This is a genomic window from Mesorhizobium tamadayense (assembly GCF_003863365.1).
GTDB classification, from domain to species: domain Bacteria; phylum Pseudomonadota; class Alphaproteobacteria; order Rhizobiales; family Rhizobiaceae; genus Mesorhizobium; species Mesorhizobium tamadayense.
Map to the genome: position 1 here is coordinate 1 of NZ_RQXT01000048.1, position 54,175 is coordinate 54,175.

A 54,175-nucleotide genomic window follows, 5' to 3' on the forward strand; every position below is an offset into this window, starting at 1 on the left:
GAGTGCAACACCTGCCGGAGTGCGACGCCTTGTCCGCCGCCGCTATGGCATCCGGAACAGGACAGGCAGAACCCCCGACTGCTGCGCGCCGTCGATCAGCTCGAAGGCCGGCAGCGCCACGAGGAATACCAGCCCATCGAGCAGCGTGTTCAACAGCAGGCGCGGCTTGAAGCTGCCGGTGTCGCCTTCCTGGTAGAGCGAGAGTTTCGGAAGGAAGCGCGGAACGCGCGCCAGATAGGCTTCGTAAGGGGCGCCGAGCGCCTGCTTGAGGAATTTCTCCTCGCGCAGGATGACGATGTGGAACGCGCCCGCGCAAAGCAGCGCGAAGAGGATGATCCCCGAGAACGAGCCGATCTGCGCGCCGACGCCGGCGGCGGCCACCGTCGAGAACACGTAGAGCGGGTTGCGGGTGATCGAATAGGGCCCGCCGGTGACCACTTCGGAGGATTTGCGTCCGCCGATATAGAGCGTCGCCCACAGCCGCCCGGCGATGCCGAGGAAGATCAGCAGCACGCCGAACATCTCGATCGACTCGTGCACCGGCGTATCCGGCCGAAAGGTCGACTGGCCGAACAAGAGTGCCGCGAACAGCACCACGATCAGCACCGTCAGCACGACGCGACGCATATATTGGTAGCCGCCCAACCCCTCTATCTGGTTGTCGGCCGGAACCTTTGTTTCATCGACCATGGCCAATCCGATCGTCGTGTTCTTTGCCGGCGATCGGATAGAAAACAGGCGCCCCGCCGATCATCGGGTCGCCGTGCCTGGCAATTCGGGCGGATTTTGGAGCAATTCCAGGAAAAGTCTGAAACGGTCTTCCGTCCGGAATTGCGTCAAGACAAAAGAGATAGAGCGGTCCTGCGTTTCCGTGGAACGAAGGACCGCTAGAAAGCACGAAGCAGTGCCGGCCGGTCACTTTCTCGAAACGTGATCGGCGCGACAGCTGCCGTCGCGCCGGAATGGCTCCTGGAGCGAAGGGAAGGCGCCCTGTCAACGGGGCGCCAGCACCATCATCATCTGGCGGCCTTCGAGCCTCGGCTCCGCCTCGACCTTGGCGATCGGCGCCACTTCCTCGCGCACCTTGTTCAGAAGCTGCATGCCGAGCTCCATATGCGCCATCTCGCGGCCGCGGAAGCGCAGCGTCAGCTTGACCTTGTCGCCTTCCTCGAAGAAGCGCCGCACGGCCTTCATCTTGGTCTCGTAGTCATGGCTGTCGATGTTCGGGCGCATCTTGATCTCCTTGATCTCGATGACCTTCTGGTTCTTGCGCGCCTCGGCCGCCTTCTTCTGGTTGGCGTATTTCAGCTTGCCGAGATCGAGGATCTTGACGACCGGCGGCTGCGCGTTGGGCGATATCTCGACGAGATCGAGCCCTGCCTCTTCGGCGAGCAGCAATGCGTCGTTGATGGAAACGTCGCCACGGTTCTGGCCTTCGGCGTCGATGAGCTGTACCCGGGGCACCCGGATGTCTCGGTTGGAGCGCGGCCCGTCCTTGGTGGGTGCCGCTGCTTTGAAAGGTCTGCGAATGGTCGTGGTCTCCTTGGCCGTTTCGTTCAGGGGTTGGATTCAAATCGGTGGACGCGCCTATGTGGTGAGCGCGCGGCCGGAGTCAATAGCACAGCCTCGCCAGGAAATCACCTCAAAGCTTGCCAGGAAGCTTGCCATCGTCTGCACCAAGCGAAGAAACGGCGCGCACCCTTTCCTGCGAACCACCGGTTGTGCCAAAAGACCGGCCGGAAAGGACAAGGTCATGAACACCAGCGTGCCAGTTGTCATCGACGTGAACGGGGCAAGCATCGCCGTCAGGCAGGCGTCGGGCTCAGCACCAGGCATCGTCTGGCTGGGCGGCTACAAGTCCGACATGCTGGGCACCAAGGCCGAGGCGCTGTCGGCTTGGACGGCCGGCGAAGGCCACGCCTATCTGCGCCACGACTATTCCGGGCACGGCGAGTCGGGCGGCGACTTTGCCGACGGCACGATCTCGAAATGGCTGGCCGAAAGCCTCGCCGTCTTCCGGCGTTTCAGCAAGGGCAAGCAGATCCTGGTCGGCTCCTCGATGGGGGCGTGGATCGCGCTGCGCATGGTGCAGGAACTGCGCAAGGCCGGCGACACCGGCGTCGCCGGCCTGGTGCTGCTTGCGCCGGCGCCGGACTTCACGGTCGAGCTGATCGAGCCGGTGCTGACCAAGGCACAGAAGCGCGACCTTTCGAAAAAGGGATTTTTCGAGGAACCGTCGGATTATTCCGCCGAGCCTTATATCTATACGCGCGCGCTGATCGAGGACGGCCGGGCGAACCGGGTGATGACCGGACCGATCGACACCCACTGCCCGGTGCATATCCTGCAGGGCCTGGCCGATCCCGACGTGCCGTCAGGCCATGTGCTGAAGCTCGCCGCGCTTCTGCCGTCCGACGACGTCACGCTGTCGCTGATCCCCGACGGCGACCATCGCCTGTCCCGCCCCGAGGATCTCGACATGCTCAAGCGCGCCGTCGCCGACATGGTCCGGCGGGTCGCCTGACGATGCGCATCTCCATCCCGATATCGGCCTTCGTCGCGGCGATCGTCGGCTTTGGCGGCACGCTGGCCATCGTCATCGCCGCCGCCAAGGCGATCGGCGCCACCCAGATCGAGACCGCGAGCGGGGTGACGGCGATCTGCCTGGCCATGGCCATCGAATGCCTGTGGCTGTCCTGGCGCACGAAGATGCCGGTCATCACCGCCTGGTCGACCCCGGGCCTCGCGCTGATCGCGGCCTCCAGCGGCTTCACCATGCCAGAAGCGGTCGGCGCCTTTATCGTCACCGGCATCCTCTTGATCGCTACCGGCCTGTTCAAGCCGCTGACCCGGCTGATCGCGATGATTCCGGCCTCGGTCGCTTCCGGCATGCTGGCCGGCATCCTGGTCGGCTTCGCCATCAATGCGGTGAAGGCCATTCCCGCCGATCCCTGGCTGATCCTGCCGCTGATCGCCGCCTTCTTCGTCATCCGGCTGTTCAACCCGGCGGTTTCGGTGCTGGTGGTGCTGATCGGCGGCGGGCTTGCCGCCTTCCTCACCGGCCGTGTCGGCGGCCTGCCGGCGCCGGAGCTGTCGACGCTGACGGTGATCGCGCCGCAGTTCACCATCTCGGCGATCGTCGGCCTGGCCTTGCCGCTCTACCTCGTGACCATGGCCTCGCAGAACCTGTCCGGCCTCGCCGTGCTGAAAGCCGCCGGCTACCATCCGGAGCCTGGCCCGCTGATCGGCGTCACCGGCCTGTTTTCGCTGCTTTCGGCACCGTTCGGCGCCTCGACCACCAATCTGGCGGCGATCTCGGCGGCGATCTGCACCGGGCCGGACGTCCATCCGGATCCCGCCGAGCGCTGGAAGACGGGGCCGTTCTATGCGCTTGCCTATCTGGTCTTCGCCATCTTCGGCGCCTCGCTGGTGGCGATTTTCGCCGTCCTGCCGCAAAGCCTGATCGTGCTGGTCGCCGGCCTGGCGCTGACGGCGCCTTTAGCCAACGCGCTGTCGATCGCGCTTCATGACGCGGGCGAGCGCATGCCGGCCACGGTCACCTTCGCGGTCACCGCCTCGGGGCTCACTTTGTTCGGCGTCGGCGCGGCGTTTTGGGGACTGGTCGCCGGAATGGCAGTGCTTTTCCTCGAGAAAATCAAAAAGCGATAATCATTTCAGGCCCTTCGCCGGTTTTGGCCGAACTTGTCTTGAATCGCCGATTTCGCCTTCCCATTTCGATTCCACGCAGCCGGTTTGGCTGTCTCCAACGGAAGGATTGGGAGAAAATGAACACAACCGCATTGATCCGTCCGGCCTGGACGCCGGCGACCATCGCGCTGATGGTGATCGGCTTCATGGTGTTCTGGCCGCTCGGTCTCGCCATGCTCGCCTACATCATCTGGGGCGACCGGCTCGATGGCTTCAAGCGCGACGTCAACCGCGCCACCGACGGCATCTTCGCCGGCTGCCGCCGCAGCTCCGACAAGGCCGCCCGCTGGGGCCACGGCTCATCCCGCACCGGCAACGTCGCCTTCGACGACTGGCGCGAGAAGGAGCTCGAGCGCCTTGCCGAGGAGCGCCGCAAGCTCGACGAGATGCTGACTGAGTTCGACGAGTATGCCCGAGAGTTGCGCCGCGCCAAGGACCAGGAAGAGTTCGACCGCTTCATGGCGAACCGCAACAAGTCGACCGCCCCGACCAAGGCAAGCGACACGACCGGAAAGACCGCCCCGAAGCGCGGCAAGGGCACGAACCTGCTCGACGACTGACGACTGAGGCCAGGCGACAGGCCCCGGTACGATATGCGGCGTCGCGCGAGCGGCGCCGTTTCTTTTTTGTTCTCCATGTAGCTTCCCTGCTCTGGCCGTTTTCCTCGAATCGCGTATCGTCCAGCCATGTCCCTCGGCTTCTTTCGCAACCTGACCAAGCCCAAGCCCGCGCCCGTCGTGGAGCGCGAGCATTGTGTTGCCGGCCGCACGCTGCCGCTCAAGATCGTCGAGAGCGCCAGGGCCCGGCGGCTGACGCTGCGCATCGATTCCGGCGGCCAGGGGCTGCGCATCACCGTGCCGCCCGGCCTGCGCCGCGGCGAGGTCGAGAAGTTCCTCGACCGCCACCAGGACTGGTTGGAGCAGCGCCTGGCCAAGGTGCCGACGCGCCCGCAGGTACGGCCCGGCATCAGGATCCCGATCCGCGGCGTGCCGCACCGCATCGTCCATGAGCCGGCAAAACGCGGCACCGTCACCGTCTTGCGCGACGAGCGCGGACCGCTGCTCGTCGTCCATGGTGAGCGTATCCATCTGCCGCGCCGCATCGCCGACTATCTGAAGCGCGAGGCCAAGCGCGAGATCGAGAAGCTGGTCGTCAAGCATGCCGAAGCGATCGGCAAGCGCGCCAGGGCGATCCGGTATAAGGATACCTCCAGCCGCTGGGGGTCATGCACCTCGGAGGGCAATCTCTCCTTCTCGTGGCGCATCATGATGGCGCCGCCGCCGGTCATCAATTACCTGGTGGCGCATGAAGTGGCGCATCTGAAGGAGATGAACCACGGCCCGAAATTCTGGAAGCTGTGCGAGAAGCTCTGTCCCGACACCGACCGCTGCAAGGACTGGCTGAAGCGCAACGGCGGCGCGTTGCAGGCGATCGTGTTTGATTAGGGACGGCGACGGCGGTGTGAAGACTCGTCTGCCTTGGTGAAACGTGGGAGATTGGCGAAGCCGTCTCAGGTGTCGTCATCCTAGGGCGGAGCAAGGAGCGAAGCGACGCGGCGCAGACCCTAGGATCCATGCCGTGACGGGCGAGCGTCGCAACAGTTCAGGAGTTGCGATGATTTTCGGGTGAGACGTCCCAGACGTGACTACTCTCCGTCGTGGCATTCTTCGGCTGATGTCACACAGGATCCTCGGGTCTGCGCGCCGCTACGCGTCGCTCCGCCCTAGGATGACGAACGAGAGCGGTTAGCGCCCTAAGAAAACCCCTCAATCATCATTCGCCGCGTTGAGCTCCTCCGGCCTCAGCCCTTCCTCGCCCTGGTGCGGCCAGGGCAAAAAATCCCGATCAAACGCATCGCTGCTGAAATACTCCAGCGCCCGGTGCGCCTCGGCGCCGTTGAAGGCGGCCTTGTCCATCAGGTGCGCGATCACCTCGCGCGCCTGCGCGATCTTCTGCCTGAGTTGGGCGACGGTTTCGTCTGCCATGGTTCCTGCTCCCGCCCTATTGCCTCCAAGAGAAAATAGCGCGTTCCGCGCGAGCGGCAAACAGCATGCTTTTTCTCGACTCTTCGGCCGTTTCGTGCCAATCCCGCGCCATGACGCTCGACATCAAGATCTGCGGATTGAAGACCGACGCCGCGATGGCCGCGGCGCTGACCGGCGGTGCCAGCCATGTCGGCTTCATCTTCTTCGCCAAAAGCCCACGCTATGTCGAGCCGGCCGAGGCTGGCCGGTTGCGTCAGGCGGCCGCCGGCAAGGCCAAGGCCGTTGCCGTGACTGTCGATGCAACCGATGCGTTCCTGGACGAGATCGTGGCGAAAATGCATCCCGACATGCTGCAGCTTCACGGCTCCGAAACACCGGCGCGGGTGGCGGAGCTCAAGGCCCGCTATGGCCTGCCGGTGATGAAGGCGGTGTCGGTCAGCGAAGCGGCGGATCTCGAACGGATAAAACCCTATGCCGGCATTGCCGATCGCTTCATGTTCGATGCCAAGCCGCCTAAAGGGTCGGAATTGCCGGGCGGCAACGGTGTCGCGTTCGATTGGCGCGTCCTCGCCGGCCTTGACGCCGGCCTCGATTACATGCTTTCCGGAGGGCTCAACGCCGCCAATGTCGGCGATGCCCTGAGACTGGCCAATCCGCCCGGACTAGACATCTCGTCCGGCGTGGAAAGCGCTCCGGGCGTCAAGGATCCGGCGCTGATCGAACAGTTTTTCCGGGCCGTCAGGGCCGCGCGCGACGACCGCGCCGCCTGAGGGGCTCAAACCCAGAGCATGTCCCGGAAAAGTGGAATCCGGTTTTCCGATAAGGACATGCTCAAGAACGAAATAAGCATGTCCCGGAAAAGTGGGAACCGTTTTCGCGACAGGGACATGCTCACCAGTCAAGACCGAGGAGATCGGCGATGAACAAGCCGGTGATACCCAATTCCTTCCGCACCGGACCCGACGAGCAAGGCATGTTCGGCATCTTTGGCGGCCGCTTCGTCGCCGAGACGCTGATGCCGCTGATCCTCGACCTGGAACGGCACTGGAACGAGGTCAAGGACGACCCGGAGTTCAAGGCCGAGCTGCAGAACCTCTCCACCCATTATGCCGGGCGGCCGTCAAAACTCTATTTCGCCGAAGGCCTCACGAAACATCTCGGCGGCGCCAAGGTCTATTTCAAGCGCGAGGACCTCAACCACACCGGCTCGCACAAGATCAACAACTGCCTCGGCCAGATCCTGCTCGCCAAGCGCATGGGCAAGAAGCGCATCATCGCCGAGACCGGCGCCGGCCAGCACGGCGTCGCTTCGGCAACCGTTGCGGCGCGCTTTGGCTATCCTTGTGTCGTCTACATGGGCGCCACCGATGTTGCCCGGCAGAGCCCTAACGTTTTCCGCATGAAACTGCTCGGCGCCGAGGTTCGGCCGGTCACCGCCGGCCACGGCACGCTGAAGGACGCCATGAACGAAGCCCTTCGTGATTGGGTGACCAATGTCGAGGACACCTATTACCTGATCGGCACCGCCGCCGGCCCGCACCCTTATCCGGAGCTGGTGCGCGACTTCCAGTCGGTGATCGGTTCCGAAGCCCGCGCCCAGGTGCTGGAGCAGGAGGGCCGGCTGCCTGATACGATCATCGCTGCCGTCGGCGGCGGCTCCAACGCCATCGGCCTGTTCCATCCGTTCCTCGACGACAAGGATGTCCGCATCATCGGTGTCGAGGCCGGCGGCCGCGGCCTCGACGGCGTCGAGCACTGCGCCTCGATGAATGCCGGCGCGCCGGGCGTGCTGCACGGCAACCGCACCTATCTCTTGCAGAACGCCGACGGCCAGATACTCGACGGCCATTCGATCTCGGCCGGCCTCGACTATCCGGGCGTCGGGCCCGAGCATTCCTGGCTGCGCGACAGCGGTCGCGTCGAGTATGTGCCGATCCTCGACGATGAGGCTTTGGAAGCCTTCCAGCTCACGACCCGTGTCGAAGGCATAATCCCGGCGCTGGAATCCGCGCATGCCATCGCGCACGCGATGAAGATCGTGCCGTCCATGGACAAGGACCAGATCGTCATCGTCAACCTGTCCGGCCGCGGCGACAAGGACGTGCATACGGTAGCCTCGATGCTGGGCATGGAGATCTGACAATGACGACCCGCATCGACCGCCGCATGGCGAAGTTGAAGTCCGAGGGCCGCCCGGCTTTGGTCACGTATTTCATGGGCGGCGACCCGGACTACGATACCTCGCTTTCGATCATGAAGGCGCTGCCCGGCGCCGGCGCCGACGTCATCGAGCTCGGCATGCCGTTCTCCGATCCGATGGCCGACGGCCCGGCCATCCAGGCGGCAGGGCTGCGGGCGCTGAAGGGTGGCCAGACGCTGGTCAAGACGCTGAAGATGGCGGCCGAATTCCGCGCCGGCGACCAAGACACGCCGATCGTGCTGATGGGTTATTACAACCCGATCTACATCTACGGTGTCGAGCGCTTCCTCACCGACGCCAAGGCTAGCGGCATCGACGGGCTGATCGTCGTCGACCTGCCGCCGGAAATGGATGAGGAGCTCTGCATCCCAGCGCTGAAGGCTGGCATCAACTTCATCCGCCTCGCCACGCCGACCACCGACGACAGGCGCCTGCCCAAGGTGCTGCAGAACACCTCCGGCTTCGTCTATTACGTGTCGATGACCGGCATCACCGGCTCCGCTCTTGCCGACACGGCCAAGGTTGCGGCGGCGGTCAAGCGCATCAAGGGTCACACCGCGCTGCCGGTCTGCGTCGGCTTCGGCGTCAAGACTGCCGAGCAGGCGCGCACCATCGGCGCCTCCGCCGACGGTGTTGTCGTCGGCACCGCGATCGTCAACGCGGTCGCCAATGTGCTCGGACCCAAGGGCGAGAAGACCGCCGACCCGGCCGAGGCCGTCGCCACTTTGGTCAGCGGCCTTGCCCAGGGCGTCCGTTCGGCCCGCCTTGCTGCTGCCGAATAGCTTTCCTACCTCTTCGTCAGGACAGGAGCCGAAGCCATGAACTGGATCACCAACTACGTTCGTCCGAAGATCAATTCGATGCTCGGCCGGCGCACCGACATGCCGGAAAACCTCTGGATCAAGGATCCCGAGACCGGCGAGATGGTGTTCCACAAGGATCTGGAACAGAACCAGTTCGTCATCCCGTCCTCCGGTCATCACATGAAGATCTCGGCCAGGGAGCGGCTGAAATACTTTTTGGACGACGGCAAATACGAGACGCTGGAAAACCCCAAGGTCGTCCAGGACCCGCTGAAGTTCCGCGACGAGAAGCGCTACACCGATCGCCTGAAAGAGGCGAAGGCCAAGACCGGGATGGAGGACGCGATCCTCAACGCCGCCGGCACCGTCGAAGGCCTGCCGGTCATCGTCACCGTGCAGGATTTCGCCTTCATGGGCGGTTCGCTCGGCATGGCGGCGGGCGATGCCATCGTGCACGCTTTCGAGGTTGCCCTACAGCGCAGGCGGCCGCTGATCCTGTTCGCCGCCTCCGGCGGCGCCCGCATGCAGGAAGGCATTCTGTCCCTGATGCAGCTGCCGCGCACCACGATCGGTGTCGACCGGCTGAAGGAAGCCGGTCTGCCCTACATCGTCGTGCTCACCAACCCGACCACCGGCGGCGTCACCGCTTCCTATGCCATGCTGGGCGACGTCCACATGGCCGAGCCCGGCGCGCTGATCGGCTTTGCCGGGCCGCGCGTCATCGAGCAGACCATCCGCGAGAAGCTGCCGGACGGCTTCCAGCGCGCCGAATATCTGATGGAGCACGGCATGGTCGACATGGTGGTCTCGCGGCTGGAGATGCGCTCGACCATCGCGCGGCTGTTGAAGATGCTGCTCAAGGTCCCGGACGCCGAGAAGCCGGCGGAACACGAGGTCCTGCCGCCAGCGGTCGTCGCCGCCGAATCCCGGCCGCAGGCCTGACGCGACACCGTTCGCCGCGAACCGCGATTTGCGCCGTGCCTCGCGTGCTGTAGCTTCTGATCCACGCAAGGCCCTTCCGAAATCGATTCCCGGTTTCGGGTCCGGCGCTAAAGCAATTCCGGTTTTCCGTGCGGAATTGCGACAAACAAAAAGATAGAGCGGTTCTGCATTTCCATGAAATGATGAACCGCTCTAGGATTCCGCCATGACAACGCTTGCCGCCGACCGTGAAATCGAACATCTGATGACGCTTCATCCGAAAGGCTTCGACCTTTCGCTGGACCGCATCACCCGGCTGCTCGAGCGTCTCGGCAATCCCCAGGACCGGCTGCCCCCGGTCATCCATATCGCCGGCACCAACGGCAAGGGTTCCTGCGCCGCCTTCTCGCGGGCTCTGCTGGAGGCGGCCGGCCACCTCGTCCATGTCCACACCTCGCCGCATCTGGTGAACTGGCACGAGCGCTACCGGTTGGCTGCGGAAGGCGGCGGCAGGCTGGTCGACGATCATGTTTTTGCCGAAGCGATCGCACGCGTCGCCAAGGCCAATCGGGGTGAGAAGATCACCGTCTTCGAGATACTCACCGCCGTCACCTTCATCTTGTTTTCCGAGCATCCGGCCGAAGCCGCGATGATCGAGGTCGGCCTCGGCGGCCGCTTCGACGCCACCAACGTCATCGCACGGCCTGCGGCCACGGTGATCACGCCGGTGTCGATGGATCACGAAGCCTATCTCGGCGACCGCGTCGAGCTGATCGCGGCCGAAAAGGCCGGCATCATGAAGCGCGGCTGCCCGGTGGTCATCGGCGCGCAGGAAAGCGAGACGGCGCTCGAGGTGCTGATCGAGACCGCCGAGCGGCTGGATTGCCCGACCGTCGTCTACGGTCAGGATTTCCTGGCCTTCGAGGAGAACGGCCGCATGGTCTATCAGGACGAGGACGGGCTGATGGACCTGCCGCTGCCGCGCCTGCCTGGACGTCATCAGTTCGCCAATGCCGCCGCGGCAATCGCCGCGGTCAAGGCGGCCGGCTTCGAGATCGGCCATCGCGCCGCCGAACGGGCGATGACCAATGTCGCCTGGCCGGGCCGGATGCAGAAGTTGTCTCAAGGCCGTCTGGTGGACCTGGCGCCCAAGGGTGCCGAGATATGGCTCGACGGCGGCCACAATCCGGGCGCCGGCGTTGTCATCGCCGAAGCGCTGGCCGAGCAGGAAGAGAAGAACCCGCGCCCGCTGATTCTCATCTCCGGCATGATCAACACCAAGGACCAGAGCGGCTATTTCAGCGCCTTCAAGGGGCTTGCCCGGCATGTCTACACGGTGCCGGTGAGCAAGAGCGATGCCGGCGTACCGAACGACGAGCTGGCGCTGCGCGCCACCGAGGCCGGCCTGTCGGCCGAGCCGGTCAGCTCCGTCGCCAATGCGTTGATGCTGTTACGCGACGGCTGGGACGGTCCGGCGCCGCGGATTCTCATCGGCGGCTCGCTCTATTTCGCTGGCGCGGTGCTGGACGAGAACGGCACGCCGCCGACCTGATAGAGGCACCCCCGGGGCAATTGCGAGAAGTTGGGCCGAGGAGTTGGGCAATGATCAAGGTGAAGCAACTCGCCCATGTCTGCATCTTCGCGCATGACCTGGAGGCGACGCGCGGCTTCTACCGCGATGTGCTTGGCATGGACACAAGGTTCAATTTCCTGCGCGACGGCAGAATTTTCGGCTTCTACCTTGAATGCGGCGGCCGCAGCCATGTCGAGGTTTTTGAGAAGAGCGAGGCCAGCTACAGCGACCGCAACCAGATCAACCACTTCTGCCTGGAGGTGGAAGACATCGAAGCGGCCATCGCCCATATCCGGTCGAAAGGGGTAGAAGTCACGCCGAAGAAGCTAGCCTGCGACGACACCTGGCAGGCCTGGATCAAGGACCCCAACGGCGTGAAGATCGAGCTGTTCGAATACACGCACAAGAGCGCGCAATTCACCGGCGGCGACCGCGTCGCCGACTGGTGATGGCGCCTATTTCAGCTCGATTTCGATGAAGGCGTATTCGCCGTCATTGGCGTTGATGACGTCGTGCTCGACGCCTTCCTTGCGGAAATAGGGCGCGCCCTTCTTCATCTCGGCGAAGGATCGTCCTTGGTCACCAGCTTCAGCTTGCCGTCCATCAGCGGCACCACGACATAGTCGTGGCCGTGGCGATGCCAGCCGGTATTGGCGCCGGGCGCGAAGCGGTATTCGGTGACGATCACCCGCTCATTGTCGATAAAGACGGTGGCCTTGGCTGTTCCGGTCATAGCGCTCTCCTTTTTTCCAAGCAGAGGGCATGAAGTGCCTGCCTGCGAGGGCCAGGGCGCCGTCAGCGATGGCGCCAAAGAAAAAGCCCGGCGCGATGGCCGGGCTTTTTCTTCAAATCTTTGGATTGGCTCAGGCGAGGCTGCCGTTGATCCAGTGCGACAGCGCGGTCTTCGGCGCCGCGCCCACCTTCATGTCGGCCACTTCGCCGCCCTTGAAGATCATCAGCGTCGGGATCGAGCGCACGCCATACTGCGCGGCCAACTCGGGATTCTCGTCGATGTTGAGCTTGGCGACCTTGATCTTCGAGCCGAGCTCCTTGGCGATGTCTTCCAGCGCCGGGGCGATCATCTTGCAGGGACCGCACCACTCGGCCCAGAAATCCACCACGACCGGCTCCTTGGCATTGAGCACATCGGCCTGGAAATTGCCCTTGTCGACTTTGACGGTGGCCATGCGGAAATCCTTTCGAAAACTTAGGTTGGCACCAAATGTGGTGGGTGTGGCGGCGATGTTCAAGCAGTTCTTGTGTCACGCTCCCGTGAGTCGGGCAAGGGCATCGTCCATAGCCTTGGCCGGCAGCTCGATCAGGCGCGGCGCCTCGGTGAAGAGCAGCGCAGCCGTCACCTCGCGGCCCGGATAGAGCGGCTTGAGCAGCGCGCGGTAGAGCGCAAGCTGCAGAACATAGGCCGGCGGCACTTCGGCCAGGCTTGCGGGTGCCAGCCGGTTGGTCTTGTAGTCGACGATCGAGACCTTTTCCTGGGTGACGGCCAGCCGGTCGATCTTGCCGGAGATGGAGCGCGGCCTGCCCTTCACCTCCAGGCTGCCCATGACGGCGACTTCCGCTCTCGACGACGGCGAGAACAGCGCGCCGAAGCGGCTGTCCGACAGGATCGAAATCACAGCTTCGAGCGCCTTGGCGCGCTCTTCGGCCGGCCATTCGACGCCGGCGCGCGCCAGATAGCGTTCCGCCGCATCTCGCCTGTCGCCCTCGGCGATGCCGGGCAGCATCTGCAGCAATTTGTGCAGGACCAGTCCGCGCATCACAGCGAAGCCTTGCTCGGCATCGGCGTCGAGCACCGGCGAGCGCGTGTCGGGCAGCGCTTCGATCGCTTCGTCGATCAGCGCCGATGCGCCGGAGGGCGAAAGCGGCCGCGGCAATTCCTCATAAGGCGGCAGCGGCCGGAACAGGCCGTCCGGCAAAGGCGCAGCATGCTCGAATGACGCGGTCTCATCCGCTCCGGTGAGCGCCACCGGCGGCAGCTTGGTCATGTGGAAGCGATGCACCGCCGCATCAGCGGTCGCCGGATGCCGCCGCTCGGCGCTTTCCGGAGCTCCTAGCAGCGCCCGGCTGACGACTGAATGCCAGGTGCCAGTGCTCGGCGCCCGCTTGCCGTGGTAGCCGCAGACTATCAGCCGGTCCTCGGCGCGCGTCATGCCGACATAGAGCAGCCGCCGGTACTCGTCGTCGGCAAGCTCCCGCGCCCGCGCCGAGGCGGCCCGCGACACCCCATTGGCGACGTCGCTGGCCGAGCGCCAGAGATAGCCCTTGCCCCTCCACTGCGCGCCCGAGCCTTCGAAGGCCATCAACCGCGGTAGGTGCTGGTCGCTGAACGGCGCCGAACCGCCATCGACCAAGAAAACGACCGGCGCCTCCAGGCCTTTCGCGGCGTGCACGGTCATGACGCGCACCTCGTCGCGGGTCTGGTCCATTTCCCGCTTGATCTCGGGGCCGCTGTTCTCAAGTGTCGAGAGGAAGGATTCCGGCCCCGGCAGGCCGGTGCGCTCCTCGGCCAGGCAAAAGCTCAGGAATTCGTCGAGGATGTCGCCGGCTTCCGGCCCCAGCCGCGCCGTCATCTTGCGGCGCAGGCCGTCGCGCGCCAGCGCGGCGGCATAGAACTCGAACACCGGCTTGAAGGCGACTTCGTTCGCCCAGGCATCGAGCCGGCTAACGACGGCGGCCAGGGCCTCGTCCCCGGCCGAATGTTGTCTCAGCGAAGCGATCAGCGACTGGCCGGGCGGCCGCTCGCCGGCGAGCGCCAGCAACGTTTCTTCCGAAACCTCGAAGATCGGGCTGCGCAGCACGGCGGCGAGCGACAGGTCGTCCTCCGGCTGGATCAAAAAATGACCAAGCGCGATCAGGTCCTGCACGGCGATGTGGCCGGGCAGGCTGAGCCTGTCGGCGCCGGCGACCGGAATCTGCCGGTTCTTAAGGCTGCGCGACAGCGCATGCACGAAGCGGTCGCGTTTGCGCACCAGTACAAGGATGTCGCCGGCCGTCAGCTTACGGCCCTTGCCCTCGATGACCTCGCCATTCCTTAGCCAGCTCTGAATCGTCGTGGCGACATGCTCGGCCACGCGCACCGCCGGCGCGCTGGCATGGTTGATCGGCAAGGTCCAATCGTCGGGCTCCTCGACCATTTCGGCGCCGATCGAAGGCCATACCTCGACATAGCCCGGCGCGTCGGTGCGGATCGCCTTATGGTTCAACGGATCGGGATCGTGGCTGATGCCGCGCCGCACGCCCGGTTCAGTGAAGACGCGGTCGACCGCGGCCAGCACATCGTCGCTCGAGCGGAACGACCAGGTGAGCTTCAGGTCGGCGAATGAGGCTTCGGCGTCGCGCACGCGGCCGGCGAACAGAAGCCGGCTCTCGGCAAAGGAATCGGGCGCGGCTCCTTGAAAGGAATAGATCGATTGCTTTTCATCGCCGACGGCGAATACCGTGCGCTTGACCGCCTCGCGCTGGCCGAGCCCGGCAAAGAATTCTTCCGTCAGCTTCTTCACCACCTCCCACTGGTCGGGGCTGGTGTCCTGCGCCTCGTCGAGCAGGATGTGGTCTATGCCCTGGTCGAGCTTGAATTGCACCCATGGGCCGGCGTCGGGCCGCGACAGCAGGCTGACCGTACGGGTGATCAAATCGTTGAAGTCGAGGAAGCCGCGGCTTCGCTTCAACTGCTCATAGCGCGCGATCAGCCAGCCGGCGACGGTGAGCGCGGCGGCCGTACCTTCGAGCATGCGGAACAGCGCCAGCCGGTCCGACACGTCGAGGATCGCCCTGGCAGCCGCCAGATAGCGCTCCGGCAGATCGGGCAGCCGGTCGACCAACGCCTTCTTGAATACTTTCGGCGGGTCGTAGGGATCGCCGTCCGAACGCAGGAACGCCTTGGCCAGCAGCCGGAGTCTCCTGATGGGCTCGGCTTCGGCGAACGCGGCTCGCGCATAAGGCAAGACATTGTTCAGCACCGTGCGCGCGTCGGTCGCGTCCGCCGCTCGCGCAAACTCTGCGAACTGGCTGGCCGCAAAGCCCGGCAGAGGCCACATGGACGTGGCGATGTCCTCGGCCGCCTGTCCGGGCCCGAAGCCGAATTCGGCAAAGAGCGGCCGGAAATTCCGGCCCTTGCCGAGTTTTTGGATGAAACCGCGCAATTCGTCACGCTTGCGGACGATCTCGGAGAGCAGCGCGTCGAGCCCGAATTCGCCGCCGCGCTCCAGCACCATGGCAAAGGCCTCCGCCAGGCCTTCGACGCCGGCGCCGGCGCCCGAGATCATGTCGCGGCGCGCATCCGCGAACAGCGAGGCCTCCATCTGCGGATCGAGCATCTCGAAATTCGCCGGGATGTTGGCTTCGAGCGGGAACTGGTGCAGCACCGATTCGCAGAAGGCGTGGATGGTCTGGATTTTCAAGCCGCCCGGCGTCTCCAGCGCCTCGGCGAACAGCCGGCGCGCGCGCCGCATGGTGTCGCGGTCGGCAGTTCTCCCATCGAGCGCCGCGATCCTCACCGCGAGTTCGGCATCGGGCAATGCTGTCCATTCCGACAAGGTCGAGAACACGCGGTTCGACATGTTGGCGGCGGCGGCGCGCGTATAGGTCAGGCACAGGATCTTCGACGGATCGGTGCCGTTGAGCAAAAGCCGGATGACGCGCTGCGCCAGCACATGCGTCTTGCCCGAACCGGCATTGGCCGAGACCCAGGCGGAATATTGCGGGTCGGAAGCGCGCGCCTGGCTGGCGGCGGTATCGGAGGGGATCGGATATCTCATCCTTCCGCCTCGTCCTCGCTGGCGCCGCCGGCCGACCATTCGAGCACACGGGCGAGATGGTCGTAGTCGCCATCAGCTTCGCCTTCGCGGAACGGCAGCGCGCGCGACAGATAGCCGGCCTGCGGGTCGGCATAGTGGAACAGCAGCCTCTCTAGCCGCGCCCAGGCTTCCTCGGCAAGCTCGTTGGCGGTCCTCGGCTTGCGGTTGTATTCGAGGATCGATTCCTCGAACACCTCACCATTCGGCTTCAGCCGCACGAAGGCGAGCTGCGAGGGTTCGCAAATGCCGAGTTCCTTGAAGGCGCCGCGCCTGAGCAGCGCGCCTTCGAGCGCCAGCTGCGGCGACAAGAGCGTGTGCGCCTGCGCCTTCGACGGCGAGGAGCCGGTCTTGTAGTCGAGGATATCGGCCATGCCGCCGGCAAGCAGGTCGACGCGATCGGCATAGCCCGAGAGGGTGACGCCGGTGCGGCCGACGACCGTTTTTTCGGCGCGCTCCTCGGCATGGCGCCTGGCGACGGCGTCGGCCCGCGTATGCTCCCATTCGATGATATTTGCGGCGAGCTTCTCGAAGCGCGGCCACCACACCGCCTCGATATCGGGCGGGAGCGCTGCTTCGGCAAAACATATGCGGCCGGCCTCGATCAGGCTTGCCAGCGCGCCCGGCGCCCTTGGATCCTCCACCCGCCGCGAGAACAGATGCAGGATTTCGTGGAACAGCGTGCCGCGCTCGGCAGCGCCCGGATCGCGGATCAGCGGATCGAGCGGCATCAAGCCGAGGATACGCCTGGCATAGATCGCATAGGGGTCGCGGCGCAGCGTCTCGATCTCGGTGACCGAGAAATGCTGCGGCCGCAGGTGCAGCGGCGGCTTCGGCTGCGGGCGGGCCGCGAAATCCTTCCTTTCGCCGGAGTCCAGCGCGCGCGCCCAGGCAAGCAGCGCATCTCCGCGCCGGCCAAGCGCCATCGCCTGGTCCTTGCCGATGAAGGTGAGGATGCGCTGCAGCCAGCGCGACGGCACCGCCGGCGCGTCGCCGGATCGCGCCGAACGCGTCAGCACCACCGTTTCAGCGCCCATCGCCATCTGGAAATCATGCGCGGCAAGGCCGATGCGGCGTTCCGGCGGCTCGAGGTCGATGCCGGTCTTCATCAGCCGCGACATGAAGCGATCGCTCTCGGGCTTGCGCGGCCAGACGCCTTCGTTGAGCCCACCGATGACGAGGGTGTCGACGCTCTGCAGGCGGGCTTCCAGCGCGCCCCATATGGCGATGTTGCGGTCGGTGCCTTGCGCCGGCTTGACCGTTTCCGGCGCGATCAGCGCCTCCATCACGTCGGGCCATTCGCTGGCCGCGAAGGTGAAGGGCGAGGATGCGGCGACCAGCTCGCGCAGCAGCTCGGCGAGCTTCTCGCCGGCGTCGCCGGCATAGAGTTCGGTCAGGCTGCCGTCGGCCGCGCGGCCAAGACCTTCCAGCGCCACGACGCTCGCCCGCGTCAGCGTCGCGATGTCGGCGTCCTTCTCGCCGCGTATCACCGTGAGCGGGGAGAGCGCGCGGTCAAGACGGCCAAGCACATCCCGTGCCTGCTCGATGCCGCGCACGGTGAGGTGCGGGAACCAGAAAGGCCGGCGGCTGTCGCCGCCAAGCCCGGAGAGCCGCGCCTCGAAAAGCTCACCAAGCGAGGCAATGTCGGGCCGGCCGGTGCCGCCGCGTAGCGCCGCCAACTCGATCAATTCGGCCGCCTTGCGAACCGTCTGGCGTTCGAGGCCGAGGCCAAGCAACGGATGCTTGAGCAGCGACAGCAGACCGACCGGATCGCCGGGCCGGAACGCAGCATTCAGTGCCAGCCTGAGCAGGCTGGCAGCCGGCGTGTTGCTTAGCGGTGTGCCGCCGGAATCGTCGGCGACGACGCCGAACCGCAGCAGCTCGGCCGAGACCCGCCGCGCCAGCGCGCGGTCGCCGGTGACGAGCGCCGCGCGCTTGCCCGGCGCTTCCACGGCGCGCTTCAGCGCGATCGCGATCGCCACCGCTTCGTCGCGCTCGTTGGCCGCCTCCACCAGCGTCACGCCGCCCAGCGCCCGCTCGAAGTCTGTCGCCGTGAAGCGTGGCCGCGTCTCTGTCCAGCGCTCGGTGGTTTCAGCTGGTCGCAGCGCCTCGCCGACAAGGGCCGCACGCAGCACGAGCGACCTCGACGTGGCGCCGATCTCCTCGACATCGCGGCGCGATATGCCGATGCCGCCGATCAGCTTGGCGAGGCCATATTGCGGGTGGCCGAGCGTTGCCGGTCGCGCGCCGGGTGCCGATATCGCCGCGAAGGACGCGTCGTCCAGCTCACCGTCGAGCCCCGGCAGCACCACGGCCCCGTTAGGCAACCCGGCGATGACGCCAAGCAGTTCGGCGGTGGCGGGAATGGAGCCGGTCGAACCGGCGGCGATCACCGGGCCGCTCGGTGGATTGCGCTTCAGCCGCGCCGCTTCCAGCCGGATCAGCGCGCTGCGGTGCGCGGCCGGATTGGAACGGTTGCGCTCTGCGAGCAGCTGCGGCCAGTTGTCGGTGACGATGCCGAGGAAATCGAGCGTCACCTGCCACCAGCCTGCGAGATTGCCGGTGACAAGCGTCGCGAGCTTCGCCCAATCCGTGCCCTCGGTCTCGATCTCGTCCATCAGCCGGGCAAGATCGCGCGCCAGCCAGATGGCGTCGGCGGCCGAGGTCGGCACGACGAATTCCTCGTTGAAGCGGGCCGCGACATGCGCCGGCAGGCTCTCCTTCCAGGCCCGCACCAGCGGTGCAAGCAACAAGAGCCGTTCCTGGGGGGCGATCGGCGGCGCGAGTTCGATGGCCGGCGCCGCCTCGGCGTTGAAGGCCGCCTCGTCCTCGTCGAACTCGCCGAGCGGCCGCACTGTCGGCAGGATAGCCGAGCGTTTACCGAGCATGTCGACAAAGGCGCCGCGTAGCGCACGCGCCGCGCGCCGCGTAGGCACATAGATCGTGGCGTCGGCCAGTGCCAGCGGATCGCCGTCGAAGCGGAAGCCTGGGATCAGCCGGCCGTCGAGCAACGCCTCCGCCAGCGTCGGCAGGAACGGCGCTCCGGGCGGGATGGAGAAGACGCGGCGCGAGCCGCTCATATAGCCTTCGCTAGCGCGCCGGCGACGGCCGCTTCGGCGAGCGGAATGGCGTCGGGCGTGCCGACGGTGATCCAGCGGCCTTGCATCTTCACGCCGAACAGGCGGCCGGCAGCAATCGCCTTGTCGAAATAGGCGTTGAGCGAATGCGGGCCCGCGGGCGCGTCGTTGAAGATGCGCTTATGGACAATCGCCGCGCCAGCATAGATCAGCCCCGCCGAATCTCCCTTAGAACGCCGCAAAGTACCGTCCGGCGCCATCAGGAAATCCGTGCTGCCGCAATGTCCGGTCGCCGATTGGAGTTCCGCGAGCATCAGCAGAATGTCCATTTTCGCACCTCGCCAAGCATGGGCGAGTCGCGAGAGGTTGGAAACCTCTCTCTCTATCCAAAATGTGTCGGCGTTGAGCACGTAGAACCGGACGCCCAGGTCCGGGAGCGCCTTGATGATTCCACCGGCAGAGTCCAGCAATCCATCGCGCTCATCGGAAATGACGATCCGCGGTGCGTGTCGCTGTTTGACATGGGCTACGATCTGCTCAGGAAAATAATGAACATTCACGACGGCTCTTTTGACGCCAACGGCAGCTAGGCTGTCGAGCCCCCAATCCAGCAATGTCTTATCGGCGATCTTCACCAACGGCTTCGGCATTGTGTCAGTGATCGGCCGCATGCGCTTGCCAAGACCGGCCGCGAGCACCATTGCCGTCGTTGGGACTAGCGCCTCGTCCGTTAGCTTTAGGCCCAGATCGTTCACCTTCAAGTCGGTCATTCCTCCAGCAGGCCATGGGCGACATAGAAGTCGTGTAACCCGGAGAGCGCCGGATGCGCCAGCGCTCTTCTCAGATAGTCGCGGATGCGCGGCAGGTGTTTCAGATAGTAAGGCTTGCCGTCGCGCTTTTCGAGCCGCACGAAAATGCCGAGGATCTTCGAATTGCGCTGCGCCGCCATGATCGCATAGGCCTCGGCGAAACCCGCTTCGTCGAAGGCGCCGGCAGCGCGGCGGGCCGCGACGTAGGCTGCGACGGTGCGCTGCTCGATCTCGGGCGAGACGGTGACGCGCGCGTCCATGGCCAGCGAGGCGACATCGTAAGCCGCCGGCCCGATCAGTGCGTCCTGCACATCGACGATGCCGAGCCGGTCGAGGCCGGATCGATCTGCGCGCCAGATGATGTTGGGCGAATGGAAGTCGCGCAGCATCAGTGTGTATTCGCTGCCCGCGAGCCGGTCGAGCAAGGCACTCCATTCCTTGTGGTAGCCGGCTCGCAATGCATCGCTCGCCGGCTTGCCCGTAATCCACGGCACATACCAGTCGACCAGAAGGTCTGCCTCGATCAGCATGGCGTCGCGGTCGAAGGGCGGCACGTCGTGGAACACGCCCGGCGCGGCCTCCATGCGGTCGGGCCACGCCTTGCCGTGCATCATGGCGAGCAGTTCCGCCGCCGCTTCATAGCGTTCGGCGATGGGCTGGCCGTCGCTGCCGAGAAAACCCTCCGAGCCGAGATGCTCGAGCAGCAAGAAGCCCTGGTCGAGGTCTTGCGCGTGGATCGCCGGTACGCTGACGCCGGCGGCAAGCAGCGCCCGGTCGATGGCGACGAAGGCGGTGACGGACTGGGCCGTGTGGGCGATCACCGCATAGGGCTTGCCGTCGCGCACCGGCGGACCGAGCACGAGGCGCGGCGAATTCATCAGCACCCGCGGCGCCTGGCCGGGTAGCGAGACGATCTCGTAGGAGCGCGCGGAAGCATCGCCGACGAAATGACGGCGGCCCGCCTCACCCCATCCGGCAGAGGCCAGGAAATCGCGCATGGCCAGCGATCGCGCCGCCCGTTCGAACGTTGCTCCCTGCCCGGAGATCCTTGCCGACCGGCCCGCGCCCTGCTCGGCAAGCTCGACCTGGAGCGCATTGTCCGGCAGACGGTCCCCGGCCCGTTCCGGCCATTCGATGAGCGCGGCACCCTGCGCCAGCGCATCGTCGAGCCCGAGCTCGTCGAGTTCGTCCGGCGAGGAAAGGCGGTAGAGGTCGAAATGGTGCACTGGCACCCGCGTCTCGTAGCTCTGCACCAGCGTGAAGGTCGGGCTCGGCACTTCGAGGCCGGCGTCGTCGGCGAGCGCCCGGATCAGGGCACGGGCCAGCGTCGACTTCCCGGCGCCGAGATCACCCTTCAGCGCGATCGCGTCGCCGGCGCGCAGCGCCATGGCAAGGTCCTCGCCAAGCCTTGCCGTCGCCGCCTCGTCGGCGAGAAAACGTTCCAATACCGTCTCTGCCAAAGTGCGTTACTCGGCCGCTTCGCGGATGCCGCCGGAGGGCGTGTCGGGGAAGGTGCAGATGACCGTCGTGCCCTTATCCGTGCCGGTCTCGATGCGCACCGTTCCGCCATGCAGCTCGACGAAGCTCTTGACGATCGACAGCCCCAGCCCCGCGCCGCGCCGGCGGCCGCCATTGGCGCGCGGCTCGAAGCGGCGGAAGACCGATTCCAGAACGTCCGGCGGCATGCCGGGCCCGTCGTCGTGGACGGAGAATTCAACCCCTTTCGCGAGCTGACGGCAAATGAGCGTGATCGTGCTCGCCTCCGGCGCATAGTTCGCGGCATTGCTCAAGAGATTGTAGAGGATCTGGCGGACACGGATCTCGTCGCCGTGGAAGCTCTTTGGCGCCGCCGCCGCGTCTATTCTGAGCTTGATCGAGTGCTCCTCGAGCCGGTCGGCGACCAGCTCGGCGGCCGCGGCGATGGTCCTGTCGACGCTCATCTCAGAAATGTCGAGCTGCATGATGCCGGCATCGACCGTCGCCAGGTCCAGTATGTCGTTGACGATGGTGAGCAGCACCGAGGACGACGAGCCGACATGCTCGACATATTCGCGCTGCTTTGGCGTCAGCGGTCCCGTCGTCGGTAGCGACAGAAGCTCGGTGAAGCCGATGATGTTGGTCAGCGGCGAGCGCAGTTCGTAGGAGACGTGCTGCACGAACTCGTTCTTCAACTGGTCGGACTTCTCCAGCGCCTCGTTCCTGTCCTTCAGCGCCCGCTCGACATTGACGGTGTCGGTGACGTCGACGAAGGTCATCATCACTTGCCCGTTGGGCAGATGGATGACGGCATAGCTCAGCACCGTGCCGTTGACGAGCTCGGTCTGGCCGTGACGGTCGCGGCGTTCGTCGTCGAAGCCGGTGATGGCGGCGACGAAGCCGCTCCACGGACTGTCGGTCGCGCGCCGGTTGCAAAGGTCGCGGATCGCCGAGACATGCACGTTCGGCTTGATCGCGTCCGGCGTCAGCCCCCACAGCGCGATGAAGGCGGGGTTGGACAGGCGAAGCCGTCCGTCCGGTCCGAACACCGCCACGCCCTCCGCCAGATTGTCCAGCGTCTCGCCCTGCACGCGCACGGCGGTCTGGTAGCGGCTTTCGAGGTCCATCTTCTCGGTCAGGTTCTCGAACACCCAGGTGACACCGCCTTTGGGCTGCGGGTTGGCCACCACGCGGATCGTCTTGCCGTCAGGCAGGTGCCACCAATGCTCCTGCGATTCGACGGCGCGATAGGCGCCGAGCAGGTTCTCCTTCCAGCGCCGCCATTCCGGCTGCTCGGCGATCTTGCCTTCGCTGCGCAGCCGGTCGAGCAGCAGCGCATTGGAGGGGGCGCTGTGCAGGAAGCTGCTGTCCAGGCCCCACAGCTTCTGGAATGCCTGGTTGAAGAAGCGCAGGTTTTCGTCCGTGTCGAAGATCGCCACGGCCGTGTTGAGCTGGTCGAGCGTGTCGGCATGGCTGCGCACGGTGCGCTCATACTCGGCGCGGATCGTCTCGATGGCGCTGACGTCGCAGGCAAGTCCCGCCGAGCTGTCGGCGCCGGCGAAGTCGGTGACCGAAAACATCCGGCGATCGCCCTCGATCACCGTCGACAATGTCTGCTCGAAGACGGGGCGCGACTTGTGCTGCGCGGCGATCTGCTCGCGCGCCTGCCCGCCGAGGAACTCTTTGGCCTCGCGCACGGCGGCTTCCGCGCTTTCCGCCTCCACAGCCTCGGCGTAGGCCCGGTTGACCCATTTCAGCCGCCCGTCTGCCGCGCGCAGCCATGTCGGCATCTTCAGCGCGTCGAGCAGGCCGAGCATGGTGTCGTAGTCGGCGCTGAGCCGCTGGTTCTCGATCTTCAGCCGGGCCTGGCTGCGCAGCGTTTCCGACAGCGAGATGAAGCGGACCAGCACATGCGCGGCACTTTTGCGGCCATGCACCTCGAGCGGCATGCCCGCCTGGGTTTCTATGACGAGGTCGAACGCCTTCGCCTGGTCACGCAGGGCAGCTATGGCGTTCTCGAGCGCCGCGGCGGAACGCGGCATCAGCCAGCGGCCAAAGGCGAGGAAGGCGGACCTCTCGTCCGGCGCGCCGCTTTCGAGCGGCAGGCTACCGATCAGCTCCGGCTTCTTGCTCTCGGAACTCCACACCACGACACGCTGGTCGCGCAGATTGAGCAGCGCCTCCGAGCGCTGCAGGGCCGCGTTCACGTCGGCGATGCGCGCCCTGAGCTGGACATTTTGCGCCGCCGTCCGTGCCCGCTCGCGGATCAGGAAGATGGCCGAGACAAGTGCTGCCCCCATGACGCCGGCGAACATGGCGAGCTGCATCACCTCGACCGTGTTGACCGCCGGGGCCGCCTTCTGCGCGATGCCGGTTTCGGCACGCGCCGCAAGGTCAAGCAACGGGCCGGCAAGCGCGGCGCTGGCAAGAAGCGTTCCGAGGCGGGCGCCGGCGCGCGACGTGAAACCGCCGCCCCTGGCGGCGGAGCCGGTCGTGATCGAATCCTCGTGGCCGCCGGAAACGGCCTTTCCCGCGCGTGGCGGGTTATCCCCCGGCATGTCTTGGTCCTTTTCGCCGCTTGAATGCAAGACCGCCCTGAATGCGTCGCGGCCCTTATATTCCCGGACCGCGAATCACAACAATAACGCCTGCCGGAATCGGCGTGAAGAATCATAGGCGCAAAAAAAGAAGCCGGGCGGAAGTCAACGCCCGGCTTTCAATATATTGTAGATATTTTCGCTTTGGTTAATAGCGGTAGTGTTCCGGTTTGAACGGGCCCTGCGGCGTCACGCCGATATAGGCCGCCTGCTCGGAAGACAGCTCGGTGAGGCGCGCGCCGAGCTTGTCGAGATGCAGCCGCGCCACCTTCTCGTCGAGGTGCTTGGGCAGCACATAGACCTGGTTCTGGTACTGGCCGTGCTTGGTGAAGAGCTCGATCTGCGCCAGTACCTGGTTGGTGAACGAGGCCGACATGACGAAGCTCGGATGACCGGTGGCGTTGCCGAGGTTGAGCAGGCGGCCCTCGGACAGAAGGATCATCCGTTTGCCGTCCGGGAAGGTGATCAGGTCCACCTGCGGCTTGACGTTAGTCCATTTCAGGTTGCGCAAAGCCGCCACCTGGATCTCGTTGTCGAAGTGGCCGATGTTGCCGACGATCACCATGTCCTTCATCGCCCGCATATGGTCGAGCGTCACGACGTCCTTGTTGCCGGTGGTGGTGATGACGATGTCGGCGGTCGGTGCCGCGTCTTCCAGCGTGACCACCTCGTAGCCGTCCATCGCCGCCTGCAGCGCGCAGATCGGGTCGACCTCAGTCACCTTGACGCGGGCGCCGGCGCCGCGCAGCGAGGCCGACGAGCCCTTGCCGACATCGCCGTAGCCGCAGACCACGGCGACCTTGCCGGCCATCATCGTGTCGGTGCCGCGGCGGATGCCGTCGACCAGCGATTCCTTGCAGCCGTATTTGTTGTCGAACTTCGACTTGGTGACGGAGTCGTTGACGTTGATCGCCGGGAAGGGCAGCAGGCCCTTCTTCTGCAGCTGGTAGAGCCGGTTGACACCGGTGGTCGTTTCCTCGGTGACGCCGCGGATCGCTTCCCTCTGCTTGGTGAAGAAGCCGGGCGAAGCCTTCATGCGCTTCTTGATCTGCGCGAACAGGATCTCTTCTTCCTCGCTGCCGGGATTGGACAGCACGTCCTCCCCGGCCTCGGCGCGGGCGCCGAGCAGGATGTACATGGTGGCGTCGCCGCCATCGTCGAGGATCATGTTGGAGGTGCCGCCGTCGGCCCACTGGAAGATCCTGTCGGTGTAGTTCCAATAGTCCTCCAGCGTCTCGCCCTTGATGGCGAACACCGGGATGCCCGCCTCGGCGATCGCCGCCGCGGCATGATCCTGGGTCGAGAAGATGTTGCAGGAGGCCCAGCGGATATCGGCGCCCAGCGCCTTCAGAGTCTCGATCAGCACCGCCGTCTGGATCGTCATGTGCAGCGAGCCGGTGATGCGCGCGCCCTTGAGCGGCTTCTTGTCGCCGAACTCCTCGCGGCAGGCCATCAGGCCCGGCATTTCGGTTTCGGCGATCTCGATCTCCTTGCGGCCCCAGCCGGCAAGCGAGATGTCGGCGACCACATAGTCCTTGCTACCCGTCATGGCAGTGCTCCGGTGTGATTGTCTTCTCAAAGCGCTCCGGCGCCGGGGACGGCGCATGGAGGGCGCGAATTGCCGGCCTGACTAGCAGATCGGCCGCCAAACGACAATGGGATATAAAGAAATCTTTATTCGTGCATGTCTTTCGAGACGATATGCGTGCCCGATCGCGGCCCTTCAGATTTCCTCGCCGAAGCGCGAGGCCACCAGCTGCTCCAGCGCGTCCATCGCCGGGGCGGCTTGCGGACCGGTGGCGGTGACGCGGATCGAATAGCCGGGGCTTGCCGCCAGCATCATCAGGCCCATGATCGACGTGCCGCCGACCTTCACGCCGTCCTTCTCGACATGGATGGTGGCGTCGAAGCCGCTGGCGACCTGGACGAACTTGGCCGAGGCGCGGGCATGCAGGCCGCGCTGGTTGACGATCGGGAACTCCCGCACCACCTCGTCCCTCTCCGGCGCATGAGCGTTCATTTGCTGCTCAGGAGCTGGCTGGCGACGTTGATGTATTTGCGCCCTGCTGCCTGCGCCTCGTCGAGCGCGGCGGCCATGTTGTCGCCCTTGCGGACCGAGGAGAGCTTGATCAGCATCGGCAGGTTCATGCCGGCAATCACCTCGGTGCGGCCGGATTCCATGACAGAGATCGCGAGGTTGGAAGGCGTGCCGCCGAACATGTCGGTGAGCACGATGACGCCGGCCCCGGTGTCGACGCGCGCCACCGCGTCGACGATGTCGGCCCGGCGCTTCTCCATGTCGTCGTCGGCGCCGATCGCGACCGTTTCGAAACTGTCCTGTGGCCCCACTACATGTTCTACGGCATGCCGGAACTCGGTGGCGAGTTGACCGTGCGTCACGAGCACGAGTCCGATCATTCTTTGGTGGCTCCCGTCATCGCCGCTTTACAGGCGTATCTTATGTTCGCCGGCCATTCCAGGCGGCGGGAGCGCTATCTTGTCGACGCACGGCCGGTTGACAAGCCCAAAATTGCGACGGCTTGGGCCATTTTGACGCATTGCAACAAAAAATCCGGACCGGATCATGAAAAAGGCAGGATCGACAGCCGAGCCATCACGGCCGGCAAGGCCGTGACGGCATTGCGCTCGGCAAGATCGATGCGCGGCACGGGACAGCCCGCGACCGGCTCGCGGATATCTTCCTGAAAACGGGCCATCTCCTCCTTCGGCACCAGCCGCACATGGAGGTCGATCACCCCGCCCGGTTCGAACGGCAGTGGGCGCGGAATGAAGCCCGGCACTTCGGCGAGACCGGCGATAGTGGCCGGCGCCCGGCAGACAAGTCGTCCGTGATGCGTGGCGGCAAGCAGCCTGTCGTCGCTGATCAGCCGCGAAAACAGCCCGCGGATCCGGCAATGGTCGATGAGCGTCAGCGCCAGCGTCGTCTTGCCGGCGCCGGACGGCCCGGTGATGAGGACGCCGCGGTCGCCGATGAGGATCGCCGTTGCGTGGATATTTTCAGGCTTCAACGTGGGGTCGGGCATGATCGTGTCTTGCTCCGGAGATCAGCCTTCTGCCGGCAGCGTCACGACGAAGCGCGCGCCCTTGATCTCGCCCGGCTTGGTGCCGGGGATGTTTTCCGCCGTCAGCGTGCCGCCATGCGCCTCGACGATTTGGCGGCTGATCGACAGGCCAAGGCCGGAATTCTGGCCAAAGGCCTCGCCGGCGGGCCGGTCGGTGTAGAAGCGCTCGAAAATGCGGTCGATCTTTTCGGCCCTGATGCCCGGACCGTTGTCGTCGACGGTGACGATGTTGAACTTTCCGGCGTGCGCCAGCGAGATGGTGATATGGCCGTGCCCCTCGGGAACGAAGGAGCGGGCGTTCTCGATCAGATTGGTGATGACCTGGCCGATCCTGAGGTCGTGGCCGACAACAACATAGCCTTTGACGCCTTGCGGCAGCTTGGCGACCTTGAGCTCGATCTCGACCGCCTTCTTGTTGCGGGTGGTCTCGCGCGAGACCGCGATGAGGTCGGTGATGAACTTCTTCAGATCGACCGTCGAGGCATCCTCGCGCGCCAATTCGGCGTCGAGGCGCGACGCGTCGGAAATGTCGGTGATCAGCCGGTCGAGCCGCTTCACGTCGTGCTGGATGATCTCCATCAGCCGCGCGCGCGAGGTGTCGTTCTTGGCCAGCGGCAGCGTTTCGACCGCGCTGCGCAGCGAGGTCAGCGGGTTCTTGAGCTCATGCGAGACGTCGGCGGCGAAGCTTTCGATCGCCTCGATGCGCGCATAGAGCGCGTTGGTCATGTCGCGCACCGCGATCGACAGATTGCCGATCTCGTCCTGACGGTCGGAGAAGTCCGGGATCTCCTCGCGGTTCTTGACGCCACGCCGCACCCGGACCGCGGCGGCGGAAAGCCGCCGCAGCGGATTGGCGATGGTGGAGGCCAAGAGCAGCGACAGGATGGCCGTGACGAGCGCCGCGATGCCGAACACGCGCAGGATCGCCTTGCGCTCCGCAGCGACGATCTTGTCGATGTCGCCGCCTTCGGTGGACAGCATCAGCACCCCGAGCACGGCGCGGAAGCGCTGGATCGGCACTGCCACGGAGACGATCTGCTCGCCCTGCTCGCTCACCCGCACGATGGTCGAGGGGCTGCCGGTCAGCGCCTTGACCACTTCGGGGAAGGCCGCGCCGTTGCCGCCGGGCTGCTCGTGATAGACCGGCAGGTCCTTGTTGCGGAAGAAGTCGAAGACGAATTTCTCGACGCGCTCCAGGAGGCCCGGCTGCTCGTCATCGACCGGCGGCAGGTCGTAGCGCAGGATCTGGCCGCGCGAATAGAGATGCCGCGAATCGAGCAGGAGATTCGCGTCGCGGTCATAGATGCGCGCGCGTGTGCGGGTCGGCGAGATCAGCCTTCTCAGCACCGGCGCCACACGCTCGGGATTGATCGGGAAGTCGAGATTGTCGAGCTGGTCGGAGCCCGGCCCCAGGCTTTCGCCGGCCTGCAGCTCGAGCAGCTTTTCCGGATCGATGCTGATCGAATCGGTCTCGACCGTCGCCGAAGCCGCGATGGCGCCGGCGATGATCTCGCCTTGCGTCATCAAACTTTCGACGCGGGCGTCGATCAGCCCGTCACGGAAGGTGTTGAGGTAAAGGATGCCGGTGACCAGCACGGCAAGGCCGGCCAGGTTGAGGAACAGGATGCGCCGCGTCAGGCTGGAGAAAATGTGGTGGCCGAGAAACCGGCGCATCGGCACGGTGATCTTCGACAGGAATGCGGGCACCATCCGCGATGGGCGCCTCGCCGCGCCCGCCCGCCTGCCTCGCTCTATCTCAACTGCCATCGAATAGCAGCTCCCGGCCTGTTCCTATGCATGTCGTTGCCTAAAACCGCTGCACGCTTTGGGCAACATCCATCAGCTCATGCTTCGCGGAACCGGTACCCGACTCCGTAAAGGGTTTCGATCATCTCGAAGTCGTCATCGACGGCCTTGAACTTCTTGCGCAGCCGCTTGATGTGGCTGTCGATGGTGCGGTCGTCGACATAGACCTGTTCATCATAGGCCGAATCCATCAGCGCATCACGGCTTTTTACCACACCGGGGCGCTGCGCCAGCGAATGCAGGATCAGGAACTCCGTCACCGTCAGCGTCACCGGTTCGCCTTTCCAGGTGCAGGTGTGCCGCTCCTGGTCCATCACCAGTTGGCCGCGTTCGAGCGAGCGTGCCTGCTGGCTGGGCGCTTTGGCGGCCGCCTCGCGGGCGCTGGTGCGGCGCAGCACCGCGCGCACCCGCTCGACCAGGAGACGCTGCGAGAACGGTTTGCGGATGAAGTCGTCGGCGCCCATCTTGAGGCCGAACAATTCGTCGATCTCATCGTCCTTCGAGGTCAGGAAGATCACCGGCAGGTCGGATTTCTGCCGCATGCGGCGCAACAACTCCATGCCGTCCATGCGCGGCATCTTGATGTCGAGGATGGCGAGGTTCGGCGGCCGCGCCGCCAGGCCTTCCAGCGCCGACGCGCCATCGGTGTAGGTCTCGACGCGGTAGCCCTCGGATTCGAGCGCGATCGACACCGAAGTCAAAATATTGCGGTCGTCGTCGACAAGCGCGATTGTTGCCATTTCAAGCGGCTCCCTCATGAGCTGTCCCCTTCTTTCGTCGAGAAAGGGCTTTTGCAGGACAAATTGGGTACAAAATGTGGCACGGGCCCTGTCCGAAGTCACGGGCGGTCTGCCGCTACACACGATCGCACCCGTAACGGGATTGGACGAACAATGCCTGCCAATCCTTTGGGCAACTTCTATGACTTTTTGCACATATAAACGATTTAAACAACTTTCAAATTTTTTAAATCGATTAATGATTTGATATCATTTGGCTTTTCTGGTTCTGAACTTTATCGGCCCGCTTGCGGGCTCCGGACCCCATCGGTCGAATGCGGCCAAATCCAGAGAGGAAATTTGATGTCGGAAGCCGGCAAACGCAACCCCGACTGCGCTGTTGACGCGATCGGCCTGAAGACCACGGGCACGGTGCGTTACAATTTCGGCGCCGCCGAGCTCTATGAGGAAGCGATCCGCCGCGGCGAAGCGAAATTGACGGCGCAGGGCGCGCTGGTTGCCGAGACCGGCCAGCACACCGGCCGCTCGCCGAAGGACAAGTTCGTCGTGCGCGACGACAACACCGGGCCGCATGTCTGGTGGGACAACAACAAGGCCATCTCGCCGGCGCAGTTCGAGGCGCTCCATGCCGATTTCCGCGCCCACGCGGTCGGCAAGGATCTCTATGTGCAGGACCTCGTCGGCGGCGCCGACACCGAGTTCCAGTTGCCTGTTCGGGTCGTCACCGAATTCGCCTGGCATTCGCTGTTCATCCGCAATCTTCTGATCCGACCGCAAGCCTCGGAGCTCGAGCGCTTCGTGCCGGAGATGACGATCATCGACCTGCCGTCGTTCCGCGCCGACCCGGTTCGCCACGGCACCCGCGCTGAGACGGTGATCGCGGTCGATCTGAGCCGCAAGATCGTGCTGATCGGCGGCACCTCCTATGCCGGCGAGATGAAGAAGTCGGTGTTCACCATGCTGAATTACCTGTTGCCGGACAAGGGCGTAATGCCGATGCATTGCTCGGCCAATGAGGGACCCGCCGGCGATGCGGCCGTCTTCTTCGGCCTGTCCGGAACCGGCAAGACGACGCTGTCGGCCGATCCGTCGCGCACGCTGATCGGCGACGACGAGCACGGCTGGGGCCCGCGCGGCATCTTCAACTTCGAAGGCGGCTGCTACGCCAAGACCATCAGGCTGTCGGCCGAGGCGGAGCCGGAGATATTCGCCACCACGCAGCGCTTCGGCACGGTGCTGGAGAATGTGGTTCTGGACGCCGGCCGCATGCCGGATTTCGATGACGGCGGCCTCACCGAGAACACACGCTGCGCCTATCCGCTGGATTACATCCCCAATGCCTCAAGGACCGGTCGCGCCGGCCATCCGAACAACATCATCATGCTGACCGCCGATGCCTTCGGCGTCATGCCGCCGATCGCCAGGCTGACGCCGGCGCAGGCCATGTACCACTTCCTGTCGGGGTATACCGCCAAGGTTGCCGGCACGGAAAAGGGCGTCACCGAGCCTGAGGCGACGTTCTCGACCTGCTTCGGCGCGCCCTTCATGCCGCGCCATCCTTCCGAATACGGCAACCTGCTGCGCGAGCTGATCGCCGGCCACGGCGTCGATTGCTGGCTGGTCAACACCGGCTGGACCGGGGGCGCCTACGGCACCGGCCGCCGCATGCCGATCAAGGTGACGCGCGCCCTGCTCGGCGCGGCGCTCGACGGCTCGCTCAATGCCGCCGAATTCCGCACCGACGCCAATTTCGGCTTCGAGGTGCCGGTGGCGGTTCCGGGCATCGACGGCGCCATTCTCGATCCACGCTCGACCTGGGCGGACAAGGCCGCCTACGACCGGCAGGCTTCGAGGCTGGTCAGCATGTTCGCCGTCAATTTCGAGAAGTTCGAGCAGCATGTCGACGCCGCCGTGCTTGGTGCCGCCCCGCATCTGCAGGAAGCGGCCGAATAGTCGCTCTGTGGCATTCTTCCTAAAGGGCCCGGCTTCTGGCGGGCCTTTTCTTTTTACCGCCGCCGCGCCATGACTGCGCGCATGAGCGCCGACGACAGGATCATCATCGCCAACGACGCGGTCATCCATCCGGATGACCTGCATGAGGATTTCATCCGCTCCTCCGGGCCGGGCGGCCAGAACGTCAACAAGGTGGCGACGGCCGTGCAGCTGCGCTTCGACGCCGCAAACGCGTCCGGCCTGTCCGATCGCGTGCGGGAACGCGTCGTCAAGCTTGCCGGCCAGCGCGCCACCAAGGATGGCGTCATCGTCATCGAGGCCGGCCGCTTCCGCACCCAGGAGCAGAACCGCGCCGACGCGCGGGCGCGGCTGACGGCGCTGGTCGCCAAGGCGGCTGAGCCGCCGCCGCCGCCGCGCAAGAAGACGAAGCCCTCGAAGGGTGCCGTCGAGCGGCGCCTCAAGACCAAGGCCGGGCGCTCGACGGTGAAGAAGCTGCGCGGCCGGGTAGAGAACGATTAAGCATCGGGCGGCGGCCGCTTTCGGGTCGCGGAGCCGTCCTGTCGGTGGCATGCTCGGACGAATTGATCGGATCGAATCCCATGCTCGTTCTGCCCAAGGGCGTTCGCCACATGCCGGGCTATCTGCCGCGCGCGGCGCAGGAACCGCTCGTCGAGGACATCAGGCGTGTCGTGCAGGCCGCGCCGCTCTACGTGCCGGCCATGCCGCGCACCGGCAAGGAGATGAGCGTGCGCATGACCAATTGCGGCACGCTCGGCTGGGTGACCGACCGCGAGCGCGGCTATCGCTACCAGCAGACACATCCGGTGACAGGCGAGCCGTGGCCGCCGATCCCCGAGCCCTTGCTGCAATTGTGGCGCGAGGTGTCGGCCTATCCGCATCCGCCGGAAGCCTGCCTCGTCAATTTCTATTCGAGCGAGGCCAAGATGGGCCTGCACCAGGACCGCGACGAGCAGGAGTTTGCCGCGCCCGTCGTTTCGGTGTCGCTGGGCGACGACTGCCTGTTCCGCGTCGGCCAGACGAGGCGCGAAGGCGGCACGAAGTCGTTCAGGCTGAAGAGCGGCGATGTCGTCGTGCTCGGCGGCGAGGGACGCCTCTGCTTCCACGGCGTCGACCGCATCTATCCGGCGACATCGGCGCTGCTGAAGAATGGCGGCCGCATCAATCTGACGCTGCGGCGGGTGACGGTGCCTGCAAACTAACCAAATCTACAGTTTTCTCTCATAAGGACGGTCAGGTATTGCGGCTTGGGTGTGGCAATGACTGAAAGCTATCCGGTCCTCCGCGGCCTGTGGGCGATCGCCAGGGAGGCAGCCCAACTCATTCGAAGGGATTCGGGTCTCTATCTGGCCGTCGTCATCTATGTTTTGGCTGGGCTGATCTTTCTGAACGCGATAGGCGCCGCCGACCGCCTCGCGTTCTCGATATATTTCCAGTCCTGGACCGTTCTGAACTGCCTGATATGGCCTGTGCTAGCCATCATTTTCGACGCAATTCTCATTCTACACCGCTTCAATTCCCGGCGACCTCTTGTCGTGAAACGAGTGTTTTCCACTGGGCGGTGGGCATACGCGCTATCCGGGTTGTGCCTTCTCATGGCGCTCATGATCTTTCAAGGCAACTTCACTTCTGTGAAGAACGGGATGTCGCTCTGGCAGGACGGTTTTCGATTTGATGTTGTGCAAGCCAACATCGACGCTTTCCTCCATTTTGGCACCGATCCATGGCGCTGGCTCTACTCCGTGGCCGAAAGTGATCTGGTGCGCGCCATAATAGAGTGGAACTACAACGTCTTCTGGTTTCTACTGAACTTCGGCGCCTTGTTCTTCGTCGCGACATCGCCCATGGTGGCATCGGTCCGGACGCGCTATCTCGCCTGCTTTATGGCAGTCTGGATCCTTGTCGGGAACATCCTGGCTGCGCTGTTCCTGTCGGCAGGTCCGGCATTTTACGGTTCGGTCACGGGAGACACGGCGCGGTTTGGCGAACAGCTTGCATTCCTGGCCCGCGGGGCTGCGTCAAGCAACTCCGCTGCTGCCTATCAGCAATATCTATGGTCGCTGTATGAGGCCAAGCAAACGGGTTTTGCTACAGGTATCTCGGCGTTTCCCAGTGTCCACGTCGGTCTTGCGATGCTGAACGCATTGTTCTTGCGCGAATACAGCCGCTTTCTCGGCGTCTTCGCTTTGCTCTACGTGGCCTTTGTCGCGGTGAGTTCGGTCTATCTGGCGTGGCACTATGCAATAGACGGCTATGTCGCCGCCATCGTCGTGCTCGTGATTTATGTCGTGGCTCGCAAACTGATCCCTGCGGACCGTCGGCCGGTGCCGAGCATGACGAGCGCGACCGTCAATCGTCCTGTTGCGGCCGCTACGGTTTTCTGAGCCCCGTCTCCTTGTGCAAACCCTCCGGCGCGTAGCCGGTTGCATTGCTACCGGCCCGCCCCATTCCGCGCCTCCGCGGGATCGGTCAAAGCTTCCGCAGCGCCACCTCTTCGACCAGGTGGTTGGCGCCCTTGCGCAGGATGAGGTCGGCGCGCGCCCTCGTCGGCAGGATGTTCTCGCGCAGGTTCTTCAGGTTGATGTTGCTCCACAGGCCCTCGGCGATGGCGCGCGCGGCATCCTCCGAAAGCTGCGAATAGCGGTGGAAGAAAGAGTCCGGATTGCGGAAGGCGGTCTCGCGCAGGCGCATGAAGCGCTGGATGTACCACTGGTGGATCAGCTTCTCGTCGGCATCGATATAGATGGCGAAGTCGAAGAAGTCGGACAGGAACGGCACGATCTTGCCGTCCTTCGGCAGCTTGCCCGGCTGCAGCACGTTGATGCCCTCGAAGATCAATATGTCCGGCCGGTCGATGGTCTGGAACTCGCCGGGAATGACGTCGTAGGTCAGGTGCGAATAGACTGGCGCGCGGACATCGCGCTGCGCCGACTTGATGCCGGACAGGAAGCGCAGCAGCGCGCCAACGTCGTAGCTGTCCGGAAAGCCCTTGCGCTCCATCAGATTGTCGCGGCGCAAGATCTCGTTTGGCAGAAGGAAGCCGTCGGTGGTGACGAGGTCGACCTTAGGGCTCGAAGGCCAGCGCGCCAGCAATTCCTTGAGCACCCGGGCCGTGGTCGACTTGCCGACCGCGACCGAGCCGGCGATGCCGATGATGAACGGCGTCTTGACCACGTCTTGCGCGTTGAAGAAGGCCTGGCGTTGCCTGAACAGCAGCTGGCTCGCCTCGACATGCGCCGAAAGCAGGCGGGAAAGCGAGAGATAAATCCGCTTGACCTCTTCGAGGTCGACCGGGTCGTTGAGCGAGCGCAGCCGGTGGATCTCGTCCTCGGTGAGCGTGAGCGGCGTGTCGGCGCGGAATTGCGACCATTGCTCGGCCGAGAAGAAGCGGTAGGGGGAATATTTCTCGGTAGGAGCAAGCTGGTCCATCGAGTCTCCTGCCCTCCTCGCCGTCAGCCCTTGGGCCGGGACGCCTTTTCGGCGACGCCCGAGCGGCCGGTGCGGCCCTCGAGCTCCTTCAGCACGTCGTCCAGGGGAATGCCGGCGATGCCGAGGACGACAAGCCAATGATATAGAAGATCGGCGCTTTCCGAAACGAGGGCCTGCCTGTCGCCGCGAATGGCGGCGATCACGGTCTCGACCGCTTCCTCGCCGAGTTTCTGCGCCGCCTTGTCCATGCCTTTGGCGAACAGCTTCGCCGTCCATGACTCCGGGTCGCCGGAATGGGCGCGCTGATCGATGATCGTTTCCAGCTCGGCGAGCGAAAATTGAGCCATAGCAGTGGTTTAAGTCCGATGGACAGCCGAGTCCAGCCGCATCGGCAGGCCCGCGCCCGCCATATGCGCCTTGGCCTCGGCGATCGTGTAGGTGCCGAAATGGAAGATCGAGGCGGCAAGCACGGCGCCGGCATGGCCGTCGCGGATGCCCTCGACCAGGTGATCAAGCGTGCCGACGCCGCCCGAAGCGATCACCGGCACGCGCACGGCGTCAGCGATGGCGCGGGTGAGCGCGATGTCGTAGCCGGCCTTGGTGCCGTCGCGGTCCATCGAGGTAAGCAGTATCTCGCCGGCGCCGCGGTCGACCATCTCCTTGGCGAATTCGACCGCGTCGATGCCGGTCTTCTCGCGCCCGCCATGCGTGAAGATCTCCCAGCGGTCGGCCTCGCCGGCCGCCGACACCTTCTTGGCGTCGATCGCCACGACAATGCACTGGTTGCCGAACTTGTCGGCGGCCTCAGCGACGAAATCCGGGTTCTTCACCGCCGCCGTGTTGATCGACACCTTGTCGGCGCCGGCCAGAAGCAGCCTTCGGATGTCGGCCACCTGGCGCACGCCGCCGCCGACGGTGAGCGGCATGAAGCACTGTTCGGCCGTACGGGCGACGACGTCGAAGATCGTCTCGCGGTTGTCGGACGATGCGGTGATGTCGAGAAAGCAGAGCTCGTCGGCGCCGGCCGCGTCATAGGCCTTGGCGGCCTCGACCGGATCGCCGGCATCGACCAGGTCGACAAAATTGACGCCCTTGACGACACGGCCGTTCTTGACGTCGAGGCAGGGGATGACGCGGGCCTTCAGCATCAGCGCCCCTCCATGGTCGACAGCAGCTCGACCACCAACTCGCCGACCAGCGGCGGCACGTCGCCCTTGGGGTCGAATCCCGGATCGTAGGCGGAAATGGTGAGACCCGCGATGCTGAGCGGACCGGCAAGGCCGCACATCGCGGTGCGAACCTGCTCCGGCACCGGGCCGCCGGGCGTCGTGTAACGATTAGCCTGCAGCTTTTCCGGGTCATGCACGTCGAGATCGACATGCATATGGATGCGCTCGGCGCCCGTGGCCTTCAGCTTCGCTGCTGCGCCGGCCCAGTCGGGACACTCGGTGCGGATGATCGGCAGCTTCTCCAAAAGCTCTTTCTCGGCCGGATCGAGGTCGCGTGCGTTGACCAGCACGCAACGGGCCGGATCGATTGCCTTGAAGCCCGGCACCTGCGCCGCCATCCGCCGCCAGCACAGGCCAAGCACGGTCGCCAGCGCCATGCCGTCGAGGAAGCCGGAGGTGGAGGTGTCGGGCGTGTTGAGGTCGCCGTGCTGGTCGGCCCAGATGATGGCGTCCCCGCCTTCGCCGGCCACCGCGCCCGCGCTGGTCAGGCAGTTGCCGGCCAGAACGATCGGAAACCGTCCATTGTCCAGCGCGATGCGGACCTCGCCCGAAACGGCGTTGCAGACGGCGAATCCGGTGCCGATCTCGCGCTCCTGCTCGTCCTCGACCACCTTGCCGATGTCGTGCACGTCGACATCGTGGCCGGCGAGCTTCAGCGCCTCGGCAAGCCCGCCGGAGATTAGCGCGTCGGGCCCCTGGCCGCAGCCGCCGTGAAAATGGCCGCTGTCGTAGGCCGCCAGGATGATGGAGATGTTCACGCTCTTGCCTCCGCCCCTTCGCCGCGCAGGATCGCCAGTGCTTCCGCCGGATCGATGCGCCCGTCATAGAGCGCGCGGCCGGAGACCGCGCCTTCGAGCCTCTTGGCGTCGGGCATGGTCATGCGCACGATATCGGCGATCGAGGCGAGCCCGCCGGAAGCGATCACCGGAATCGACACCGCCTCGGCGAGGTCGATGGTGGCGTCCCAGTTGATGCCGGAGAGCACGCCGTCGCGGTCGATGTCGGTGTAGATGATGGCGGCCACGCCCGCCCCCTCGAATTTCTTGGCCAGCTCGATGACGCCGAGTTCCGAGGCTTCGGCCCAGCCCTCGACCGCGACCTTGCCGCCCTTGGCGTCGATGCCGACCGCTATCCTGCCGGGAAAGGCCTTGCAGGCCTCCTTCACCAGCTCGGGCTCGCGCACCGCCACCGTGCCCAGGATGACGCGCGCCAGGCCGCGTTCCAGCCAGTCCTCGATCTGCGCCAGCGTGCGGATGCCGCCGCCGAGCTGCACCGGGTTCTTCGTAGCCTTGAGGATGGCGCCGACCGCCGCGCTGTTGACGCTTTGGCCCTTGAAGGCGCCGTTGAGGTCGACGACGTGCAGCCATTCGAAGCCTTGCTCCTCGAAGGCTCTCGCCTGGGCTGCGGGATCATCGTTGTAGATGGTAGCGGTCGCCATGTCGCCGTGCTTCAGGCGCACGCATTTGCCGTCCTTGAGGTCGATGGCGGGAAACAGGATCACGGTCAGGCGCCCTCGACGATAACGAAATGACCGGTCGACGCCGCCAGCCGGAATTTCAAGGCTTCCTGGTACTCAGGCGACTCATAGCAGGCGAGCGCCGTTTCGTAGGATGAAAACTCCACCACCACATGGCGGTTCCCCGTCGGCCCCTCCGGATTTGTGTAGCGTCCTGCCCGGACCGGAAACTTGGCGCCATATTTGGCGAAGGCTTTTGCGTTGGCTTCGATGTAATTCTTGTAGGCGCCCGGGTCGCGGACATCGATCATGGCGATCCAATAGCCCTTCTTGCTCATGCCTAGGGCCTCCAGTTCAGGAAATTGGTGATCAGCGCCAGGCCGAGCGCCTGGCTCTTTTCGGGATGGAACTGCGTGCCGGCGAGGTTGTCGCGGGCAACGGCAGCCGTCACCGGGCCGCCATAGTCGGCCGTCGCTAGCACCTCGTCGGGGTTGCTCGCCTCCACATGGTAGGAATGGACGAAATACGCATGCAGCCCTTTCGGGCCGGTCTCGATGCCCGAAAACAGCGGATGCTTACGCGCAAGCTCGATCGTGTTCCAGCCGATCTGCGGGATCTTCAGCGCCGGATCGCTCGGCGTGATTTCCTTGACGTCGCCGGAAATCCAGCCGAAGCCCCTGGTGATCGTCTTCTCGAGGCCGCGTTCCGACATCAGCTGCATGCCGACGCAGATGCCGAGGAACGGCCGCCCTTTGGCGATCGCTGCCTCTTCTATCGCTTCCCACATGCCGGCAACGGCATGCAGGCCCGCGGCGCAATCGGCAAAGGCGCCGACGCCCGGCAGGACGATGCGGTCGGCGGTGCGGACCCGCTCGGCATCGGCGGTGAGATCGATGGTCGCGGCAATCCCCGCCTCATGCGCGGCGCGCTCGAAGGCCTTGGTGGCCGAGCGCAGATTGCCCGAGCCATAGTCGATGATCGCAACCCGCATCTCAGGGCCTTCCCGGCGTGTGAGTCAGGCCCAGCGCCATGCCGGTTTGCGCCGGCCGCGCCAGGTTGGTATCTGGCACGATGCGTGGCAGCGGCGCCTGTTCTTCGGTGCGTTCGCCGGCTTCCAGGGCGTGGCGAACCTCGGCATCATCGAGCCTGCCGGCCTCGACGACGCCCCATTCGCGCCAACCGCGGCGGCGCAGCGCCGATATCCGCAGGCCTTGACCTTCGAGCCCGATGTAGAGCGACACCAAAAGCGACAGGCCTGAACCAGCCCATTCGAGGCCGAGCTTTTCGCCGAGCACCGACAGGATCGCCATGACGGCGAAGGTGAGCAGAGCCTCGACCCACAGCCGGTGCCAGGCCAGCCACAGCGGCGAGAACAGGAAGCCGAGCCAGGTGAAGCCGTCGCGCACCAGGCTCGCGTCCTCGGCTTTGTTGCCGCCCGCCGGCGGCTCCATAACGACATAGATGGCCATAGGGCTATCCTTTCAGGGACCCCTTGGTGGACGGCACCGCATCGGGTTGCCGCGGGTCGGGTTCCAGCGCCGTGCGCAGCGCCCTGGCCACGGCCTTGAAGCAGGTCTCCGCGATATGGTGGTTGTTGGCACCGTAATGGTTGGTCACATGCAGCGTGATGCCGGCGTTCTGTGCCAGCGCCTGGAAGAACTCGCGCACCAGCTCAGTGTCGAAGGTGCCGATCTTCGGCGACGAGAAGGCGACGTTCCAGACCAGGAACGGCCGGCCGGAAACATCGATCGCCGCCCGGGTCAGCGTCTCGTCCATGGCAAGCTCGATCGAGGCATAGCGCGTGATGCCGCGCCGCTCGCCTAGAGCCTTCGCCAGCGCTTGGCCGATCGCGATGCCGGTATCCTCGACCGTGTGGTGATCGTCGATGTGCAAATCGCCCTTGGCCTTCACCGTCATGTCGATCAGCGAATGGCGCGACAACTGGTCTAGCATGTGGTCGAAGAAGCCGACGCCCGTCGCGATGTCGGATTTGCCCTTGCCGTCGACATGGACCGACACCGAAATCTCGGTTTCCCTGGTCTTGCGGCTCACTTCGGCGGAACGCGGCGGCATAACTCGGTCCTTGCAGGCTTTCCGGGGGCCCGGGCTTGAAAACGAGAGCCTTCTATCAGCATGATCCGGCGATTGCCAGTTGCCATTCCAGGCGGTATCGGCGGTTTGCAATCACACGCCCTATGCATACATATGGCCGATCAAGGTGACTCGTACCGCGTCAATCGCCTTTCAAGGGATGGCGCGAATCGGAGCTGGAAATGTCGAACGAACTGACCATGCACGCCACGACCATCATCAGCGTGCGCAAGGGCAATAAGGTCGTGATCGCTGGCGACGGCCAGGTCAGCCTCGGCCAGACCATCATGAAGGGCAACGCCCGCAAGGTGCGCCGCATCGGCAAGGGCGGCAGCGTCATTGCCGGTTTCGCCGGCGCCACCGCCGATGCCTTCACCCTGCTCGAACGGCTCGAAGCCAAGCTCGAACAATATCCGGATCAGCTGACGCGCGCCTGCGTCGAGCTTGCCAAGGACTGGCGCACCGACCGCTATCTGCGCCGACTGGAAGCGATGATGCTGGTGGCCGACAAGTCGGTCTCGCTGGCGCTGACCGGCACAGGCGACGTGCTCGAGCCCGAACATGGCATCATGGCCATCGGCTCCGGCGGCAATTACGCGCTGGCGGCGGCCCGCGCGCTGATGGACACCGACAAGGATGCCGAGGAGATCGCCCGCAAGGCGATGCAGATCGCGGCCGAGATCTGCGTCTACACCAACAGCAGCTTCGTCGTCGAAACGCTTGATGCCGCCTGAGGCGAAGCCTGACCATGGTCCCAAATCAGCGGGAACCGGTCTTTGCCTCGCTGACCTCCGGTTCGGAAAAGATCATGGTCGAACAGGAAGATAGCTACGATTTTCGGCCGGTCACCGAAAGGGACCTGCCGATGATCGCCCGCTGGCTGGCAGAGCCGCATATCGCCGAATGGTGGGACGATCCGGAAAGGGAAATCGCCGAGATCCGCGGGCATATCGGTTCGGTTTCGGTCGAGCCGCTGATCGTCGAGCTCGACGGCAGGCCGATCGCCTACCTGCAAAGCTACGATCCGCATCTTGAGGACGACCATCCTTACGCCGACCAGCCATTCGGCACGCTGGGCATCGATCTGTCGATCGGCCCGCCCGATCTTGTCGGCATCGGCCACGGCTCGGCCATTGTCCGCCAGTTCGTCGAGGCGCTGTTCGAGGAAGGCGCGCCGCGCGTCATCATCGATCCGCATCCCGACAATGGCCGCGCCATCCGCGCCTATGAAAAGGCCGGCTTCAGGCCGATCGGCCGCAGGCAATCGCAATATGGGGACGTCGTGCTGATGGCCGTCGACGCGGCCGAAGCCGACACGAACGAGGGGGACTGACCGCAATGACCGTATCCGGGGAAGACAAGACGCTTTCGGCCTATGAGGACAGCTGGCGCATGGGGCTCCTGCTGGTGCTCGCTTTGGTCATTTTCCAGGCCGGGACCCTCTACGGCATGGGCCATCCGCCGATCTGCACCTGCGGCTATGTCAAGCTCTGGCACGGCGTGGTGAACAGCTCGGAGAATTCCCAGCACATCGCCGACTGGTACACCTTCTCGCACATCATCCACGGCTTCCTGTTCTATGCGCTGGCGTGGGCTCTGTTCCCACGCTCCCCGGTCGGGCTGAGGCTGGCCTTCGCCGTCCTCATCGAAGGCGGCTGGGAGCTCCTGGAAAACAGCCCCTTCATCATCGACCGCTACCGCGCCGACACCATCTCGCTCAACTATTATGGCGACAGCGTCATCAACTCGGTCTCCGACACGCTGTTCATGGGGCTGGGATTTGTGATGGCGCGAAAGCTCCCTATATGGATGATTGTTGCCCTGGGGCTCATTTTCGAGTTCGGCACGGGCTACATCATCCGGGACAATCTGACGCTCAACGTGATCATGCTGCTGCATCCGTTCGAGACCATCAAGCAGTGGCAAAGTGGAATTTGAGTACTATGAGCACCTTCTCCCCCCGCGAAATCGTTTCGGAGCTCGACCGCTTCATCATCGGCCAGAAGGACGCCAAGCGCGCCGTGGCGATTGCCTTGCGCAACCGCTGGCGCCGCCAGCAGCTGGAAGGCCAGATGCGCGAAGAGGTGATGCCCAAGAACATCTTGATGATCGGCCCGACCGGTGTCGGCAAGACCGAGATCTCTCGCCGCCTGGCGCGGCTGGCCGGCGCGCCCTTCGTCAAGGTCGAGGCCACCAAGTTCACCGAGGTCGGCTATGTCGGCCGCGACGTCGAGCAGATCGTGCGCGACCTTGTCGAGGTCGCCATCGGCCTGGCGCGCGAGAAGATGCGCGAGGACGTCAAGGCGCGCGCCCAGATCAATGCGGAGGAACGGGTGCTGGAAGCCCTCGTAGGCAAGACGGCGAGCCCGGCCACCCGCGACTCTTTCCGCAAGAGGCTGCGCGACGGCGAGCTCGACGACAAGGAGATCGAGATCGAGGTGGCGGACACCGGTACCGGCGGCATGCCGGGCTTCGAGATCCCGGGCATGCCCGGCGCTAACATCGGCGTGCTCAACATCAACGACATGTTGTCGAAGGCGATGGGCGGCCGCAGGACCAAAACCCGCAAGACCACGGTGCGCGATTCCTATGCGCTCCTGGTCAACGACGAGTCCGACAAGCTGCTCGACCAGGACGAGGTGGTTCGCCAGGCGCTGGAATCGGCCGAGAACGACGGCATCGTCTTCATCGACGAGATCGACAAGATCGCATCACGCGAAGGCGGCATGGGCGCCGGTGTTTCCCGTGAAGGCGTGCAGCGCGACCTGCTGCCGCTGGTCGAAGGCACGACGGTTGCGACCAAATACGGACCGATCAAGACGGACCATATCCTGTTCATCGCCTCGGGCGCATTCCATGTCTCCAAGCCGTCGGACCTGCTGCCGGAGCTGCAGGGCCGTTTGCCGATCCGTGTCGAGCTGCGCGCGCTGGAGAAGCAGGACTTCGTCCGCATCCTCACCGAGACCGAGGCCAGCCTCATCAAGCAGTACATCGCGCTGATGAAGACCGAAGGCGTCGATCTCGTCTTCACCGACAACGCCATCGATTCGCTCGCCGGCATTGCCGTCGACCTCAATGCCAGTGTCGAGAACATCGGCGCTAGACGCCTGCAGACGGTGATGGAGCGCGTTCTGGACGAGATTTCCTACGACGCGCCGGATCGCCACGGCACGGCGGTCACCATCGATGCCGATTACGTGCAGAAGCATGTCGGCGATTTGTCGCGCAATACCGATCTGTCGCGGTTCATCCTCTAACGACAAATGCCGGCAATCCGGCGATGTGTGGCCAGATGGTACCATCTGGCCACCTTTTGTTTCGGGCGAGGGCTTGCTTGTCTCGACTCTCCCGCGCGCTTTACCTAGTTTGCCGCCGACTTGAAGGCGGCGGTGGATGAAGAAACGCATACTTCTTTTTGTTGGCTTGGCACTGGCCGCAGCGGTGGCAACGGCTGGCGCGGCGACCATGGTGCCGCCGGGCAATCGCTACAGCGTGCAGCCGGATATTCCCGGCGCTTCCAGCCGGCGCACCCAGGCCACCAACACCACTTTCCAGGCCAAGTATCGCAAGGTCTACGCGCTGCTGCAGAGCGACGCTGAGCTTCGCGCCAAGATCAGGAAGGCGGCGGCGGCCTACGGCATCGATCCGATGCACATCGTCGGCGCCATCGTCGGCGAGCACACCTACAATGTCGATGCCTACGACCGGCTGCAGACCTATTACGTCAAGGCGATGTCCTATCTGTCGAGCAAGCTCACTTTTGCCTATGACGGGGAGGACGTCAGCGATTTCGTCCAGCGGCCGGAATTCAGGAAATGCGCCGCCACGGGCGACAGCTACGATCTTTGGGAATGCCGCGAGCAGGTGTGGAACCATTCCTTCCGCGGCAAGACCGTCGACGGGACGAGCTTCCCCGACGACCGTTTCGGCGCCACCTTCTTCCAGCCCTATTATGCCGGCCAGACCTTCGGTCTCGGCCAGCTCAACCCGCTGACGGCGCTTCAGATGAGCGACCTCGTGCACAAGGTTTCCGGCCTGCCCGAGCTCGATGTCAACGATCCGAACGCGGTCTACAAGACCATCATGGATCCGGACCTGACGCTGCCTTACGTCGCCGCGACGATCAGGAAGTCGATCGATGCCTACAAGAGCATCGCCGGCTTCGACATCTCGCACAATCCGGGCCTGACAGCGACGCTCTACAATGTCGGCAATCCCGAGCAGCGCGCCTATGCGCTGAAGGAAGAGAACGAGCAGCGCCGCGCCGCAGGCGAACCGGAAAAGCTGCCCGAGGAGAACTATTACGGCTGGCTGGTCAACGACAAGCTGGACGAGCTGAGGGCGCTTTTCTAACGGCCTGGGTTCGGGCGGCCCCGGGGTTCAGGCGGCCCTGGGCTCGGGCTGCTCAGTAGCTTTCCGAGGCGAGATATGCCTCGAACTTGGCCAATTCCTCCGGGTCTGCCTCGACGATGTGGCGCGGTTCCGGATAGGCGCCCGACCGGATGTCTTCGGCATATTCGCGGAAGGCGGCGATGCGCTCGTTCTGGATGCGTTCGAACTCGGCCGCGAGGTCGCGGTAGCGCTTGGCATGGCGCGGATAGCGGCCGCGATTGCCGCCGAGCACGTCTTCCGAGAACAGATATTGCGCGTCGCAGCCGGCGCCGGCGCCCATCGAGATCATGATCAGCGGCGTGCGCCTTGAGATCGCGCTCGCGACGCCCGCCGGAACAACTTCGATCTCGGCGGCGAAGGCGCCGGCGGCTTCGAGGTCCTTGACCTGCTTCCAGACGAAGGCGGCGCTCTCGGCCGTCTTGCCGACCGCCTTGAAGCCGCCCGTCCAGGTCGCATGCGCCGGGATCAGGCCGACATGGCCGCAGACCGGGATGTGCTCGTCGCGCAGGCGGCGGATCGTCTGCAGGCTGGCCGAGCAGTACATGGCGTCGGCGCTGGCCGCGCGCAGTTGCACCGCCATGCGCAGGATCTCGTCGGTGGTGGCGCCCATCTTCGGCCGTTCGTCGCCGGGAATGGCGAAGCAGGTGGGCGCGGCGTCGCGAAAGCGCGGGTCGAACATCACATCATAGGGGACCGAGATGATCTCGATGCCGGCGCGCTCGGCAGCCTCGGCCTCCTCCAGCGAGAAGACGCGCAGCTTTGAGAGCTGCCGCTTGCCCTTCAGCGACTGCAAATCGGCGACGGTCGGTCTGCTGCGTGCCATGTCCCTGATCCCCTCAATCCTGATGAAAGCGCTGGGTTATGCCGCCAGCAGCGACTTCAGCTTGACCGCCTGCGAGCCGAGCGCCTCCGGCGCCGGCGTCGCCCGTTTCGCAATCAGCATCTCGGCCAGCCGGATATCGCGCGCCACCGCATTGCCGGGGCCGATGCCGCTGGCCGCGACCAGCCTTCCGTCCTCGGCCAGGTGGAACAGGATGAAGGCGCCGTCGTCGAGATCGCGCCGCACGGTCGAGCGGCCTTCGTCGGAAAGCCCGGCGATCTGCAGCGTGAGCCCGTACTGATCCGACCAGAACCACGGCACGGCGGCATGGGCCTCGTTGGCGCCCAGCATGTTCTTCGCCGCGAGCGCGCCCTGTTCCTGTGCGTTGCGCCAGGCTTCCAGCCGCACGCGCCGGCCGCCATAGATGGCGAGCGGGAACGAGCAGCAGTCGCCGGCCGCGAAGATATCCGGGTCATCGGTGCGCAGCATGCCGTCGACGGCGATGCCGTTGTCGATCGCAAGTCCCGCCTCGGCGGCAAGCGCCGTCACCGGCATGGCGCCGATGCCGATCACGGCAAGATCGGCGCCGATCCCCTGTCCCTCGGCAAGCTCGATGCGAACCTCTGCGCCGTCATCGGCAATCGCCGCGATGCCCCGGCCGGTGAGGATCGTCACGCCTTCGGCCTCATGCGCCTTGTGGATGATCTCGGCGATCTCGGCCGGCACGCCGCGCATCAGGATGCGCGGCTGCGCCTCGATGACCGTGACCGTCGCGCCGAGCTTGCGCGCCGCGGCGGCAAGTTCCAGGCCGATGAAGCCGCCGCCGATGACGGCGACGCGGTTTTGGGGACTGAGATGGGCGCGGATGGCGAGCGCGTCGTTGAAGGTCCTGAGATAGACGCAGCGCGGCCCAAGGCCCGGCATCGGCAGCTTGCGCGGCACGGATCCGGTCGCGAGCAGCAGCTTGTCGTAGGCAAGCGAGGATCCGTCGGACAGCCGCACGACATGTTCGGCGCGGTCGATCGCGACCGCCCGGACGGAATGGCTGCGACGGATCGAGCATTCGGCCAAAAGCTCGTCGCTGGCGATCGCCTTGATGGCCGGCGCCTCGCTGGTCATCGCCTCTTTCGAAAGCGGCGGCCGCTCATAGGGCAGATGCGGCTCGTCGCCGACCAGCGTCACCGGCCCTTCATAGCCGAGATCGCGCAGGGCAAGCGCGGCCCGCCCGCCGCATTCGCCGGCGCCGATGATCACCATCCCCGCCTGCATGGCTCTCACCCGACCTGAATGAGGACTTTGCCGGCGTCGACCTTGACCGGATAGGTCTTGAGGTTGACGCAGACCGGCGCGCCGCGCGCATCGCCGGTCTTGTAGTTGAAGCGGCCATTGTGCTTCGGGCATTCGATGATGTCGTCCATCACCAGCCCCTCGGCCAGATGCACCTTTTCATGCGAGCAAAGGCCGTCGGTAGCGAAATACTCGTCGTCCGGGCTGCGGTAGATGGCGAAGGTGCGGCCGCCGTGATCGAAGCGCATCACGTCCTCTTCGTCGATGTCTCCGGCCGCGCAGGCCTCGACCCAGTCGCTCATGTCGTCCTCCGGCGAGAAAATTGATGGCAGGCTGCGTCGGGCCGGTCACTCGGCCGCGGCCGCCATCGGATTGTGGTTGTGCAGCTCTTCCCGATAGGGCTTGGCCGTCGGCGGCAGCTCGCGCTTGAGGAAATAATCCTCGTTGCGCAACTGGCGCAGGAAGGCGGGGATCATCTCGCGGTAACCGGCCAGGATCGACGGCGTCGGCGCCGGCAGGTCGTGCTTGATCAGTTCGTGCAGCTTCGGCAGCGCGTGGTAGGGCACCATAGGGAACATGTGGTGTTCCACATGATAGTTCATGTTCCAGTAGATGAACCGGCTGACCGGGTTCATCAGCACCGTGCGGCTGTTCAGGCGATGGTCGATGACGTTGTCGGCGAGGCCGCCATGCTGCAGCAGCCCGGTCATGACGTGATGCCAGGCGCCGTAGAGCCGGGGCAGGCCGACAAGCATCAGCGGCAGCCACGAATGCATGTAGAGCGCCAGCGCCATGGTCGCGATGTAGATGGCGAGCCAGATGCGGGCGACGCGGATGGCCTTCGGCTGCTCCTGTTCGGGAATGAAGGTCTTTTCCGCGGCGCTGACGACGCCGGCGGCGTTGCGCACCATGTCGGTCGTTGCGTGCCAGACGTCGGGGATGCCGAAGAAATTCAGGACAACGCGCAGGAGATCCGGCGGCCGCATAACGGCGATCTCCGGGTCTCGGCCGACGATGATGGTGTCGGTGTGGTGGCGCGTGTGGCTCCAGCGCCAGGTCACCGGATTGCGCATGATCATGAAGCAGGCGATCTGGTAGACCGCGTCGTTCATCCACTGAGTGCGGAAGGCCGTGCCGTGGCCGCATTCATGCCAGCGGGAATCGGTCGAGGAGCCGTAGAGCGTGCCATAGACGAAGAAGAAGGGGACGCACCACCAGGTGCCCCAGAACCAGGCGCCGCCGGCGCCGCTGAGGATCAGCGCGCCGAGCCAGATGATGGTGTCGCGGATCGCCGGCTGGTCGGAGCGCTGCATCAGCTCCTTCATCTGCTTGCGCGGGATCTCGGTGTGGTACCACTCGGCCGCCGCCAGCCCGTTCTCGACCGCGAGCTTGGCGTCGCGTCCGGTCAGGCTGTAGTCGCGTCCGGCCGCTGCCGGAGACGTGATTGCCGCCATTGCGGGGTCCTCCATCGCCGCCCGGCGAGCGGCTCTCGGCAATGCCGGGCTCGCGCATGGCTGGCTTCGACTTCACCATAGCGCCAAGCCATGATAGCCTCAATGTCACAAAGATAGATTCTATCATTTCATATCAGAACGAGCTATTCTGAGTTGGGCAGGCGACGGAGCATTCATGGCAAAGCGATCGACAATCACCGATCTCGCGCGCGTTTCCGGCGTCAGCGTCGCCACCGTCGACAGGGTGTTGAACAACCGCTTGCCTGTGCGCGAGGAAACGGCGCGCCGGGTCTACGAGGCGGCGACCGATATCGGCTACCACGCCGCCGGGCTGATCAAGCAGCGCATGCGCCAGGACTTGCCGGAATACCGCCTCGGCTTCCTGCTTCTGCGCGGCAATGACGTCTTCTACGGCGATTTCGCGCGGGAGCTTGAGCTGGCGGTCTCGCAGTCGCAACGCTTCCGCGGTGTCGCGACGATCGACTTCGCCGCTTCGCTGGCGCCCGACGAGATCGCCGGCCAGATGCGCAGGCTGGCGGCGAAATCCCGGGCCATCGCCGTTGTCGGTCCGGACCACCCGACGCTGACGGCGGTTGTGGAGGCGCTGAAGGCGAGGGGGCAGCCGGTCTTTTCGCTGCTGTCCGACTTCGCCGCCGGCATCCGTGAGGGCTATGTCGGCCTCGACAACCGCAAGGTCGGGCGCACGGCGGCCTGGATGATCGCCAAGGCGGCCAAGAAGCCCGGCAAGGTCGCGCTGTTCGTCGGCAGCCACCGCTTCCACGGCCACGAGTTGCGCGAGATCGGCTTCCGCTCCTATTTCCGCGAGCACGCACCGGACTTCACCGTGATGGAGACGCTGGTCAACCTGGAAGCCAACCAGGTGACGCATGATGCGATGCTCGACCTTCTGGCGCGGCATCCGGATCTTGCCGGCTGCTATGTCGCCGGCGGCGGCATGGAAGGCGCGGTCGCGGCGCTGAGAGCGGCGAAGCCGGCGAATATGCCTGCGGTCGTGTGCAACGAGATCAACGCCGAGTCGCGTGCCGCACTTGCCGACAACATCCTCACCATGGTGATCTCGACGCCGCTCGCCGCCCTTTGCCGCGAGCTTGTGGCGCTGATGGCGCATGCCATCGAGAGCGGCGCCGCCAATGCGCCCGGCCAGACTTTCCTTCCCTTCGACATCTATGTCCCGGAGAACATCTAAATGGCTCCGGCGTGGTGATGTAATCCATCAGCCTGATAAGATTCCGTCACTGCTCTAACAAGGGCAAAACCCCGTTCAACGGCCTCGCAATTCTTGGTCAGGCCCCTGCCTGGCACCGAGCGGGAATGAAAATCCCGCATCTTCATTCCGAATCGCCCTTGACGTCTCCACGCGAAATGGAATAAATATTTCACCAACTAGGCATTTTGGTTCTTTCGTTCCGGAGCGTCTGTTTCAAACGGAGGACCGAGCGTTCCATTTGCGCAAGGAGAACGCCGTCGGGAACGGGCGCAGGGAGAGATTCCCCGGAAAGTATCGGGGATTCCGGTTCAATCGGTGCAGCCGGACACCAAGTGGAGGAGAAACTAAAATGAAGAAACTGCTTTTGGGCGTCGCGCTTTCGGCGCTGATGAGTTCGTCCGCCTTCGCCGCCAAGATCGGCGTCTCGATGGCCCTTTTCGATGACAACTTCCTGACCGTGCTGCGCAACGGCATGGTCGCGCAGGCCAAGGGCATGGACGGCGTCCAGTTGCAGGTCGAGGACGCGCAGAACGACGTCGCCAAGCAGCTCGACCAGATCAAGAACTTCGCTGCTTCGGGCGTCGACGCCATCATCGTCAACCCGGTCGACACCTCGGCCACCCAGGCGATGTCGGACGCGGCCGCCGCGGCCAAGATTCCGCTGGTCTATGTCAACCGCGAGCCGGTCAACGTCGACACGCTGCCCGACAACCAGGCCTTCGTCGCTTCGAACGAAGCCGAATCCGGCACGCTCGAGACCAAGGAGGCCTGCCGCCTGTTCAAGGAAGCCGGCAAGAAGGAAGCCAATGTCTATGTGATCATGGGCGAACTTTCCAACCAGGCCGCGGTGCAGCGCACCAAGGACATCGAGGAAGTGATCGCCACGCCGGACTGCAGCTTCATCAAGATCATCGACAAGCAGACCTCGAACTGGAAGCGCGACGAGGCGCAGAACCTGATGACCAACTGGCTGTCGGCTGGCAAGCCGTTCGACGGCGTTATCGCCAACAACGACGAAAGCGCCATCGGCGCCATCCAGGCGATGAAGGCCGCCAATATCGATATGAAGTCTGTCGTGGTCGGCGGCGTCGACGCCACTCAGGACGCGCTGGCCGCGATGCAGGCGGGCGACCTCGATGTATCGGTCTTCCAGGACGCGGCCGGCCAGGGCGCCGGCGCGCTCGACGCGGCTTTGAAGCTCGCCAAGGGCGAGAAGGTGGAGCACAAGGTCTACATCCCGTTCCAGCTCGTCACGCCGGCGAACATCGACAAGTTCCTGAAGAAGAACTGAGGCTGCGCTTCTCAAGAGCAATTCCAGGAAAAGTGTGAAACGGTTTTCCGTCCGGAATTGCTCAAAACAAGAGTGGAGCGGCGCATCAGATCAGAACCACAGCGCCGCTCCAAATTCCCTAGCCGCCCGAACGGGCGGGAGGGCGATCGCGGCCGACGGAGGAAAAGACATGGCACAGACATCTCATGGCGTCGGCGGGCTGACCTACGACGCGAAGAAGCGTGCATGGCCGGCAGAGTTCAACGTTTTCCTGGCGCTGGTCATTCTCGTCGTCATCTTCGAATTGATCGGCCGGGTCTTTCTCGGCGACAGCTTCCTGTTCAACACCCGCGAGAACGCCACGGGCATCTTCAACGAGGCCCGCCTGCAGATCATCATCCTGCAGGTTTCGATCGTCGGCATCATCGCCATCGGCGTCACGCAGGTCATCATCAGCGGCGGCATCGACCTGTCCTCGGGCTCGATCGTTGGCGCCACCGCGATGATCGCCATGAGCTTCGCCCAGGTGGCGACGGTCAACGGCAACCCCAATCCCAAGGCGATGTTCCTGGCACAGGGCTGGACCGACCTGCCGGTCATCGTGCCGCTGCTGGTCGCCATCGGCTGCGGCCTGCTGGCCGGCCTGGTCAATGGCGCGCTGATCGCCTACACGCGCATCCCGCCCTTCATCGCCACGCTCGGCATGATGGTCACCGCGCGCGGCATCGCCAAATGGTGGTCGAAGGGCCAGCCCATCTCGTTCCCGACCGACAGTTTCGCGGCCATAGGCAAGGGCCTGATGCCGGTCGTCATCTTCATCTCGCTGGCGATCCTGTTCCAGCTAATCCTGTCCTACACGAGATACGGCAAGCACTGCTACGCCGTCGGTTCCAACGAGGACGCCGCGCGCATGTCTGGCATCAAGATCGCCAACCACAAGGTGCTGGTCTATGTCATCGCCGGCATCCTCGCCTCGCTCGCCGCGGTGGTGCTCTCCTCCAAGAACCTCACCGCACAGGCCGGAATGGGCGTGATGTACGAGCTCGACGCCATCGCCATGGCGGTCATCGGCGGGGTCTCGCTGTCGGGCGGCCGCGGGTCTATCATCGGCACCGTGATCGGCTCGCTCATCTTCGGCGTCATCATCTCCGGCTTCACCTTCCTGCGTCTCGACGCCTATTACCAGGAGATGGTCAAGGGCGTGATCATCGTCGGCGCAGTCGTTCTCGATCAATGGCGCCAGCGCCGCCGGGCGATAGGAGCTTGACCATGTCCGACATCGTTCTGAAGACCGAAAACCTCACCAAGCACTATGGCGGCGTGCATGCGCTCGAAGGTGCGAATTTCGAGCTGCGCAAGGGCGAGCATGTCGCCATCATGGGCGACAACGGCGCCGGCAAGTCGACCTTCGTGCGCCAGATCACCGGCGTCGAGCAGCGCACCGACGGCAAGATCTGGTTCGACGACAAGGAGGTGAACTTCGCCGGTCCGATCGAGGCGCGCGAGGCGGGCATCGAGACGGTGTTCCAGAACCTCGCCTTAGCCGACGATCTCGACGTGCCGTCGAACCTGTTCCTCGGCCGCGAGAAGGTGTTGTTCAACCTCGGCCCGTTCTCGATCCTCGACCGCAAGTACATGCGCAAGGCGACCGAGGCGGCATTGGTCCGCACGGCGGTGAAGATTCCGAACCTCTCCAGCACCATCCGCCACATGTCGGGCGGCCAGCGCCAGTGCGTGGCGATCGCCAGGACGGCGACCTTCGCTTCCAAGCTCATCATCATGGACGAGCCGACGGCAGCGCTCGGCGTGCAGGAGACGGCGCAGGTCGAAAACATCATCCGCACGCTGAAGGAAAACGGCGAGCCGCTGATCCTGATCAGCCACAACATGCGGCAAGTATTCGACCTGGTCGACCGCATCGTCGTCTTCCGGCGCGGCCGCATCGTCGCCAATTTGCGCAAGCAGGACACCGACGGCAACGACATCGTCGCCTACATCACCGGCGCCAAGACCGGCGAGGCGCAACTCGCGGCCGCCTGACATGCCGGCTGATCGTTCACGATCGGCTGCTGTTTGAAGATCGACCGCGTCCCGATGGGCGCGGACACACGTTAGAACCACGCTCAAAGGAAATTCCATGACCCTCCGCTTCGCTCTTCTCGGCGCCGGCCGCATCGGCAAGGTGCATGCCCGCGCCGTCGCCTCCAACCCGCAGGCCAAGCTGGTGGCCGTGGCCGACGCCTTCGAGAAAGCGGCGACGAATCTGGCATCGGCCTATGGCGCCGAGGTGCGCACCATCGACGCCATCGAGCAGGCCAAGGACATCGACGCCGTCATCATCTGCACCCCGACCGATACCCATGCCGATCTCATCGAGCGCTTCGCCAAGGCCGGCAAGGCGATCTTCTGCGAGAAGCCGATCGACCTCGACGTCAAGCGCGTCGAGCAGTGCCTGGCCGTGGTCGAGAAGGCGGGCGCCACGCTGATGGTCGGCTTCAACCGCCGCTTCGACCCGCATTTCGCCGCCGTGCGCAAGGCGATCGACGACGGCGCCGTCGGCGCGGTCGAGATGGTCACCATTACGTCCCGCGATCCCGGCCCCCCGCCGCTCGACTATATCGCCCGCTCCGGCGGCATTTTTCGCGACATGACCATCCATGACTTCGACATGGCCCGCTTCCTGCTCGGCGAGGAGCCGGTCGCGGTCAGCGCGCATGCCGCGGTGCTGGTCGACAAGAAGATCGGCGAAGCGGGCGATTTCGACTCGGTCAGCGTCATCCTCGAGACCGCGTCCGGCAGGCAGGCCGTCATCTCCAATTCGCGCCGCGCCACCTATGGCTACGACCAGCGCATCGAGGTGCATGGCTCGAAGGGCATGGTCGCGGCCGAGAACCAGCGGCCGGTGTCGATCGAGCTCGCCAACGACAAGGGCTACACGCGTCCGCCGCTGCACGACTTCTTCATGACCCGCTACATCGACGCCTATGCCAACGAGATCGCGGCTTTCATTGGCGCTGCAACCGCGGGCAAGAAGGCGGCGCCGAGCGGCCAGGATGGGCTGATTGCGCTGAAGCTGGCGGACGCAGCGCTGCAGTCGGCCAAGACCGGCAAGACCGTCCGCGTCGATTGAACTGTTTGGACTCGATTACAGGAGCAGAGCGATGAACGGGTTGGCCGGTCGCAATTCAGAAACGCGCGCCATCGTCACCGGCGGCGCGCAGGGCATCGGCTTCGCGGTTGCCGAGGCATTGGTGGACGAGGGCTGCCGCGCGCTGGCGCTCATCGGCCGCTCGCAGGAAAAAGGCGACAAGGCGGTCGCCGCGCTGAAGAAGAACGGCGTCGACGCCATCTTCATCAGTGCCGATGTCGCCAAGGTCGCCGACTGCAAGCGCGCCGTCGCGACGGCGATCGACCATTTCGGTACCTTGAACGCGCTTGTCAACGCCGCTGCTACCTCGGCGCGCGGCTCGCTGGTCGAGACCACCGAGGAGCTTTTCGACCAGATATTCGAAACCAATGTGCGCGGGCCCTTCTTCCTGATGCAGGGCCTCGTCGCGCATCTGCTCGAGCGTAAGGCGCCGGGCTCGATCGTCAACGTGCTGTCGATGTCGGCGCATGCCGGCCAGTCCTTCCTGACGCCCTATTCGACCAGCAAGGGCGCGCTGATGACGCTGACCAAGAATGTCGCCAGTTCCTATCGGCAGAACCGCATCCGCTGCAACGCCGTGCTGCCCGGCTGGATGGACACCGAAGGCGAGGCGATCGTGCAGAAGAAATGGCACGATGCCCCGGACGACTGGCTGGAAAAGGCCGAGGCCACGCAGCCGATGGGCCAACTGGTCAAGCCGGCGCAGCTTGCCCGGCTGATCACCTATATGCTGAGCCCGCAGGCCGGCGTCATGACCGGTTCGCTGGTCGATTACGACCAGAACATTGCCGGCGTGATAGGGGAGTAGCAT

The 54,175-nt window shown here is 64.8% G+C and carries 53 protein-coding genes and 1 pseudogene; 25 read left to right on the forward strand and 29 right to left on the reverse strand.

Going from position 1 to position 54,175, the window contains the following annotated elements:
- Positions 1-42: 42 nt before the first annotated feature.
- A complete protein-coding gene (locus EH240_RS28625) occupies positions 43-690 on the reverse strand; it encodes a methyltransferase family protein (protein WP_125004880.1) in 648 nt (215 codons plus the stop codon).
- 303 nt (positions 691-993) lie between these two features.
- Positions 994-1,530, reverse strand: coding sequence for a translation initiation factor IF-3 (infC, locus tag EH240_RS28630; protein ID WP_125004882.1), 537 nt, complete (start codon positions 1,528-1,530; stop codon positions 994-996).
- Between the two features lie 223 nt (positions 1,531-1,753).
- Here infC and EH240_RS28635 point away from each other — a divergent pair, with 223 nt between their 5' ends.
- The 4 genes from EH240_RS28635 (at position 1,754) to EH240_RS28650 (ending at position 5,153) form a co-directional block, all read left to right on the forward strand.
- Entirely contained in the window at positions 1,754-2,524 is a 771-nt protein-coding gene (locus tag EH240_RS28635; RefSeq protein WP_125004884.1) for an alpha/beta hydrolase, read from the forward strand.
- A 2-nt stretch (positions 2,525-2,526) separates the two neighbouring features.
- Positions 2,527-3,669 carry a benzoate/H(+) symporter BenE family transporter gene (locus EH240_RS28640; RefSeq protein WP_125004886.1) on the forward strand — a complete coding sequence of 381 codons (1,143 nt, stop codon included), beginning with the start codon at positions 2,527-2,529 and terminating at the stop codon, positions 3,667-3,669.
- A gap of 116 nt (positions 3,670-3,785) precedes the next feature.
- A complete protein-coding gene (locus tag EH240_RS28645; protein ID WP_125004888.1) occupies positions 3,786-4,268 on the forward strand; it encodes a DUF2852 domain-containing protein in 483 nt (160 codons plus the stop codon).
- A 126-nt stretch (positions 4,269-4,394) separates the two neighbouring features.
- A complete protein-coding gene (locus EH240_RS28650; RefSeq protein WP_125004889.1) occupies positions 4,395-5,153 on the forward strand; it encodes a M48 family metallopeptidase in 759 nt (252 codons plus the stop codon).
- Positions 5,154-5,474: 321 nt separating this feature from the next.
- On the opposite strand, the gene EH240_RS28655 is transcribed toward EH240_RS28650, so the two are convergent.
- Entirely contained in the window at positions 5,475-5,693 is a 219-nt protein-coding gene (locus EH240_RS28655; RefSeq protein ID WP_125004892.1) for a hypothetical protein, read from the reverse strand.
- A gap of 110 nt (positions 5,694-5,803) precedes the next feature.
- On the opposite strand from EH240_RS28655, the gene EH240_RS28660 reads away from it, so the two are divergent.
- From EH240_RS28660 to EH240_RS28685, 6 genes are all read left to right on the forward strand, one after another.
- Positions 5,804-6,463 carry a phosphoribosylanthranilate isomerase gene (locus tag EH240_RS28660; RefSeq protein ID WP_125004979.1) on the forward strand — a complete coding sequence of 220 codons (660 nt, stop codon included), beginning with the start codon at positions 5,804-5,806 and terminating at the stop codon, positions 6,461-6,463.
- 149 nt (positions 6,464-6,612) lie between these two features.
- Complete coding sequence (gene trpB / locus EH240_RS28665) at positions 6,613-7,833, forward strand: tryptophan synthase subunit beta (RefSeq protein WP_125004894.1); 1,221 nt, start codon at positions 6,613-6,615, stop codon at positions 7,831-7,833.
- A 2-nt stretch (positions 7,834-7,835) separates the two neighbouring features.
- The gene (gene trpA, locus EH240_RS28670) at positions 7,836-8,675 is read left to right on the forward strand and encodes a tryptophan synthase subunit alpha (RefSeq protein WP_125004897.1); all 840 of its coding nucleotides are present in this window, start codon (positions 7,836-7,838) and stop codon (positions 8,673-8,675) included.
- A gap of 36 nt (positions 8,676-8,711) precedes the next feature.
- On the forward strand, positions 8,712-9,638 hold the full coding sequence (gene accD, locus EH240_RS28675; RefSeq protein ID WP_125004899.1) for an acetyl-CoA carboxylase, carboxyltransferase subunit beta: 927 nt from the start codon (positions 8,712-8,714) through the stop codon (positions 9,636-9,638).
- 205 nt (positions 9,639-9,843) lie between these two features.
- Positions 9,844-11,169 carry a bifunctional folylpolyglutamate synthase/dihydrofolate synthase gene (locus EH240_RS28680; protein ID WP_125004901.1) on the forward strand — a complete coding sequence of 442 codons (1,326 nt, stop codon included), beginning with the start codon at positions 9,844-9,846 and terminating at the stop codon, positions 11,167-11,169.
- Positions 11,170-11,219: 50 nt separating this feature from the next.
- Positions 11,220-11,639 carry a VOC family protein gene (locus EH240_RS28685; protein ID WP_125004903.1) on the forward strand — a complete coding sequence of 140 codons (420 nt, stop codon included), beginning with the start codon at positions 11,220-11,222 and terminating at the stop codon, positions 11,637-11,639.
- Positions 11,640-11,645: 6 nt separating this feature from the next.
- Here EH240_RS28685 and EH240_RS28690 read toward each other — a convergent pair.
- The 13 genes and pseudogenes from EH240_RS28690 to EH240_RS28755 form a co-directional block, all read right to left on the reverse strand.
- Positions 11,646-11,923 (reverse strand): annotated as a pseudogene (locus EH240_RS28690) (cupin domain-containing protein).
- Between the two features lie 130 nt (positions 11,924-12,053).
- The gene (gene trxA / locus EH240_RS28695; RefSeq protein WP_040972836.1) at positions 12,054-12,377 is read right to left on the reverse strand and encodes a thioredoxin; all 324 of its coding nucleotides are present in this window, start codon (positions 12,375-12,377) and stop codon (positions 12,054-12,056) included.
- Positions 12,378-12,452: 75 nt separating this feature from the next.
- Positions 12,453-15,965, reverse strand: coding sequence for a double-strand break repair helicase AddA (gene addA / locus EH240_RS28700; RefSeq protein WP_125004905.1), 3,513 nt, complete (start codon positions 15,963-15,965; stop codon positions 12,453-12,455).
- Positions 15,962-19,081, reverse strand: coding sequence for a double-strand break repair protein AddB (addB, locus tag EH240_RS28705; RefSeq protein WP_125004907.1), 3,120 nt, complete (start codon positions 19,079-19,081; stop codon positions 15,962-15,964). The genes addA and addB overlap by 4 nt, the downstream gene beginning before the upstream one ends.
- Positions 19,078-19,779: a nucleotidyltransferase family protein gene (locus EH240_RS28710; RefSeq protein WP_167484199.1), complete on the reverse strand. Its 702-nt coding sequence runs from the start codon at positions 19,777-19,779 to the stop codon at positions 19,078-19,080. The genes addB and EH240_RS28710 overlap by 4 nt, the downstream gene beginning before the upstream one ends.
- Before the next feature lie 65 nt (positions 19,780-19,844).
- Positions 19,845-21,347 carry a tRNA (adenosine(37)-N6)-threonylcarbamoyltransferase complex ATPase subunit type 1 TsaE gene (gene tsaE / locus EH240_RS28715; protein ID WP_125004910.1) on the reverse strand — a complete coding sequence of 501 codons (1,503 nt, stop codon included), beginning with the start codon at positions 21,345-21,347 and terminating at the stop codon, positions 19,845-19,847.
- Positions 21,348-21,353: 6 nt separating this feature from the next.
- The gene (locus tag EH240_RS28720; protein ID WP_125004912.1) at positions 21,354-23,921 is read right to left on the reverse strand and encodes a sensor histidine kinase; all 2,568 of its coding nucleotides are present in this window, start codon (positions 23,919-23,921) and stop codon (positions 21,354-21,356) included.
- 187 nt (positions 23,922-24,108) lie between these two features.
- A complete protein-coding gene (ahcY, locus tag EH240_RS28725; RefSeq protein WP_125004914.1) occupies positions 24,109-25,509 on the reverse strand; it encodes an adenosylhomocysteinase in 1,401 nt (466 codons plus the stop codon).
- 174 nt (positions 25,510-25,683) lie between these two features.
- A complete protein-coding gene (locus EH240_RS28730) occupies positions 25,684-25,980 on the reverse strand; it encodes an HPr family phosphocarrier protein (protein ID WP_125004916.1) in 297 nt (98 codons plus the stop codon).
- Positions 25,977-26,378, reverse strand: a complete 402-nt coding sequence (locus tag EH240_RS28735) for a PTS sugar transporter subunit IIA (protein WP_125004918.1) — start codon at positions 26,376-26,378, stop codon at positions 25,977-25,979. Before EH240_RS28735 ends, EH240_RS28730 begins: the two co-directional genes overlap by 4 nt.
- A 164-nt stretch (positions 26,379-26,542) precedes the next feature.
- A complete protein-coding gene (locus tag EH240_RS28745) occupies positions 26,543-27,004 on the reverse strand; it encodes an HPr kinase/phosphorylase (RefSeq protein WP_125004922.1) in 462 nt (153 codons plus the stop codon).
- A gap of 21 nt (positions 27,005-27,025) precedes the next feature.
- Entirely contained in the window at positions 27,026-28,810 is a 1,785-nt protein-coding gene (locus EH240_RS28750; protein ID WP_125004924.1) for a sensor histidine kinase, read from the reverse strand.
- A gap of 77 nt (positions 28,811-28,887) precedes the next feature.
- A complete protein-coding gene (locus EH240_RS28755) occupies positions 28,888-29,589 on the reverse strand; it encodes a response regulator transcription factor (RefSeq protein WP_006201274.1) in 702 nt (233 codons plus the stop codon).
- Between the two features lie 342 nt (positions 29,590-29,931).
- Here EH240_RS28755 and EH240_RS28760 point away from each other — a divergent pair, with 342 nt between their 5' ends.
- The 4 genes from EH240_RS28760 (at position 29,932) to EH240_RS28775 (ending at position 33,944) form a co-directional block, all read left to right on the forward strand.
- Positions 29,932-31,542 carry a phosphoenolpyruvate carboxykinase gene (locus EH240_RS28760; protein WP_125004926.1) on the forward strand — a complete coding sequence of 537 codons (1,611 nt, stop codon included), beginning with the start codon at positions 29,932-29,934 and terminating at the stop codon, positions 31,540-31,542.
- 81 nt (positions 31,543-31,623) lie between these two features.
- Positions 31,624-32,061: an alternative ribosome rescue aminoacyl-tRNA hydrolase ArfB gene (gene arfB / locus EH240_RS28765; RefSeq protein ID WP_125004928.1), complete on the forward strand. Its 438-nt coding sequence runs from the start codon at positions 31,624-31,626 to the stop codon at positions 32,059-32,061.
- A gap of 80 nt (positions 32,062-32,141) precedes the next feature.
- Positions 32,142-32,762 (forward strand): alpha-ketoglutarate-dependent dioxygenase AlkB, encoded by a 621-nt coding sequence (locus EH240_RS28770; protein ID WP_125004930.1) that lies wholly within the window; start codon positions 32,142-32,144, stop codon positions 32,760-32,762.
- Between the two features lie 57 nt (positions 32,763-32,819).
- Entirely contained in the window at positions 32,820-33,944 is a 1,125-nt protein-coding gene (locus EH240_RS28775) for a phosphatase PAP2 family protein (RefSeq protein WP_125004932.1), read from the forward strand.
- Between the two features lie 85 nt (positions 33,945-34,029).
- On the opposite strand, the gene coaA is transcribed toward EH240_RS28775, so the two are convergent.
- The 9 genes from coaA to hisB are packed head-to-tail and all read right to left on the reverse strand — an operon-like array spanning position 34,030 to position 39,747.
- Complete coding sequence (coaA, locus tag EH240_RS28780; RefSeq protein ID WP_125004934.1) at positions 34,030-34,989, reverse strand: type I pantothenate kinase; 960 nt, start codon at positions 34,987-34,989, stop codon at positions 34,030-34,032.
- A 23-nt stretch (positions 34,990-35,012) separates the two neighbouring features.
- On the reverse strand, positions 35,013-35,336 hold the full coding sequence (locus tag EH240_RS28785) for a phosphoribosyl-ATP diphosphatase (RefSeq protein WP_125004936.1): 324 nt from the start codon (positions 35,334-35,336) through the stop codon (positions 35,013-35,015).
- 9 nt (positions 35,337-35,345) lie between these two features.
- Positions 35,346-36,140 (reverse strand): imidazole glycerol phosphate synthase subunit HisF, encoded by a 795-nt coding sequence (gene hisF, locus EH240_RS28790; RefSeq protein ID WP_167484200.1) that lies wholly within the window; start codon positions 36,138-36,140, stop codon positions 35,346-35,348.
- Positions 36,137-36,976, reverse strand: a complete 840-nt coding sequence (locus EH240_RS28795) for an arginase family protein (protein WP_125004940.1) — start codon at positions 36,974-36,976, stop codon at positions 36,137-36,139. Before EH240_RS28795 ends, hisF begins: the two co-directional genes overlap by 4 nt.
- Entirely contained in the window at positions 36,973-37,719 is a 747-nt protein-coding gene (gene hisA / locus EH240_RS28800; protein WP_125004942.1) for a 1-(5-phosphoribosyl)-5-[(5-phosphoribosylamino)methylideneamino]imidazole-4-carboxamide isomerase, read from the reverse strand. The genes EH240_RS28795 and hisA overlap by 4 nt, the downstream gene beginning before the upstream one ends.
- A gap of 2 nt (positions 37,720-37,721) precedes the next feature.
- Positions 37,722-38,012: a DUF1330 domain-containing protein gene (locus tag EH240_RS28805; protein ID WP_040972857.1), complete on the reverse strand. Its 291-nt coding sequence runs from the start codon at positions 38,010-38,012 to the stop codon at positions 37,722-37,724.
- A 2-nt stretch (positions 38,013-38,014) separates the two neighbouring features.
- A complete protein-coding gene (gene hisH / locus EH240_RS28810; protein ID WP_125004944.1) occupies positions 38,015-38,665 on the reverse strand; it encodes an imidazole glycerol phosphate synthase subunit HisH in 651 nt (216 codons plus the stop codon).
- 1 nt (position 38,666) lies between these two features.
- Positions 38,667-39,143: a DUF2628 domain-containing protein gene (locus EH240_RS28815; protein ID WP_125004946.1), complete on the reverse strand. Its 477-nt coding sequence runs from the start codon at positions 39,141-39,143 to the stop codon at positions 38,667-38,669.
- Positions 39,144-39,147: 4 nt separating this feature from the next.
- Positions 39,148-39,747, reverse strand: coding sequence for an imidazoleglycerol-phosphate dehydratase HisB (gene hisB / locus EH240_RS28820; protein ID WP_125004949.1), 600 nt, complete (start codon positions 39,745-39,747; stop codon positions 39,148-39,150).
- A gap of 200 nt (positions 39,748-39,947) precedes the next feature.
- On the opposite strand from hisB, the gene hslV reads away from it, so the two are divergent.
- The 5 genes from hslV to EH240_RS28845 all read left to right on the forward strand — a co-directional run bounded on the left by hslV (position 39,948) and on the right by EH240_RS28845 (position 44,118).
- The gene (gene hslV, locus EH240_RS28825) at positions 39,948-40,499 is read left to right on the forward strand and encodes an ATP-dependent protease subunit HslV (protein ID WP_125004951.1); all 552 of its coding nucleotides are present in this window, start codon (positions 39,948-39,950) and stop codon (positions 40,497-40,499) included.
- A 74-nt stretch (positions 40,500-40,573) separates the two neighbouring features.
- Positions 40,574-41,098 carry a GNAT family N-acetyltransferase gene (locus EH240_RS28830; protein ID WP_167484201.1) on the forward strand — a complete coding sequence of 175 codons (525 nt, stop codon included), beginning with the start codon at positions 40,574-40,576 and terminating at the stop codon, positions 41,096-41,098.
- 5 nt (positions 41,099-41,103) lie between these two features.
- A complete protein-coding gene (locus EH240_RS28835; protein ID WP_125004953.1) occupies positions 41,104-41,703 on the forward strand; it encodes a DUF2585 domain-containing protein in 600 nt (199 codons plus the stop codon).
- 5 nt (positions 41,704-41,708) lie between these two features.
- Positions 41,709-43,022, forward strand: a complete 1,314-nt coding sequence (gene hslU, locus EH240_RS28840) for an ATP-dependent protease ATPase subunit HslU (RefSeq protein WP_125004955.1) — start codon at positions 41,709-41,711, stop codon at positions 43,020-43,022.
- A gap of 136 nt (positions 43,023-43,158) precedes the next feature.
- A complete protein-coding gene (locus tag EH240_RS28845) occupies positions 43,159-44,118 on the forward strand; it encodes a DUF1402 family protein (protein ID WP_125004957.1) in 960 nt (319 codons plus the stop codon).
- Positions 44,119-44,170: 52 nt separating this feature from the next.
- Here EH240_RS28845 and EH240_RS28850 read toward each other — a convergent pair whose 3' ends face one another.
- Genes EH240_RS28850 through EH240_RS28865 form a run of 4 tightly spaced genes read right to left on the reverse strand, consistent with a single transcriptional unit; the run spans position 44,171 to position 47,718 of the window.
- The gene (locus tag EH240_RS28850) at positions 44,171-44,980 is read right to left on the reverse strand and encodes a 3-methyl-2-oxobutanoate hydroxymethyltransferase (RefSeq protein WP_125004959.1); all 810 of its coding nucleotides are present in this window, start codon (positions 44,978-44,980) and stop codon (positions 44,171-44,173) included.
- A 36-nt stretch (positions 44,981-45,016) separates the two neighbouring features.
- A complete protein-coding gene (locus EH240_RS28855; protein ID WP_125004961.1) occupies positions 45,017-46,246 on the reverse strand; it encodes an NAD(P)/FAD-dependent oxidoreductase in 1,230 nt (409 codons plus the stop codon).
- Positions 46,247-46,251: 5 nt separating this feature from the next.
- Positions 46,252-46,566 carry a MocE family 2Fe-2S type ferredoxin gene (locus EH240_RS28860; RefSeq protein ID WP_125004963.1) on the reverse strand — a complete coding sequence of 105 codons (315 nt, stop codon included), beginning with the start codon at positions 46,564-46,566 and terminating at the stop codon, positions 46,252-46,254.
- A gap of 45 nt (positions 46,567-46,611) precedes the next feature.
- Positions 46,612-47,718, reverse strand: a complete 1,107-nt coding sequence (locus EH240_RS28865; RefSeq protein WP_125004965.1) for a fatty acid desaturase family protein — start codon at positions 47,716-47,718, stop codon at positions 46,612-46,614.
- 175 nt (positions 47,719-47,893) lie between these two features.
- Here EH240_RS28865 and EH240_RS28870 point away from each other — a divergent pair, with 175 nt between their 5' ends.
- The 6 genes from EH240_RS28870 (at position 47,894) to EH240_RS28895 (ending at position 54,172) form a co-directional block, all read left to right on the forward strand.
- Positions 47,894-48,925, forward strand: a complete 1,032-nt coding sequence (locus EH240_RS28870) for a LacI family DNA-binding transcriptional regulator (RefSeq protein WP_125004967.1) — start codon at positions 47,894-47,896, stop codon at positions 48,923-48,925.
- A 370-nt stretch (positions 48,926-49,295) separates the two neighbouring features.
- The gene (locus EH240_RS28875) at positions 49,296-50,237 is read left to right on the forward strand and encodes a sugar ABC transporter substrate-binding protein (protein ID WP_125004969.1); all 942 of its coding nucleotides are present in this window, start codon (positions 49,296-49,298) and stop codon (positions 50,235-50,237) included.
- Between the two features lie 169 nt (positions 50,238-50,406).
- Entirely contained in the window at positions 50,407-51,483 is a 1,077-nt protein-coding gene (locus tag EH240_RS28880) for an ABC transporter permease (RefSeq protein ID WP_125004971.1), read from the forward strand.
- 2 nt (positions 51,484-51,485) lie between these two features.
- The gene (locus tag EH240_RS28885) at positions 51,486-52,256 is read left to right on the forward strand and encodes an ATP-binding cassette domain-containing protein (protein ID WP_125004973.1); all 771 of its coding nucleotides are present in this window, start codon (positions 51,486-51,488) and stop codon (positions 52,254-52,256) included.
- A gap of 97 nt (positions 52,257-52,353) precedes the next feature.
- Entirely contained in the window at positions 52,354-53,346 is a 993-nt protein-coding gene (gene iolG / locus EH240_RS28890; protein ID WP_125004975.1) for an inositol 2-dehydrogenase, read from the forward strand.
- A gap of 31 nt (positions 53,347-53,377) precedes the next feature.
- Complete coding sequence (locus tag EH240_RS28895; protein ID WP_125004977.1) at positions 53,378-54,172, forward strand: SDR family oxidoreductase; 795 nt, start codon at positions 53,378-53,380, stop codon at positions 54,170-54,172.
- Positions 54,173-54,175 lie beyond the last annotated feature (3 nt).

What these genes read in the sequence shown, in the direction of transcription:
- EH240_RS28745 (WP_125004922.1), bottom strand. Translation starts at nt 27,004, where the DNA reads ATGCCCGACCCCACGTTGAAGCCTGAAAATATCCACGCAACGGCGATC.
- EH240_RS28640 (WP_125004886.1), top strand. Translation starts at nt 2,527, where the DNA reads ATGCGCATCTCCATCCCGATATCGGCCTTCGTCGCGGCGATCGTCGGC.
- EH240_RS28680 (WP_125004901.1), top strand. Translation starts at nt 9,844, where the DNA reads ATGACAACGCTTGCCGCCGACCGTGAAATCGAACATCTGATGACGCTT.
- EH240_RS28855 (WP_125004961.1), bottom strand. Translation starts at nt 46,246, where the DNA reads ATGCAGGCGGGGATGGTGATCATCGGCGCCGGCGAATGCGGCGGGCGG.
- EH240_RS28860 (WP_125004963.1), bottom strand. Translation starts at nt 46,566, where the DNA reads ATGAGCGACTGGGTCGAGGCCTGCGCGGCCGGAGACATCGACGAAGAG.
- EH240_RS28710 (WP_167484199.1), bottom strand. Translation starts at nt 19,779, where the DNA reads ATGGTGCTCGCGGCCGGTCTTGGCAAGCGCATGCGGCCGATCACTGAC.
- coaA (WP_125004934.1), bottom strand. Translation starts at nt 34,989, where the DNA reads ATGGACCAGCTTGCTCCTACCGAGAAATATTCCCCCTACCGCTTCTTC.
- EH240_RS28730 (WP_125004916.1), bottom strand. Translation starts at nt 25,980, where the DNA reads ATGAACGCTCATGCGCCGGAGAGGGACGAGGTGGTGCGGGAGTTCCCG.
- hisH (WP_125004944.1), bottom strand. Translation starts at nt 38,665, where the DNA reads ATGCGGGTTGCGATCATCGACTATGGCTCGGGCAATCTGCGCTCGGCC.
- EH240_RS28835 (WP_125004953.1), top strand. Translation starts at nt 41,104, where the DNA reads ATGACCGTATCCGGGGAAGACAAGACGCTTTCGGCCTATGAGGACAGC.
- EH240_RS28870 (WP_125004967.1), top strand. Translation starts at nt 47,894, where the DNA reads ATGGCAAAGCGATCGACAATCACCGATCTCGCGCGCGTTTCCGGCGTC.
- EH240_RS28650 (WP_125004889.1), top strand. Translation starts at nt 4,395, where the DNA reads ATGTCCCTCGGCTTCTTTCGCAACCTGACCAAGCCCAAGCCCGCGCCC.
- EH240_RS28770 (WP_125004930.1), top strand. Translation starts at nt 32,142, where the DNA reads ATGCTCGTTCTGCCCAAGGGCGTTCGCCACATGCCGGGCTATCTGCCG.
- EH240_RS28720 (WP_125004912.1), bottom strand. Translation starts at nt 23,921, where the DNA reads ATGCCGGGGGATAACCCGCCACGCGCGGGAAAGGCCGTTTCCGGCGGC.
- EH240_RS28685 (WP_125004903.1), top strand. Translation starts at nt 11,220, where the DNA reads ATGATCAAGGTGAAGCAACTCGCCCATGTCTGCATCTTCGCGCATGAC.
- EH240_RS28885 (WP_125004973.1), top strand. Translation starts at nt 51,486, where the DNA reads ATGTCCGACATCGTTCTGAAGACCGAAAACCTCACCAAGCACTATGGC.
- EH240_RS28880 (WP_125004971.1), top strand. Translation starts at nt 50,407, where the DNA reads ATGGCACAGACATCTCATGGCGTCGGCGGGCTGACCTACGACGCGAAG.
- EH240_RS28735 (WP_125004918.1), bottom strand. Translation starts at nt 26,378, where the DNA reads ATGATCGGACTCGTGCTCGTGACGCACGGTCAACTCGCCACCGAGTTC.
- trpB (WP_125004894.1), top strand. Translation starts at nt 6,613, where the DNA reads ATGAACAAGCCGGTGATACCCAATTCCTTCCGCACCGGACCCGACGAG.
- EH240_RS28845 (WP_125004957.1), top strand. Translation starts at nt 43,159, where the DNA reads ATGAAGAAACGCATACTTCTTTTTGTTGGCTTGGCACTGGCCGCAGCG.
- EH240_RS28750 (WP_125004924.1), bottom strand. Translation starts at nt 28,810, where the DNA reads ATGGCAGTTGAGATAGAGCGAGGCAGGCGGGCGGGCGCGGCGAGGCGC.
- EH240_RS28865 (WP_125004965.1), bottom strand. Translation starts at nt 47,718, where the DNA reads ATGGCGGCAATCACGTCTCCGGCAGCGGCCGGACGCGACTACAGCCTG.
- EH240_RS28625 (WP_125004880.1), bottom strand. Translation starts at nt 690, where the DNA reads ATGGTCGATGAAACAAAGGTTCCGGCCGACAACCAGATAGAGGGGTTG.
- trpA (WP_125004897.1), top strand. Translation starts at nt 7,836, where the DNA reads ATGACGACCCGCATCGACCGCCGCATGGCGAAGTTGAAGTCCGAGGGC.
- hslU (WP_125004955.1), top strand. Translation starts at nt 41,709, where the DNA reads ATGAGCACCTTCTCCCCCCGCGAAATCGTTTCGGAGCTCGACCGCTTC.
- EH240_RS28785 (WP_125004936.1), bottom strand. Translation starts at nt 35,336, where the DNA reads ATGGCTCAATTTTCGCTCGCCGAGCTGGAAACGATCATCGATCAGCGC.
- EH240_RS28830 (WP_167484201.1), top strand. Translation starts at nt 40,574, where the DNA reads ATGGTCGAACAGGAAGATAGCTACGATTTTCGGCCGGTCACCGAAAGG.
- arfB (WP_125004928.1), top strand. Translation starts at nt 31,624, where the DNA reads ATGAGCGCCGACGACAGGATCATCATCGCCAACGACGCGGTCATCCAT.
- EH240_RS28755 (WP_006201274.1), bottom strand. Translation starts at nt 29,589, where the DNA reads ATGGCAACAATCGCGCTTGTCGACGACGACCGCAATATTTTGACTTCG.
- addB (WP_125004907.1), bottom strand. Translation starts at nt 19,081, where the DNA reads ATGAGCGGCTCGCGCCGCGTCTTCTCCATCCCGCCCGGAGCGCCGTTC.
- iolG (WP_125004975.1), top strand. Translation starts at nt 52,354, where the DNA reads ATGACCCTCCGCTTCGCTCTTCTCGGCGCCGGCCGCATCGGCAAGGTG.
- EH240_RS28635 (WP_125004884.1), top strand. Translation starts at nt 1,754, where the DNA reads ATGAACACCAGCGTGCCAGTTGTCATCGACGTGAACGGGGCAAGCATC.
- accD (WP_125004899.1), top strand. Translation starts at nt 8,712, where the DNA reads ATGAACTGGATCACCAACTACGTTCGTCCGAAGATCAATTCGATGCTC.
- EH240_RS28760 (WP_125004926.1), top strand. Translation starts at nt 29,932, where the DNA reads ATGTCGGAAGCCGGCAAACGCAACCCCGACTGCGCTGTTGACGCGATC.
- ahcY (WP_125004914.1), bottom strand. Translation starts at nt 25,509, where the DNA reads ATGACGGGTAGCAAGGACTATGTGGTCGCCGACATCTCGCTTGCCGGC.
- EH240_RS28655 (WP_125004892.1), bottom strand. Translation starts at nt 5,693, where the DNA reads ATGGCAGACGAAACCGTCGCCCAACTCAGGCAGAAGATCGCGCAGGCG.
- EH240_RS28895 (WP_125004977.1), top strand. Translation starts at nt 53,378, where the DNA reads ATGAACGGGTTGGCCGGTCGCAATTCAGAAACGCGCGCCATCGTCACC.
- EH240_RS28660 (WP_125004979.1), top strand. Translation starts at nt 5,804, where the DNA reads ATGACGCTCGACATCAAGATCTGCGGATTGAAGACCGACGCCGCGATG.
- hisB (WP_125004949.1), bottom strand. Translation starts at nt 39,747, where the DNA reads ATGCCGCCGCGTTCCGCCGAAGTGAGCCGCAAGACCAGGGAAACCGAG.
- EH240_RS28805 (WP_040972857.1), bottom strand. Translation starts at nt 38,012, where the DNA reads ATGAGCAAGAAGGGCTATTGGATCGCCATGATCGATGTCCGCGACCCG.
- EH240_RS28875 (WP_125004969.1), top strand. Translation starts at nt 49,296, where the DNA reads ATGAAGAAACTGCTTTTGGGCGTCGCGCTTTCGGCGCTGATGAGTTCG.
- EH240_RS28850 (WP_125004959.1), bottom strand. Translation starts at nt 44,980, where the DNA reads ATGGCACGCAGCAGACCGACCGTCGCCGATTTGCAGTCGCTGAAGGGC.
- trxA (WP_040972836.1), bottom strand. Translation starts at nt 12,377, where the DNA reads ATGGCCACCGTCAAAGTCGACAAGGGCAATTTCCAGGCCGATGTGCTC.
- addA (WP_125004905.1), bottom strand. Translation starts at nt 15,965, where the DNA reads ATGAGATATCCGATCCCCTCCGATACCGCCGCCAGCCAGGCGCGCGCT.
- EH240_RS28775 (WP_125004932.1), top strand. Translation starts at nt 32,820, where the DNA reads ATGACTGAAAGCTATCCGGTCCTCCGCGGCCTGTGGGCGATCGCCAGG.
- EH240_RS28645 (WP_125004888.1), top strand. Translation starts at nt 3,786, where the DNA reads ATGAACACAACCGCATTGATCCGTCCGGCCTGGACGCCGGCGACCATC.
- EH240_RS28815 (WP_125004946.1), bottom strand. Translation starts at nt 39,143, where the DNA reads ATGGCCATCTATGTCGTTATGGAGCCGCCGGCGGGCGGCAACAAAGCC.
- hslV (WP_125004951.1), top strand. Translation starts at nt 39,948, where the DNA reads ATGTCGAACGAACTGACCATGCACGCCACGACCATCATCAGCGTGCGC.